The 57,671-nt window shown below is 49.1% G+C and carries 48 protein-coding genes and 6 tRNA genes (1 of these 54 running past the window's edge); 39 read left to right on the top strand and 15 right to left on the bottom strand.

Annotated elements, in window-relative coordinates:
• Positions 1 to 1,405: the 3' portion of an alpha/beta hydrolase family protein gene (locus LQV63_RS06075; RefSeq protein WP_233696029.1), read on the top strand. The gene continues 290 nt to the left of window position 1, outside the view; only the last 1,405 of its 1,695 coding nucleotides appear in the window; the start codon falls outside the window, past its left edge; the stop codon is at positions 1,403 to 1,405.
• 771 nt (positions 1,406 to 2,176) lie between these two features.
• On the opposite strand, the gene LQV63_RS06070 is transcribed toward LQV63_RS06075, so the two are convergent.
• Together LQV63_RS06070 and LQV63_RS06065 are read right to left on the bottom strand one after the other, a co-directional pair.
• Complete coding sequence (locus LQV63_RS06070; protein ID WP_233696028.1) at positions 2,177 to 3,082, bottom strand: transposase; 906 nt, start codon at positions 3,080 to 3,082, stop codon at positions 2,177 to 2,179.
• A gap of 599 nt (positions 3,083 to 3,681) precedes the next feature.
• Positions 3,682 to 5,433, bottom strand: a complete 1,752-nt coding sequence (locus LQV63_RS06065) for an ABC transporter substrate-binding protein (RefSeq protein ID WP_233696027.1) — start codon at positions 5,431 to 5,433, stop codon at positions 3,682 to 3,684.
• A gap of 115 nt (positions 5,434 to 5,548) precedes the next feature.
• Between LQV63_RS06065 and LQV63_RS06060 the strand changes: the two genes are divergently transcribed.
• From LQV63_RS06060 to LQV63_RS06025, 8 genes are all read left to right on the top strand, one after another.
• The gene (locus LQV63_RS06060) at positions 5,549 to 6,079 is read left to right on the top strand and encodes a GNAT family N-acetyltransferase (RefSeq protein ID WP_019422603.1); all 531 of its coding nucleotides are present in this window, start codon (positions 5,549 to 5,551) and stop codon (positions 6,077 to 6,079) included.
• Positions 6,080 to 6,166: 87 nt separating this feature from the next.
• On the top strand, positions 6,167 to 7,009 hold the full coding sequence (locus LQV63_RS06055; protein WP_019422602.1) for a YitT family protein: 843 nt from the start codon (positions 6,167 to 6,169) through the stop codon (positions 7,007 to 7,009).
• Between the two features lie 200 nt (positions 7,010 to 7,209).
• A complete protein-coding gene (locus tag LQV63_RS06050; protein WP_233696026.1) occupies positions 7,210 to 9,006 on the top strand; it encodes a flavocytochrome c in 1,797 nt (598 codons plus the stop codon).
• Positions 9,007 to 9,244: 238 nt separating this feature from the next.
• On the top strand, positions 9,245 to 11,089 hold the full coding sequence (locus LQV63_RS06045; RefSeq protein ID WP_233696025.1) for an S-layer homology domain-containing protein: 1,845 nt from the start codon (positions 9,245 to 9,247) through the stop codon (positions 11,087 to 11,089).
• An 85-nt stretch (positions 11,090 to 11,174) separates the two neighbouring features.
• The gene (locus LQV63_RS06040) at positions 11,175 to 13,007 is read left to right on the top strand and encodes an adenine deaminase (protein WP_233696024.1); all 1,833 of its coding nucleotides are present in this window, start codon (positions 11,175 to 11,177) and stop codon (positions 13,005 to 13,007) included.
• Positions 13,008 to 13,296: 289 nt separating this feature from the next.
• Positions 13,297 to 14,598, top strand: a complete 1,302-nt coding sequence (locus LQV63_RS06035) for a DUF5050 domain-containing protein (protein WP_233696023.1) — start codon at positions 13,297 to 13,299, stop codon at positions 14,596 to 14,598.
• A gap of 329 nt (positions 14,599 to 14,927) precedes the next feature.
• Complete coding sequence (locus LQV63_RS06030; protein WP_019422596.1) at positions 14,928 to 15,380, top strand: MarR family winged helix-turn-helix transcriptional regulator; 453 nt, start codon at positions 14,928 to 14,930, stop codon at positions 15,378 to 15,380.
• Positions 15,381 to 15,391: 11 nt separating this feature from the next.
• The gene (locus LQV63_RS06025; protein WP_233696022.1) at positions 15,392 to 16,594 is read left to right on the top strand and encodes an MFS transporter; all 1,203 of its coding nucleotides are present in this window, start codon (positions 15,392 to 15,394) and stop codon (positions 16,592 to 16,594) included.
• 387 nt (positions 16,595 to 16,981) lie between these two features.
• On the opposite strand, the gene LQV63_RS06020 is transcribed toward LQV63_RS06025, so the two are convergent.
• Both LQV63_RS06020 and LQV63_RS06015 read right to left on the bottom strand, forming a co-directional pair.
• The gene (locus LQV63_RS06020) at positions 16,982 to 17,443 is read right to left on the bottom strand and encodes a GNAT family N-acetyltransferase (protein ID WP_233696021.1); all 462 of its coding nucleotides are present in this window, start codon (positions 17,441 to 17,443) and stop codon (positions 16,982 to 16,984) included.
• A gap of 27 nt (positions 17,444 to 17,470) precedes the next feature.
• Positions 17,471 to 18,325, bottom strand: a complete 855-nt coding sequence (locus LQV63_RS06015; protein WP_233696020.1) for a S1C family serine protease — start codon at positions 18,323 to 18,325, stop codon at positions 17,471 to 17,473.
• A 226-nt stretch (positions 18,326 to 18,551) separates the two neighbouring features.
• On the opposite strand from LQV63_RS06015, the gene LQV63_RS06010 reads away from it, so the two are divergent.
• The gene (locus LQV63_RS06010) at positions 18,552 to 19,730 is read left to right on the top strand and encodes a DUF4272 domain-containing protein (RefSeq protein ID WP_233696019.1); all 1,179 of its coding nucleotides are present in this window, start codon (positions 18,552 to 18,554) and stop codon (positions 19,728 to 19,730) included.
• A 61-nt stretch (positions 19,731 to 19,791) separates the two neighbouring features.
• Here the strand turns inward: LQV63_RS06010 and LQV63_RS06005 are convergent, their stop codons facing one another.
• Positions 19,792 to 20,928, bottom strand: a complete 1,137-nt coding sequence (locus LQV63_RS06005; RefSeq protein WP_233696018.1) for a serine hydrolase domain-containing protein — start codon at positions 20,926 to 20,928, stop codon at positions 19,792 to 19,794.
• 184 nt (positions 20,929 to 21,112) lie between these two features.
• On the opposite strand from LQV63_RS06005, the gene LQV63_RS06000 reads away from it, so the two are divergent.
• From LQV63_RS06000 to LQV63_RS05955, 10 genes are all read left to right on the top strand, one after another.
• A complete protein-coding gene (locus LQV63_RS06000; RefSeq protein ID WP_233696017.1) occupies positions 21,113 to 22,585 on the top strand; it encodes a serine hydrolase in 1,473 nt (490 codons plus the stop codon).
• A 471-nt stretch (positions 22,586 to 23,056) separates the two neighbouring features.
• Positions 23,057 to 23,749 (top strand): ABC transporter permease, encoded by a 693-nt coding sequence (locus LQV63_RS05995; RefSeq protein WP_233696016.1) that lies wholly within the window; start codon positions 23,057 to 23,059, stop codon positions 23,747 to 23,749.
• Between the two features lie 49 nt (positions 23,750 to 23,798).
• On the top strand, positions 23,799 to 23,972 hold the full coding sequence (locus LQV63_RS05990; protein WP_019422587.1) for a hypothetical protein: 174 nt from the start codon (positions 23,799 to 23,801) through the stop codon (positions 23,970 to 23,972).
• A 235-nt stretch (positions 23,973 to 24,207) separates the two neighbouring features.
• Positions 24,208 to 24,804, top strand: coding sequence for a YkoP family protein (locus LQV63_RS05985; protein WP_233696208.1), 597 nt, complete (start codon positions 24,208 to 24,210; stop codon positions 24,802 to 24,804).
• Complete coding sequence (locus LQV63_RS05980) at positions 24,792 to 25,589, top strand: polysaccharide deacetylase family protein (RefSeq protein WP_233696015.1); 798 nt, start codon at positions 24,792 to 24,794, stop codon at positions 25,587 to 25,589. The genes LQV63_RS05985 and LQV63_RS05980 overlap by 13 nt, the downstream gene beginning before the upstream one ends.
• Positions 25,590 to 25,808: 219 nt before the next feature.
• Positions 25,809 to 26,933, top strand: coding sequence for an outer membrane lipoprotein-sorting protein (locus LQV63_RS05975; protein ID WP_019422584.1), 1,125 nt, complete (start codon positions 25,809 to 25,811; stop codon positions 26,931 to 26,933).
• Positions 26,934 to 27,175: 242 nt separating this feature from the next.
• On the top strand, positions 27,176 to 28,402 hold the full coding sequence (gene alr / locus LQV63_RS05970) for an alanine racemase (RefSeq protein WP_019422583.1): 1,227 nt from the start codon (positions 27,176 to 27,178) through the stop codon (positions 28,400 to 28,402).
• Between the two features lie 222 nt (positions 28,403 to 28,624).
• The gene (locus LQV63_RS05965) at positions 28,625 to 28,906 is read left to right on the top strand and encodes a CopG family ribbon-helix-helix protein (protein ID WP_019422582.1); all 282 of its coding nucleotides are present in this window, start codon (positions 28,625 to 28,627) and stop codon (positions 28,904 to 28,906) included.
• Between the two features lie 3 nt (positions 28,907 to 28,909).
• Positions 28,910 to 29,260, top strand: a complete 351-nt coding sequence (locus LQV63_RS05960; RefSeq protein ID WP_019422581.1) for a type II toxin-antitoxin system PemK/MazF family toxin — start codon at positions 28,910 to 28,912, stop codon at positions 29,258 to 29,260.
• A 901-nt stretch (positions 29,261 to 30,161) separates the two neighbouring features.
• Complete coding sequence (locus tag LQV63_RS05955) at positions 30,162 to 32,387, top strand: Tex family protein (protein ID WP_407672894.1); 2,226 nt, start codon at positions 30,162 to 30,164, stop codon at positions 32,385 to 32,387.
• 164 nt (positions 32,388 to 32,551) lie between these two features.
• Here the strand turns inward: LQV63_RS05955 and cmpA are convergent, their stop codons facing one another.
• Positions 32,552 to 32,671 (bottom strand): cortex morphogenetic protein CmpA, encoded by a 120-nt coding sequence (cmpA, locus tag LQV63_RS05950; protein ID WP_019422578.1) that lies wholly within the window; start codon positions 32,669 to 32,671, stop codon positions 32,552 to 32,554.
• 265 nt (positions 32,672 to 32,936) lie between these two features.
• Positions 32,937 to 33,290, bottom strand: coding sequence for a hypothetical protein (locus tag LQV63_RS05945; RefSeq protein WP_019422577.1), 354 nt, complete (start codon positions 33,288 to 33,290; stop codon positions 32,937 to 32,939).
• A gap of 89 nt (positions 33,291 to 33,379) precedes the next feature.
• Between LQV63_RS05945 and LQV63_RS05940 the strand changes: the two genes are divergently transcribed.
• The 14 genes from LQV63_RS05940 to LQV63_RS05875 all read left to right on the top strand — a co-directional run bounded on the left by LQV63_RS05940 (position 33,380) and on the right by LQV63_RS05875 (position 45,421).
• Complete coding sequence (locus LQV63_RS05940) at positions 33,380 to 33,898, top strand: SprT family protein (RefSeq protein ID WP_233696014.1); 519 nt, start codon at positions 33,380 to 33,382, stop codon at positions 33,896 to 33,898.
• A 56-nt stretch (positions 33,899 to 33,954) separates the two neighbouring features.
• Positions 33,955 to 34,776: a uroporphyrinogen-III synthase gene (locus tag LQV63_RS05935; protein ID WP_233696013.1), complete on the top strand. Its 822-nt coding sequence runs from the start codon at positions 33,955 to 33,957 to the stop codon at positions 34,774 to 34,776.
• Between the two features lie 95 nt (positions 34,777 to 34,871).
• A tRNA-Asn gene (locus LQV63_RS05930) sits at positions 34,872 to 34,947 on the top strand.
• A 6-nt stretch (positions 34,948 to 34,953) separates the two neighbouring features.
• Positions 34,954 to 35,042, top strand: a tRNA-Ser gene (locus LQV63_RS05925).
• Positions 35,043 to 35,172: 130 nt separating this feature from the next.
• Positions 35,173 to 37,398: a helix-turn-helix domain-containing protein gene (locus LQV63_RS05920; RefSeq protein WP_233696012.1), complete on the top strand. Its 2,226-nt coding sequence runs from the start codon at positions 35,173 to 35,175 to the stop codon at positions 37,396 to 37,398.
• A 355-nt stretch (positions 37,399 to 37,753) separates the two neighbouring features.
• Positions 37,754 to 38,719, top strand: coding sequence for an ABC transporter permease (locus LQV63_RS05915; protein ID WP_019418968.1), 966 nt, complete (start codon positions 37,754 to 37,756; stop codon positions 38,717 to 38,719).
• Positions 38,720 to 38,733: 14 nt separating this feature from the next.
• Positions 38,734 to 39,630 (top strand): carbohydrate ABC transporter permease, encoded by an 897-nt coding sequence (locus tag LQV63_RS05910; RefSeq protein ID WP_019418969.1) that lies wholly within the window; start codon positions 38,734 to 38,736, stop codon positions 39,628 to 39,630.
• A 53-nt stretch (positions 39,631 to 39,683) separates the two neighbouring features.
• A complete protein-coding gene (locus tag LQV63_RS05905; protein WP_233696011.1) occupies positions 39,684 to 41,372 on the top strand; it encodes an ABC transporter substrate-binding protein in 1,689 nt (562 codons plus the stop codon).
• Between the two features lie 225 nt (positions 41,373 to 41,597).
• Positions 41,598 to 42,824, top strand: coding sequence for an alpha-L-fucosidase (locus LQV63_RS05900; RefSeq protein ID WP_233696010.1), 1,227 nt, complete (start codon positions 41,598 to 41,600; stop codon positions 42,822 to 42,824).
• Between the two features lie 312 nt (positions 42,825 to 43,136).
• Positions 43,137 to 44,504 (top strand): magnesium transporter, encoded by a 1,368-nt coding sequence (gene mgtE / locus LQV63_RS05895; RefSeq protein ID WP_036702852.1) that lies wholly within the window; start codon positions 43,137 to 43,139, stop codon positions 44,502 to 44,504.
• A gap of 159 nt (positions 44,505 to 44,663) precedes the next feature.
• A tRNA-Glu gene (locus LQV63_RS05890) sits at positions 44,664 to 44,738 on the top strand.
• A gap of 52 nt (positions 44,739 to 44,790) precedes the next feature.
• Positions 44,791 to 44,866: transfer RNA gene (locus LQV63_RS05885), tRNA-Lys, on the top strand.
• 40 nt (positions 44,867 to 44,906) lie between these two features.
• Positions 44,907 to 44,992 (top strand) — tRNA-Leu (locus tag LQV63_RS05880).
• Between the two features lie 343 nt (positions 44,993 to 45,335).
• Positions 45,336 to 45,421 (top strand) — tRNA-Leu (locus tag LQV63_RS05875).
• Between the two features lie 140 nt (positions 45,422 to 45,561).
• On the opposite strand, the gene LQV63_RS05870 is transcribed toward LQV63_RS05875, so the two are convergent.
• Together LQV63_RS05870 and LQV63_RS05865 are read right to left on the bottom strand one after the other, a co-directional pair.
• Positions 45,562 to 45,972: a GNAT family N-acetyltransferase gene (locus LQV63_RS05870; protein ID WP_233696009.1), complete on the bottom strand. Its 411-nt coding sequence runs from the start codon at positions 45,970 to 45,972 to the stop codon at positions 45,562 to 45,564.
• A gap of 161 nt (positions 45,973 to 46,133) precedes the next feature.
• Positions 46,134 to 46,328: a DUF2642 domain-containing protein gene (locus LQV63_RS05865; protein ID WP_157259647.1), complete on the bottom strand. Its 195-nt coding sequence runs from the start codon at positions 46,326 to 46,328 to the stop codon at positions 46,134 to 46,136.
• Positions 46,329 to 46,540: 212 nt separating this feature from the next.
• Between LQV63_RS05865 and LQV63_RS05860 the strand changes: the two genes are divergently transcribed.
• Complete coding sequence (locus tag LQV63_RS05860) at positions 46,541 to 46,645, top strand: sporulation protein YjcZ (protein WP_233696008.1); 105 nt, start codon at positions 46,541 to 46,543, stop codon at positions 46,643 to 46,645.
• A gap of 610 nt (positions 46,646 to 47,255) precedes the next feature.
• Here the strand turns inward: LQV63_RS05860 and LQV63_RS05855 are convergent.
• On the bottom strand, positions 47,256 to 48,422 hold the full coding sequence (locus tag LQV63_RS05855) for an ROK family transcriptional regulator (protein ID WP_233696007.1): 1,167 nt from the start codon (positions 48,420 to 48,422) through the stop codon (positions 47,256 to 47,258).
• Positions 48,423 to 48,671: 249 nt separating this feature from the next.
• Between LQV63_RS05855 and xylA the strand changes: the two genes are divergently transcribed.
• From xylA to LQV63_RS05840, 3 genes are all read left to right on the top strand, one after another.
• Positions 48,672 to 49,985 (top strand): xylose isomerase, encoded by a 1,314-nt coding sequence (xylA, locus tag LQV63_RS05850; RefSeq protein ID WP_233696006.1) that lies wholly within the window; start codon positions 48,672 to 48,674, stop codon positions 49,983 to 49,985.
• Positions 49,986 to 50,059: 74 nt separating this feature from the next.
• Positions 50,060 to 51,556, top strand: coding sequence for a xylulokinase (gene xylB, locus LQV63_RS05845; protein ID WP_233696005.1), 1,497 nt, complete (start codon positions 50,060 to 50,062; stop codon positions 51,554 to 51,556).
• A 395-nt stretch (positions 51,557 to 51,951) separates the two neighbouring features.
• On the top strand, positions 51,952 to 52,674 hold the full coding sequence (locus tag LQV63_RS05840; RefSeq protein WP_019422974.1) for a L,D-transpeptidase family protein: 723 nt from the start codon (positions 51,952 to 51,954) through the stop codon (positions 52,672 to 52,674).
• A gap of 186 nt (positions 52,675 to 52,860) precedes the next feature.
• Here LQV63_RS05840 and LQV63_RS05835 read toward each other — a convergent pair whose 3' ends face one another.
• The 5 genes from LQV63_RS05835 to LQV63_RS05815 form a co-directional block, all read right to left on the bottom strand.
• On the bottom strand, positions 52,861 to 53,712 hold the full coding sequence (locus LQV63_RS05835; RefSeq protein WP_019422975.1) for a polysaccharide deacetylase family protein: 852 nt from the start codon (positions 53,710 to 53,712) through the stop codon (positions 52,861 to 52,863).
• A 111-nt stretch (positions 53,713 to 53,823) separates the two neighbouring features.
• Positions 53,824 to 54,039 carry a hypothetical protein gene (locus tag LQV63_RS05830; RefSeq protein ID WP_019422976.1) on the bottom strand — a complete coding sequence of 72 codons (216 nt, stop codon included), beginning with the start codon at positions 54,037 to 54,039 and terminating at the stop codon, positions 53,824 to 53,826.
• A 318-nt stretch (positions 54,040 to 54,357) separates the two neighbouring features.
• Positions 54,358 to 55,527 (bottom strand): hypothetical protein, encoded by a 1,170-nt coding sequence (locus tag LQV63_RS05825; RefSeq protein ID WP_233696004.1) that lies wholly within the window; start codon positions 55,525 to 55,527, stop codon positions 54,358 to 54,360.
• A 24-nt stretch (positions 55,528 to 55,551) separates the two neighbouring features.
• Complete coding sequence (locus tag LQV63_RS05820; RefSeq protein WP_233696003.1) at positions 55,552 to 56,382, bottom strand: carbohydrate ABC transporter permease; 831 nt, start codon at positions 56,380 to 56,382, stop codon at positions 55,552 to 55,554.
• Between the two features lie 9 nt (positions 56,383 to 56,391).
• Positions 56,392 to 57,339, bottom strand: coding sequence for a carbohydrate ABC transporter permease (locus tag LQV63_RS05815; protein ID WP_233696002.1), 948 nt, complete (start codon positions 57,337 to 57,339; stop codon positions 56,392 to 56,394).
• A 103-nt stretch (positions 57,340 to 57,442) separates the two neighbouring features.
• Here LQV63_RS05815 and LQV63_RS05810 point away from each other — a divergent pair.
• A partial coding sequence (locus LQV63_RS05810) for a hypothetical protein (protein ID WP_233696001.1) occupies positions 57,443 to 57,671 on the top strand: 229 nt, incomplete at its 3' end.

Here is a 57,671-nt window from a genome sequence, read left to right as displayed (position 1 = left end):
TGAATTCGGTACGGAAGCGCAGGGCGCTTTAGTAGTGCCATGGGATTCGGTTAAAAAGGGACTGCAGTTAAATGCGAAGTGGGTTAACGATTCAGTCGTTCCAGATGCTTCGGATTGGAAAACACGCGCCTCCCAGTTCGTCGTACAGTGGGGAAAATTGGCCGCACAGCCGCAGGCGGAAGCGCAATTGCAAAAATTAATTACGCCGGATCTGCGTGAAGCAACGAAGCAGATGTCGCTGTCTTCAAATACGAAGCTGCTTACCGGTATGTTCGGTTTACCGACCCAATTTGAGAATGCGGCCATGCAAGACAACGGGGTGCATCAAAACGTAAGTATCTTGTTCAAGACGGATAAAGGGCAGTTGTTGCCGCTGGAACTCCGTTATAATGATCAAGGACTCGTCGATGAGCTTTTCTTCAGTGCGGTCGGATCCGGCGGCTATCAAGCTCCAGCATATGATAATGCGAGTGCATATAAAGAAGAAAACATCGTCATCGGCGAAGGCCAGTTCAAGCTGCCAGGAACATTGACGGTGCCTGCAAATGGCGAAAGTGCATTTCCGGTAGTTGTATTGGTGCATGGCTCTGGGCAGAATGACCGTGATGAATCGATCGGCGCGGGCAAGATGTTCCGAGATATGGCTGTCGGTTTGGCTGAGCAGGGCATTGCGACGATCCGCTATGAAAAGCGTACGCGCGAATATCCGTTCCAAGCGACGGCTATGCCGAAGTTTACAGTCAAGGAAGAGACGCTTGACGATGCGCTCGAAGCAGTCAAATGGGCGGGACAAGATGAGCGTTTGAATAAAGAGCGTGTATATGTGTTGGGCCACAGTCAAGGCGGCATGCTCGTGCCTCGGATGCTTGCGCAAGACAGCGCAAAATCGATTCGCGGCGGCATTATCGCTGCAGGTCCGTCCGGTCCTCTCGAGGACTTGATACTGACCCAAATGGAAGGGCAGCTGAAACGCGCGAAGGAAGCGGGTCAGCCAGAGCAGGTCACCGCCCAGATTGAGGCGCAAGTGAACATGTGGAACCAACAACTGCAAGTCATTAAGAACGAGAAATACACAGCAGATAATTACCCGCAAGATTTGCAGCTGGCGATGGCATCCTGGTGGTTCGATTTCCGCAATAACTATGGCGGGGAAATCGCTAAGGATCAGAAGATTCCGCTCTTCATTATTCAAGGCGACAATGATGTTCAAGTCGGTAAAGAGCATCTTGATGGTTGGAAGGAAGCGCTGAAGAACCGTAAGGATGTGGAATTCAAGCTTTATCCGAAGCTGAACCACATTTTTGTCCCGTCGGATAAGCCTTCCACCGGAGAAGAATATGTTGTTCCGGGGAATGTGCCGCTTGATGTCGTCAATGACGTAGCGAAATGGGTTAAATCCCATTAATATGAGGCGATATGCACTGATATAAGCTGAATTAGAAGTAATTATGAAACGACAATAGAGTGAACTTGGAAGTGCACGGTCTTGGGCTGTGCACTTTTTTAGCAACCATAACAGGGTGAAGCGAGCGAGTAGCTTTAAGATTCAATTGCTTAGTTCCACTATCCCTTCGGTTCAGATGAAAATAAAAGCAAAAGCCGCTACCCTATTACAATATGAAGATATTGAATTAAGGTCGTGCATAGTACAAAAGCATAATTTTAATTACGAGTTAATATTGCGTTCATAGCAGGATTCTTGTTATAGACCTTAGCTTCAATATCCCCTTAGTTCAGAAACTACATAAGTTTGAAACAGGACGATACGAGTGCGTGATTTTGGGAGTACTTTTTCATCTTCAATGAGCAAGACCAGATGCGTTATGCGTCAGGAGATAATGAATATTCAGAAAAAGTTTTTCGACACGAAGTTAGATAAGCAGTTGCAGCAGGAACAAGCAAAAAGTACAGCCAGAACGCCCCCACAGCCACAGCTAAGAACGAAGAAAAAAAGTACAGCCAGAACGTCTCCAAGCTACCGATAAGCTCAAAGCAAAAAGCACAGTCAGAACGCTCAAACAGTCACTGCTGGAACAGAGCGTAAAACAACAGCCAGAACGATGAAAATTAATTCACAGCATGAAGGGCAAATATAGATGAAAATAGAATGAAAAAATGATGTGTGAGCATGTATCGGACTTACGTTTCGAGCAAGGTGCGGTGCAAACAACTTTGGTCATGCTGCTGTCGATGCGCCTGAAATAGAGGTCTTATCATATAGGGTGCAAGTCGAGGCAGGTGAAAACACCGCCACGCATAAGCACAATAGTTGCTCCCAAGCGGACGTATGATGGAGAGAGGTATTGAAGCGAAAGCAAAATTCATCCAGATATGTCTGAAGATATTTGGCCCCTATCCCGTGAAAGGTATCGTTCATCCAGCGCCATGCGCATTTGAAGGATTGATATAAGGGGCTGTTGCGGCGAATCCGAAAATTGTGTCGGATGATGGATGTCTCGGTAGCGGTTCTGGCAACATGCAGGTTGGCGAATTGTTCGCAATCGGAACGAAGAAGCAAGCCATCGGAGAGGCGAGTTGGCTCCACAAGCTTCATCTTGAGTTCGCCCACTTCTCCGTCTAGCGTGACAGATTCGGCAACGATCAGAGGGGATTCCCCCGGGTTAAGTTGTCTTGAAGGATGGCGGGCATAGAAGGTTACGAAGCCATGAACCTCCCCTGTCAGCGGCCGATTGGTGTCGGCGAGACTAATCGCGGCTCGGATCTTGTGAAGCATCAACCAAGCGGTCTTGTATGTAACCTCGATAATCAAGCTAAGCCGGACGGCGTTGATGCCGATATCGGAACGGGAGACAAGCCAGAATGCAGTGAGCCACTTCTGCAAAGATGTGCGGCTGCCTTCCATGATCGTGCCGGCGATAAGCGATGTCTGATGGCGGCAGGCCCGGCACTCATACAGAGGAAGCCTGCGTGTCCGGATAATGTAGGCATGGGCATGTTGACAGCGTGGGCAGACAAAACCATGTGGCCATTTCAACTTATATAGAAAAGAGACGCAAGAAGATTCGGTATGAAACTGACGCTGCAAATCTTCCAACGTAGCGATAGATTGCAAGGCTTCCACCTAAAATATCCTCCTCGTAGCTGTATTTCTAAATCTATCATAGAACGAATGTTCTTATATCCATTATAAGAAACATATGTTCGTAATTCAAGTTGGTTTTCTAATTATATGAAATTTATTTGTTTGCAGAGTAACGTTATGCTGTTCTGAAGGGAGGGGAGAGTGATGCAAAGGCTCGAATGAGCAGACCTTTCTTATGGAAGGGTTAGGTGATGCAAAGGCTCGAATGAGCAGACCTTCCTCCTGGAAGGTTAAGTGACGCTAAGGTTCGAATGAGCAGACCTTCCTCCTGGAAGGGTTAAGTGACGCTAAGGTTCAGGCGAATCATATTTTCTGATGGAAAGGGAGAGTGGCGCAAAGGATTGAGCTACATATAATCTTCTGGTGAAGCGGCGTAAAACGTAATGAGGCTAAAGATTACATTGGTCAAAATGTACTCTATAAGTCGGAGAAGACCGAAAGCAGCATCTTCGGTCTCTATTTCAGTCTTTTTACTATGGAAATGCATCTATATATGATGAAGCTGTTCATCAGTTGTTATGACAGTCCATGACAGCCGCATGTTATTTGTTTAATATTGTGCTTGATGCGGCATGGCATTATCCCGGCGTATCTGCATCATATGACGGGCGTATCCACAGCTTTTTTAAGTCAACGAATGTGAATGAATCGTATTGGATATGCTGAAGCATCGGATCGAACGTGCGTTGATGAAGCGGGTGATGCATAAATACGATGAGCATCTCCTTGTGCATGTACTGGACGACTTCATCAATGAGCTGCTCTCGTTCAGCGGCAGGAGCGAGCTTCATTTTTTTTAGCTTTTTATCTATGCTGGTCATATGATTGTCTGCGATAAATCTTCTGAAAGCGAGCGCATCATTGTAAAAAGCGCCCAAAAACGAAAGGTGCGGATCAAGCGAGGACACCTCTCCGGAAAATATTATATGAATGTCCTCATCCATGGAGCGGTCATACAGCTCATTGAAAGAGTAGGGATGGAGCATCATGTTCAAGCCGATTCGTGCGGCCTGCTGCTGAAACCAGACTGCCTCCGCCCATGCTTCTGGCAAATCCAATGTGTACACGTGCAGTGTCTCCCCGTTGTAGCAGCTATTCTGGAGCCATTGCTTTGCAGTCCCTAAGCTTCGTTTTATAGGCTTGCTCTTCCAAGGGAAGAAGTGAGATGCATGCACCAGTCCACTTCTGTCCAAATCCCGCCACATCTCATCCATCGCAAACAGCTCGTTGATAGCCAGCCGGAGCTCTCGATCTCTCATCAAGGGGACATGCTTCGTATTAAACATGACGAAACGAAAGCCATGCTCTATGCGATTTTCCTGCATCGCCGGTCCAGGCTGTCCGTCATCCATGGTGACGCGATACGCAATCAGTTGCGCTTTTTCCGGAGGTACCTTCCAAAATTGGACGGCATCGATAAAAGGCCGTTCTTTAAAGTAATCGTCGAACGCTTCCAAGACCACTTTGCTTTCTGTACATTCCGTTATTTTGTAGGCGCCCGTTCCTATGAAATGTTTGTCTTGTATCGGAGCATCCGCTGGTACAATCGTCATCGGCGCTGACGCCAAGTAACGCCCGAACAAAGGATTGGATTGACGAAGATTGATTCGGACCATGAGCGGGGACAAGCAGTGAATCCAAGCGATATCCTCCGCAAGCCATCGATTCGCGCACGATGCCTGCTGCAGCCGCTCTAAGCTGTATTTTACATCGGCACTCGTCAATGTACGGTGATGATGGAATAGGATTCGTTTTCTCAAATAGATCGTCCATGTTTCATAGCGATCATCCGCTTCCCATGCGATGGCCAGATGAGGAAGAAGTTCGTCCTTGTCCGCATCATATTGCAGCAGGGTGTCGCCAATCAAAGAAACGAGCATCTGATCGAACGTAATCGATGAACGCGCTGGATCGATGGCCGTCACGGGCTGTGTTATGATGGCGTGCAATACATCAGTGGCAGGGTCAGACGTCTGCAGCCCTAATTGCTCCTGTATGGGCTTGCGCAAATCGTCTATCCATTGCTGAGGAAAGGGGAGCTGTAATACATGCATTAGCCGCTTCAAATCTTTTTCATTTAGATATTGCCGGATTACGGCATGCAGTTCCTTGCGAAAATCGGTGAAAAACTGAACCTCCGAACGATTACCCCTGCCACGGCCAGGAGTGTAGGAACAGTTACGCTGTTCCGTCAGTTTTTTTAATTTACGTTTTGCGTTTTTGACGCTGCAGCGCCAGATGGTTGCCAGCTCGTGCAGCAGGAATGCTGCTTTGCGCTCGACTTCCCGATCATATAAATAGGCGCGGAACTCCAAGTATTCCAGTATCATTGGCTCACCTCCTAAAAGGGGACACTTAAGCATGGATTATACCCTTTTTTCCTCTTTTGACAAAGCGGATAATGAGAATGTCCACTTCAGGCAAATAACGATAGGAGGTAACATAATGTTTGCAACGAACCGAATCAAGCTAAGGAAAATGACTGAACAAGACATTGCTGTTTATCACAAGTGGAGAAATACGATCGGCGTGATGGAGTCGACAAGCCCTGCCCTAGACATCTATTCAATGGAGGAAACCGGGAGCTTCGTTCAACATGTCATTCTCGGCTCCACCCATTCAAAAACGTATTTCATAATGGACTCTGCTTCCGATCAGCCCATCGGAATTACTTCGCTCATTTCCATTGATTTTAAAAATAGGAACGCCGAACTGATTATTGACATTGGTGAACCGGATTATTGGGGGAAGGGATACGGACAAGAAGCGCTTGGTCTTTTGCTTCGTTATGCCTTCATGGAATTGAACTTGCACCGCATCTCGCTAAGGGTGTTTGATTTCAATACGAGGGCGCTTAAGCTGTATGAGAAGCTGGGCTTCCAGCAGGAAGGGATGTCCAGAGAAGCTTTGTTCCGCAATGGGGCATGGCACCATATTATTCATATGGGATTGCTGCAATCGGAATATAGCGAGTAAAGCGTCGAACCTCTCACGCCGAATAATACCGAATCTTCCCTATAGTGGTTCATATCGTGTACAATGGCATGTGGGAGGCTTATCAAGATGAAAAAACTTCTTAGGGACATTGCGTTAGTAGCGCTAGGTTCACTTATTTTTGCACTCGGCATTAATTATTTTGCCATTCCAAACCGGCTGTCGGAGGGCGGAATCATCGGCATAACTGTGGTGACGCACTATTTGTTCGAATGGTCGCCTGGAATCGTTAACTTTATTTTAAACAGTATTTTACTTGCAATCGGCTATCGTTTTTTTGACAAGCAAACGGTCATATATACCGTCATCAGCATCGTGTTAACCTCGTTGTTTTTGCATGTCACCGAACAAATCGGGGTGCAGATTAACGATGACACGCTATTGGCAGCCCTGTTTGCGGGATTGCTGGTAGGCATCGGTCTCGGCCTCATATTCCGTGCGGGTGGCACTTCGGGCGGTTCCGCAATATTGGCCCGATTGGCGAATGAGTATTTGGGCTGGAGTGTCGGCAAAGGGATGCTCATTATCGACATCGTCGTCATTGCAGGCTCGATATTCATCATCGGTCAAGAGAAAGCGATGTACACATTAATTGCCGTGTATGTCGGCGCGAAAGTTATCGACTTCATGATTGAAGGTCTGGATGAGCGGGTAGCGGTTCTCATCATCTCAGAAAAGCCGAATGAAATTTTACAAAAGGTGACGACAGCAATGTCGCGCGGATTGACGGTGTTAGAAGGACGAGGAGGATATACAGGTTCCAACAAAGAACTGCTGTATATCGTCATTAATAAGCAGGAGCTCGTTCAACTGAAAAAAATCATTTGCGAACTGGATGATCATGCTTATGTAACCGTCCATAACGTTCATGAGTTCATTGGCAAAGGGTATAAAGCGAGTCAGGTGTCATGAGCAAGTCTTTGCTATGATATCATAGCATCTAGAGGGAGGGTCAGGGTCGACCCTCTTTTTTTATGGATAACATTTTAAAGTTAGTGAAAGTGATAACTTTCACTTTTAAATAAAAAAAACTGTGCTACTATAATTATTGTATTGTGCACAGTATTGTTTCGCTGCGAGACTAGAGCATATTAGACAAGGGGTTAAACAACATGAAGAGTATTCAGAAAGCGGGTAGCATTCTGCTCATCCTATGTTTAGTCGTGATGTTGGCTGCATGTGGTGATGGAAACAAGGATGTTCAAGGCGCTGACAAAGGAACGGAACAGGGGACGACAGTCACTTCTATCGGAGAAGGCGATGGAAAACACGGTGCAATTAAGGTAGAAGTATCATTTGAGAACAATGAGATTAAGGATATTAAAGTGCTCGAACAGAAGGAAAACGAAGTATTGGCCGAGCCTGTTTATAAAGAACTGAAGGATACGATGATCGCATCGAATAGCGCGGATGCAGATGCGATCAGCGGTTCGACCATGACAAGCCAAGGTTTCATTGATGCGGTAAAGGATGCGGTGGCGAAGGCTGGGTTGACGCTCGTCGCGAAGAAGGCGGAAGGAAACAGCCAATCGGAGGAGCCTGCAGAACAGACGTATGATGTCGTCGTTATCGGCGCAGGCGGTGCCGGATTCAGCGCAGCATTGGAAGCGAAGCAAGCGGGGGCTTCGGTCGTTCTGCTTGAAAAAATGCCAAGCGTAGGCGGCAATACGCTCATCTCCGGTGGCGAGATGAACGCGGCCAATACGTGGGTACAGAAAAATCTCGGCATTGAAGACAGTGTAGACTTGTTCGCGAAAGACACGCTCAAAGGCGGAGACGATATAGGCGATCCGGAAATGGTCCGCGTGCTTGCTGAGAATGCAACTGCTGCTGCCGAATGGCTGAAGGATGAAATAAAGGTCAATTTCCTGGAGGATCACTTGTTCCAATTCGGTGGACATTCCGTAAAGCGTGCGCTTATTCCGGAAGGACATACGGGCGCTGAGCTCATTACGAAGCTGAAAAAGCATATGGATGAAGCCGGTGTCATTCTGAAGACGAACACGAAGGCGGACAAATTGATTACTGATGAAAGTGGAAAAGTCGTAGGAGTCGAGGCAACAGGAGCCAAGGGCAACACCATCACGTTCCATGCCAACAAAGGCGTCATCATCGCTGCGGGCGGCTTCGGATCCAACGTCGAAATGAGAAAGCAATACAATCCGGAATACGATGAAAAATATATGACGACCGACGCACCGGGAACGACTGGCGACGGTATTGTCATGGCGCAGACTGCAGGTGCTGCGGTTACAAATATGGACAGCATCCAGACTTATCCGGTATGCAATCCGAAGACGGGCGTTATCTCGCTTGTTGCGGACAGCCGCTTTGACGGGGCAATTCTGGTAAACCAGAGTGGTAAACGTTTTGTCGAAGAGCTGGAGCGTCGTGACGTAATCTCGAAAGGGATTCTCGCGCAAGAAGGCGGTTACGCTTATCAGTTATGGAACCAATCCATTGCAGATATTGGAAAGACGATCGAAGTTCATCAGGATGAGTACGATATGCTTGTCAAAGACGGTCTGTTGCATAAAGCAGACACGTTGGAAGAAGCGGCCAAATTTTTCAGCATCGACCCGAAAGCGCTGCAGGCGACAGTTGATCGCGTCAATCAGTTCGCCAAGGCAGGGAAAGACGATGACTTTAACCATCGCGCAGGCTTGAAGGATATGAGTCAAGGACCTTATTACATTCAAAAAGCAGTGCCTTCTGTTCACCATACAATGGGTGGACTCGTGATTAATAAGACGACAGAGGTATTGAATGAGAAAGGCCAGCCAATTCCGGGCTTATACGCCGCGGGTGAAGTGACTGGCGTCATTCACGGCAAGAACCGACTTGGCGGAAATGCGATTGCCGATGTTATTACATTCGGTCGCATTGCCGGTCAGCAAGTCGCAAAATAAATAGTATAGTAAGGGAAGCCGTGGCTAAAGCTACGGCTTTTTTCATTTAAGCTTGCACTTTTACAGTACGAATTGGAGAGCATGCGTGATGTTTTTGTCGAAGAATAGAGGAAAATGCAGGGTGGAGGCGAATTGATGTATCTGTAAAGAAATAATCATTTGGCTGGGCGGTATGGTCATGTGATGATTTCAGATTAGATTTCGTAATTGCTGGACATATATATTGGGGGTTACCCGTATGAAGTTGCATGTGAAGACACTGCTGGTCATTACCGTTTGTATGTCACTGTTATGGAGCGGCGGTAGCGAGGCCCATGCTGCCCCGCACCGTGTACAAGAGAAGACGGTCAATCGAACCAAGCAGGAAATTATAAATAAATGGCTGCAGTACAAGCCGATGGGCACGAGCTTTCAGTATATGAAGACAGCGGATATTTACGAGGTGGAGCCGCAGACAAGCACACCATTTGCACCGGGCAGGTTGAAGGCGGAATATGTATTGGACGGAGTGAACGCGACGAATTTCGTACGTTACTTGGCTGGGCTGCCAGATGATGTTGAGCCGGACTGGGGATTGCACACTCAACAGCAGGCAGCTGCGCTGGTCAATGCTGTCAACGACCGCCTGACTCATTATCCGACACACCCAGACGGCATGGAGGATGTATTATTCAAGCTCGGCAATGAAGGGACGCGGACGAGCAATTTATCGATGGGCAGACCGACCTTCTATAGCAGCATCATCCATGGTTATATGTCCGACAGCAGCCCGGGTAATATTGACCGGGTAGGACATCGACGCTGGATTTTGAACCCGGCTATGAAAAAGACGATGTTCGGAATCGCATATTCAATAGAAGGAGTCCCTTATTCATCGATGTATGCGATCAATAAGGGACGCGCGGAAGAAGTGAAATACGATTACATAAGCTGGCCTGCCCAAGGCTACTTTCCGGAAGAGATATTTGCGCCTGACGATCCTTGGTCTGTCTCCTTTAACGTCGATAGATATGATCGAACCCGAACGGAGCACATCCAGGTTGCTTTGACAAGAACGAGGGACGGGAAGCAATGGGTTTTCGATAGTAAGGATAAGAATAAGAACGGGAAATATTTTAATGTAGAAACAGGTCGCTACGGGGTACCGTTCAGCATTATCTTTAGACCGGATGGCATAGAACGGTTTCATAAAGATGATGCTTTTCATGTAAAAGTGAGCGGAGTATACGACAAAGCAGGCAAAGCCGTTGACATCGAATATGATACAGTCTTTTTCGATATGATTCCTGAAGTAACATTAAGGGCGTCATCGCTTCGTCTTGCGACGGGGGAAACAATAAAGCTCAATTATCGAACGACGTCCACTCATCTGCAGGCTGCGAATGTCCAATTCAAAATCGCTGATCCAGAGGTCGCCGCAGTGGATGCGGAAGGGTATATTACGGGGAAAAAGTCTGGCCAAACGCTGTTAGGTGTCGAAAATTATTTCCAAAACTACGACACGATATTGATTGATGTCGAGCAGCCGAGCAGCGATGACAACGTCAGTTCGTGGGCCGTGACCGACTATCAGAAAGCGAAGAGCAATGGCATCGTTCCGTATCAATATGACCAATCGTATCAGACGCCTATCACGAGGATTGGCTTTACTGAGTTGGCTGTGCGACTATGCGAAAATATTTTAGGAAAATCGCTTGCCGAGGGGCAATCGCCCTTTAAAGATATAAGCAGTATAGAAATATCAAAGGCATACGCCAATGAGCTCATCAGCGGAACAACCAAGGATACGTTCTCGCCATGGGACAACATTACACGCCAGCAGGCCGCGACACTGGTCCTTAATTTGCATACGGCATTAACGGAACGAACTGGAAGCGGCTCGCCCGACATCAACACGGCAAAGATAACATTTGCTGACGATGCAAATATTGCGCCATGGGCGAAGGACAACGTGTATAAGGCGGTTAGCTTATCGCTATTGACTGGAGTGGGTGAGCAGAAGTTTGATCCTGACGGATTGCTTACATACGAGCAGACATTTGTAATGTTGCAGAAGCTGTTCGACATGTTTGTGGAACAATAGCTATTGTATTGTTGTGCACAGACTCCCTACCCAAGCAATATATACATGATTCACTTTACTCAACAACGAGGAGGACTACACTACCATGGAATCACCACAACGTTTTGCCAGACCGCATCTTGCTGATTGTGTGCCTGACCTGGTCGCAACCGCGCGCGGAGATAAGAAGGCTACACTCGTTATTCAACATGCAAAATTGGTCAATGTTTGTTCCGGGGAAATTCAGGACGATATGTCCATCGGTGTGCAAGGAACACGCATTGCTTTCGTAGGTAAGGATGCGAGCCATATGATTGGAGACGACACGAAGGTAATCGATGCGGGCGGACGTTATGTCGCACCTGGATTGCTGGACGGTCATTGTCATATCGAGAGCAGTCAGATCACTCCGACGCAATTCGCGAGAGCGGTGCTTGTCAAGGGGACGACTGGCGGATTCTTTGACGCCCATGAAATTACGAATGTGCTCGGGCTGCCCGGCCTGCGGCTTATGCTCGACGAAGCGAGAGAAACACCGCTGGCGGCGTATATGCAAGTTGCTTCCTGCGTGCCGTCGACGGGACCGGAGCTGGAGACGAGCGGAGCGTCGATAGGTCCAGAGGAAGTGGCGGAAGCTTTCACATGGGGACCTGATATGATTGCACTGGGCGAAGTGATGAATTTCCCGGGCGTCGTGTTCAGCGATGAGAAAATGATCGGGGAAATCCAAGCGACCTTGCGTGCGGGGAGAGTCGCCGACGGACATTATACATGGCCGGTTGACGATTGGAGAATATCCGCCTATGCGGCTAGCGGCATTTCCGGCTGTCATGAGAGCGTCAAGGCGGAGGATGTCATCGAGCGCGTGCGCCGGGGCATCTATGCTAAGATGAGACGCGGCTCGGCATGGCATGATGTGGCCGAATCGATTAAGGCTCATACCGATCACGGTATCGATACACGCCGCATGATCCTGGTGACGGATGACCGCAGCCCTGAATCGCTGGTGGATGAAGGCCACATGGACTTTGTCGTGCGTCACGCGATCGCGCAAGGCGTCCGTCCAGTAACGGCGTTCCAAATGGCAACGATCAACACGGCAGAGCGCTTCGGTGTTGCCCGTGATGTCGGAACGATTACCCCTGCTTCGTGCGCCGACATCATTATGCTGGATGGTAATCTGGCGGATGTCAATGTCGTCATGACGATTGCTGCCGGACAAGTCGTGGCGGAGAAAGGCCGGATGGTCGTTGAGCTGCCGGAATTTGAGTATCCGGAAGAAGCGATCCGTTCGGTTCACCTTACTCGGGAAGTGTCTCCGGAAGACTTCGTCATCCAAGCGCCAGTGCAATCGGGAGAGCGGACGGCAAGAGCGATTCAAGTGCGGGAGAACCACGTCGATACGAAGGAGCAGCTCGTATCCGTACGCATTGAGGACGGCAGGGTTGCGCTGAGTGTGGAAGATGGCTTGTGCAAAATCGCAGTCATCGAGCGCCATAAAGGCACAGGCAATCAAGCGCTTGGCCTCGTGTCCGACGTTGGCTTCAACGTGCCGGCGGCGATTGCGACGACAGTCGCTCACGATTGCCACAATTTGATGGTAATCGGGAACTCGGATTCGTTTATGGCACAAGCGGCCAATGCCGTAGCCGATATGCAAGGCGGTATCGCCGTCGTGACAGCGGACAAGATCGTCAAGCTGCCGCTTCCGGTAGCGGGGCTGATGTCGAACGCGCCGTTCGAAGAGGTTGCCGAGCAGTCTCGCGCTATCAGCGAGGCTTTGTATGAAGCTGGCTGCACGATGAACTATGCGTTCATGACGCTGTCATTGCTTGCACTAATCGTCGTTCCCGAGCTGAGGCTGTCTGATATAGGGCTTATCAAGACGACGGAGCAAGGGTTCGTCGAAGTGCCGCTGTTTGTGGAAGATGAGCGATAATTATTCGGTTATGATCGAATTGAGTTGAATTAAACTGACACGGGCGACTTTCTGTATAGAGAGTCGCCTGTTTTGTTTTTGGGGTGCATGACGGGTCCCTTTTCTGTGCTATAAATAGTAGCTTGGAACGAGTGGAAAATGATTTTGGATTCAATTATTTGAATTCAATTATAGGTATAACAATATTACTAGTATTTGCCGATAAATCATATCGGGCTTGAAAAGCATTTAGAGATTACAAGCTAGGGGAATGAAACTGACTAATAAATCTTGAAAGGATGATTATCGAATGAAGAACATTTCACTATTTTTCAAAAGGGCGGTATGCGCGTTCATTCTATGCTCGCTCATCGTGACCGGGCTAGGTGTGGCTGCGCCAGGCGAGGCAGCTGCGGCGCCAACTGGCGACGCTTATGTTTACTATGTGTCAGATGGTGATTTGTACCGGGTCAAAAGCGATGGCGCCGGGGCGGAACGTCTGCTGAAAAGCTTCAACTTCCGGGGAACTGAACTGAAGCCAGCTGGAGATTACCTGTATTTCATGTATGACGCAACATCGACCACCCTGCTGCGTGTTGCAGTTGACGGATCGGAAAATATTCCAAAGCGTTTTTATGATAGTGCCGTTTACTTCGAAACGAACAAGGATTTCATTTACTATATGACTGATAAAGGCGCGATCTACCGTGCCCCGGCCAATGCTGCTGACGCTGCGGAAGCGAAGCTCGTCGCGGACATGGCAGATGTCAAACACCCGCGCTTTACTATCGTTGACGGACGCATCTATTATAATGCGCTCAAAAACGGACGTACAACCTGGGTAGCGTCCAAGGCAGCTGACGGAAACGGTCAGGTGCAGTGGATTGGAGCGGGAGCGTTCGAGGACCCATGGTTTGTGCGTACAGACAGCGCATCCGCTTATATTATGGTCAACACGAAGCCAGAGGAGACCAACTATTCCACCGATTGTATGGTGCTCTATTCGGTGCCTAGAAAAGGCGGGGCACCTAAGGCAATTAACCCAAAGTCGCCGCTTGATACGAACTCCGTCTATTCTGGCGGATGGGCGAACAAATACTATCTGTTCAATAAAGGAATCGTGCTTGGTACGGACGGCGATTATAACTATGCGAAAGCCAAAGGCCAAGTCATGACGATGGACGGCAAAACGATCCCATTGCATAAAACGGGAGTTTTGGAAATTGCCAATGTAGGTACGGACAAGCTGGCGTTTGTAGATGGAGCCGGCAAAGCATATGTAAGCACGTTCAAAAACAACAAAATCGTTAGCACGAAGGCGCTATCCGTAAACAACGTAGGTTATGTGCGCAATCTTCTGACGGATGGTAAAGTGAGAGCGACAATGCTGTTCGCCAGCAGCGGAGCTTATATGCTGAAGTCTGACTTGTCTCTTCAGAAAATGGTCGGCGTCGAGTGGGATTTGTGCTTGTACAAAGACGATGTATCCGGATTTTTCTATGTCAATGCGGGAGATAACGGGCGTCTGTATCATATGAACGACGATGGGAAGACAAGCACGAAGCTAAGCGATGAAATGATTGACAGAATCGTGCTGATATCAAAACAGTAGCTCATCTTTTGGTTTCATGCAAAACAAGCTTATGTCTGATGATTCCAGTTGGCTTGGGCTAATAATCGAATTGAAATGACGAAGAACGTCCCTCTCCATCATCAGATGGAGCCAGGGCGTTCTTTTTTTGTTGAAGGGGAGGTGCTGGCAGCCAAGACGTTGAATTTGTTGGAGGATACAAGGTCGTAGCTAACGGGGGAGCCATTATGGCTCCCTCGTTTAAATTTATATTGAATACAACGGCTATAATTAATGGTTTACAATTATGGTTGTTTGACATATAGTTGTTTAAACAACTATTAAAAATGAATGAGACAAGGAAGATGGGAATGACGACTAATGGCAACGGCTTAGAGCATTCAATCGGTTTCGCTATGGGCGTGACCTACCGCAAATTATCGAACCTGCTGCAGCAACGGCTGAAGGAATATGACATTACACCAGAGCAGTGGTCGGTTCTGTACCAGATAGGCAGGGAAAATGGCTTGATCCAGAAGGAAATTGCCGAACGTTCAGGCAAGGATAAGCCGACGACGACTCGAATTCTCGATCATTTGGAGAGGAAGGGGCTCATCTACAAGAAAACCGGAGAGAACGACCGGCGCTCGTTCTTGGTCAATATTACGGACAAAGGAAGGTTGCTAATCCAAGAGACGACCCCGATCGAGCAGCAGGTCGCTGAGGACATTAAGCAATGTGTTTCCCAAGAAGAATATGATGTGCTCATGGAGCTGCTTCTCCGGATTAGCAACCACGTGAATGAACTAACAGACAGAGAGTAGGAGAGAGTATCATGCAGTACGATGAACAATCAACGAAACTATGGACGAAATCGTTTATATCTTTAACGATTTGCGCGTTCCTGTTATTTTTGAATTTGCAAATGCTGCTATCATCTTTCCCGGCGTATGTGAAGAACGAATTCCATGCAGGGGATTTGACGGTCAGCCTTGTAACGAGCGTGTTCGCGGCTTCCGCGATTGCTACCCGTTTTTTGACCGCTGCGCTGATGCGGAAAGTGCAGCGCAATGTCATTTTGTTTGTTGGCTTAGCGGTAGCTGCCATTATTACCGGTATTTATGTTCTGGCCGAATCTATCGGCTCGCTGCTTGTCATGCGGATCGGTTATGGAGTTGGGTTCGGGATGGCGAGTACGATCATCCCTACATTGGTATCGCAAATTATTCCTGTTAAAAGGATGGGGGAGGGCATCGGCTATTTCGGACTGTCCACAAGCCTTGCCATGTCCATAGGGCCAATGATCGGCTTGAACGTGATGAAGCAGTCCGGCTTCAATACGTTGGCCATGCTGGGTACTGTGACTGTGCTCCTTAGTTTCCCGATTATTGTGCTGACGCGTTCGATTCCACCGGAGCCGAAAAAACGGGGTGGCGCACAGGCGAGCCCTCAAGCCAAACAACCTTTTAATACGAAACTGTTGTTACCCGCGCTGTTAAACGTCATCTTGTCGGTAACATACAGCGGCTTGCTCAGCTTTATTGCTCTGTATGGAGAAGCAGTGCGTCTGGAGCAGGTCGGCCTATTTTTCTTGTTTAATGCTGTCACAATCATTATTATCCGCCCGATCTCCGGTAGAGTGTTCGACAGCAGGGGACATGCGGCCGTTCTTATTCCTGCGGTCATTTGTGTCGTTGCGAGCTTGACGGTGCTTTCCTATGCAACATCGATGCCAATGCTCATTCTGTCCGCCCTGTTGTACGGACTTGGGTTCGGCGCTATTCAGCCGACCATTCAAGCTTGGATGATCCGATCGGTTCCGCAGGAACAGTACGGCATGGCTAACAGCATGTTCTACAATTCCACGGACTTCGGAGTCGCGACAGGCGCATTGATGCTGGGGGCTATTTCTTCCATGACAGGCTATGCAGTGATGTACCGGTATTCGGCGGCGTTTATGATTTTGTTCCTTGTTGTCTATGCCGCAGTTCAAATGATTACTGTTAAACAGAGTGGAAAAGCAGATGTTGCCACATAAGTGTTGCCAATGTACGGCGGCTCCGCAGGAATCATCCCTGCGGGGCCATTTTTAGAGAGATACCCCCGGCTTTTGCGGGAACCTCTCTAAGCTGCCTCTCACGTTCATTTATACTGAACCATCCCGCGGTTCCCACCTATGTATCGGTTTGTCCTTTTGTCCACTCTCCCACAGGCTCAGACTTGTAATTATGGACTCAGTTGTCTATGAAAATAAGGCTGTAGACGGTACAGGTTCACGACCAATCCTACCGCTTAAACCATTTGGAGAGGGACTAGTATAACGTCAATGATGATAAGGAATCGAGTTGCCGAATGGTTATTTGATACTGTGCTTATATTCTGAATAGTTGGGATAGTGGATAAAAGGGCTATTGGGCTGCCCAGCTTATAAAAATAACATGTAAACTCCCTTTCCTGTTAGTAACTCAAAACCGAGATTGGTGTATAAGGCACGAGCAGGAGCATTATCATCGTCTGTTTCAAGCTGTAAGCGAGTAGCTTTTCTCTCATTGGCTAAGTCAATGGCATGTTGCAACAATCTCCTACCTACACCCTTGTTCCTATATTTCGGCGACGAATATAAAGCTTCTATACGTAAAACAGCATAACCTTTGGATAGTGAAAAACTCCATGAAAGGACAATAAGCCCTACATAATCCTCGCCATGCTTAGCTAAATAACAATGAGCCAAATTAAAGCATAAGAACCGATTAAGAATTTGCTCACACTCTTCCATCTGTTCTGAAGAAAAGGCACCTCCATTGGATGAAGAATTTAAGTAACCACTAACCAAGCCTCTTACTTTAGGAATAAGAGATTCATTCAAGGGTACAATTTTAAGCTGCATTATCTCTCCCCAATACACGATAATTTATTAGTTTGACTCTAAATATCTCTGGAGATGATCGACAGGTATCGCGAGCCCTATGTCGATGGATTGGTCTCCCTGTTTCATACTTGAAGTGGCGAATACAACAGCGATAACTTTTCCATTCTGGTTGATAACAGGGCTGCCGCTGTTCCCTTTATGGATAGGAGCCTGTATCATGAGCGCGGGAAGCTCCCGATTGTCAAGAGAAGTCATTCCCAGGACAGTACCTTCATTGGCGATTTGGTTGAAAGATAGCGGGTTGCCTATGACATGGATTGGGCTGCCTGCTTGCCACGGTGTTTCTGTTTCCAATTCTAGTGTAGGCAAGTTATTCTCATTGTCTCTGATCTTGAGTATGGCGACGTCGAGTGCCGTGTCGCTAACGATGACATCTGCCGCATACGTCTTCCCATGAAGAAAGCGGACAGAGCCGAGCTTGTCATCTTTCATTACATGCTGATTCGTAATAATGAGGCCGCTCGTGGCGATGTTGAATCCGGTGCCCTTCCGATCGTTGGCATTTACAACGACGACCGCTTGTTTATATTGCTGAATCTGTTCATTCTGCGATAATTCTGAGTCCTTGTTCAAAAACCGGATCGCTGGCAGGTTGTAGATCTGTGGCAAAAAAGCGATCAGGTTGCCAAACAACAGGATAGCCAGTAAGATTGCTATTGCTTTTTTAAGCCATTTTCTTCGGGATGGAGTATGCTGCTCTTCTTCACTGTCGTCCTCCTGGTCCCATTCATCTTCTTCTCCTTCGTAGAAGGGCTGAGCCGTATCATCGGATGTCTCGGAGGGGACTTTTTGATCGTTCAGTTCATTTTTATGGATGGAATTCGCCTCCTCGCTAATCATTTCATTAGTGATGGGACTATGATGAAAAATTTAAATTGTGTGGATTACCGACTATTATATCAAACCTTTGCCAATCTTGAAGGGTGACCCGAAGGCTGCATACTTCGAAAAAGTGTCTATTTTTCGGCTTCATTTCATTAGTCGCCTTATATTTACGCTGCTTAAAACCGAATTAAGTTAAAGGAGCAGTCATAACGCATAATCCGAAATCGTGAGGAGAGAACATATGCAGCATTGTACGTTATACGTATCGATGAAAGATGATAGTAAAATTATAGAAGCCATCTTGGACACGTTTGGAGATAAACAAGTTCAAACTTCCGAAGACGGACATCAGGTGATGGTGATCGACAAGAAGCTGTTCAGCAAGCGGACGACGACTTTCTCGATTATGACCAAGGAAACCGGAGGCGAATCCTTCGCTAATATGATCCGTGGGATGTACGGCTATTATGATCAGATTGATACGCCTCACCAGACCGTAAAAGAGAAGCTGCTGCTGCAAATATCGGCCTTGACTGCCGCTATCGGGATTGTTGCGGACAAAGAGATAGATAATAAATCATTTGCTAAAATTTTGGAGGTAGCCGCCAAAATCCATGCGGTCATATTTTTGCCGACAGGAGATATGCTCGACAATCAGGGAAGGCTCGTACTGAATGTTGAAGGTGAATCGGAATTAGACGATTTTAGGCCAACCGTTACGGTAGACTTGATTGACGCTCATATCAAAGCAACACCAGAAGGAGAGGCAAGAAAGCGAAGAACAATGGAACTGCTCACAGAGCAGGGAATCCCGGTTATCGATCATCTCCCAGTCATAGTCGGGGATGACGATGCGCTCATTCGTCCCAAGGAAGAAATCGTGCAGAGGGCTATCGCGTTATGCATGATCGCCATGTATGCCGGCGGATTGGCGGAAGAAAGCGATCTGGCGAGGGAAAGAGAGTTCATTCACATGATTATGGAGCAATACGGGGCGGAGTCCTTTTTTACGGAAAATGAAAGGGACTTCCTTACCGACGATAATCCAGATCGCACGGACATGATTCAGTTTGCATGGATGTACGAATGCTGCTGGGTGCTGTTGTGGGCGTTAGGGTATGTGGAACAACTCGATTTTCCTGGCGATATATGCGATGTGCAGAGTGCAATCGATGTGCTGCGGAACGCAGGGGATTACGACACCTTTTATAACAATGCGGTTGTAAGAACGAAGGCAGAGATTCTAGAGCAGACCGATCGCATCTATCGGTACGATTGGGCCTGCGTGAATGAGAGAATTAACAATCGCCCCATTCCCGGCGGGTTAAACGACGAGGTTGTCGTAGAAAGACATCGGGCCTTCAACTGGCTTATCTGTTATATGGATGCAGACTGGGATCACGTAAGAACGGATACTTAACTGTTAGATAAAAAGAAGGAAAAGCTGCGGCCCTATGAGGCGGCAGCTTTTTTTGGTTGACTCATTTCAAATGTTCGATGATGGTGCGGTAAGCAGTAACGGCTTCGTAATCATGTATATTAAAAATGGTCGGATCAACCCCCGATTTTACGATAACTACATGTTCTTGTTGATTCACATAAATGTGTTGTCCGTAAATGCCGCGTGCGATAAATTCAGAACCGTTGCTGTCTTGCGGAATCCACCATTGATATTGATAACCGAAGAAATCGTCGGCTGCCCCTGGTTGTAAATCCGCCCGATCGGGAGTTATAGATTGCTTAATCCATTTTTCAGATATCACTTGGCGGCCATTCCAATTTCCATTATGTAAATATAGTCTGCCGAACTTCGCGTAATCCCTCAACGTAGCGTTAACGAATGTGAAGGCAATCTCATTGCCATGCAGATCGGTATTCCAATAAGCATCATGCTCCATGCCCAGCGGCTGCCATATTTTTTCCTCTAAATAGGCCGAGGCTTTCTTCCCGGTTGTTTTTTCAATTAACATGCATAGGACTTGGGTATCAACGCTTTTATATTGGAATTGGCCTGGCGCCTGCAATCGGGTTAGCTTCTGCACAAATTTCGGAATAGGCATTGCCGTCTCGCCAAACACATCATTCAAGAAGGTGTAAATCTCCGCATTCTCATCAGCGTAATCTTCATTAAATCGAACGCCGGAAGACATTTGCAAAATATCCTTTATACTCGCTCCATCAAAGCCGCTTCCGATGAGCTCCGGCAAGTACAATGTAACGGGATCATGAACATCTTTCATAGCCCCTTCATCAAACGCAATGCCCATTAAGGCGGATACCAACGATTTAGCCACGGACATGGACATCGCGGTCGATTGCTCGCTATAACCGTTATAATATTGCTCCGTCATAATGGTATCGTCTTTAATGACTAGAAACCCGGTGGCAAATACCTTTTGCAAATAATCGGCGACTTTGTTGTGCTGTCCATTTATTTCATAGCCAATCTCGGTTAAATTTTGTTCGTTTTTTTGAAATAAAAATTTGTGTGCCGGGGCTTGAATGTCGTTCTTAGGCAAAATTTTGTTCATATTTCTGAAATTCCACGCGATATGGTCTTCGTGCAGCAGTGTTCCTAATTTGGTGATATCGTATTGTTGATTCTGCTCGTTGTTCAAATTGATCGGAACCTCCATTTGTGATAATGATTCTCATTTTAGCTATTCTTCCATTGTACCCTACTGCTCTAAGAAGGAGAAGCAGAGATATTGAGTTTGTGCATCAAGCAGGAGGTTTCCGCTAAATGAAGAAATGTGTTAGCAGATGAAATTGCTTCACAACAACAAGGGAGGCATGTTAGAAATGGCGCAAGCACTTCAAGCGTTGGAAGGCTTCAGTACGTATATTGAGCAGCAAATGGATAAATGGAAGGTGCCTGGATTGGCGGTTGCGGTCATTAAAGATCAAGAAATTGTCATGGCGGAAGGCTTTGGCTTCCGAAATGTGGAAGCAGGGCTCAAGGTCACGCCGGAAACGATGTTCGCGATTGGATCGTGTACAAAAGCTTTTACGGCTTTGGCGGCGGGGCAGTTAGCGGATGAAGGCAAGCTAGATTTGGATGCGTCGGTGAAAACATACCTGCCTCATTTCAAAATGCACGATGCTGTTGCGACGGAGCGGATTACGGTGCGGGATATGCTCTGTCATCGTTCAGGGCTGCCGAGGCATGAGCTCATGTGGTACAACTCGACGTTCACGCGGGAGGATATCATTGAGCGGCTTGCGTTTTTGGAGCCTAATCAAGATTTCCGCGCGAAGTGGCAATATCAAAATATTATGTATATGGTCGCCGGATACCTCGTAGGGCAACTAGCAGGATCTTCATGGGAACAGGTGGTTCAAGAACGAATTTTCACGCCTTTGCACATGACCTCCAGTTGTTTGTCCGTAGAGGACATGCAGCTTCGACCGGATTACGCATTACCGTATATAGAAAAGGACGGCAAGGTGCTGCTGACACCCTTTCGTAATATTGATGCCATCGGTCCGGCAGGCTCGATTAACAGCAACATTATCGATATGGCGAACTGGGTCGGGCTCCACCTGAATAAAGGGAAGTTTGACGGCCGGCAGATCGTGACGGAAGGAAGCTTGGCTGCCATGCATACTCCGCATATGCCATGTGACCCGAGCGTATGGGGAAAGAAGGAGTTGCCAATAAGTTGCTATGGTCTCGGCTGGGGCATTGAACCCTATCGCGGGCATCATATGATTCATCATGGCGGTGGGATTGACGGCTTCACTTCGTTGGTATCCTTTTTGCCGCACGATAATATCGGTGTAGTCATTCTGACCAATATGTTCGGGACTAGTTTACCGAGAATAGCAACCTACAATATAGTTGATCGTTTGTTAGGTCTTGAGGAAATTGATTGGAGCAGACGATTTCAAGATGATACAGAAAAATGGAAGGAGCAGCTTAAGGAACAGCAGAAAAAGGAGTATCATGATAATACGCCATCTAATAGTCAAGCAGAATCGGTCCCTTTTCATCCGCTTATAGAATATACAGGAACTTATGAACATCCGGGCTATGGGAAAGTGATCGTTGAGCTTGAAGATGGCTGTCTGCGATTTATGTATAATTCGTTGACCTTGCCTATGACACATTTCAACGAGGATGTGTTCGAAATCTCTTATGAACTGTTTGCGGCGAAGGTGAAAGGCACATTTCATGCCGATCTGAACGGCAATATCTGTCGCCTCTCGTTGCCGCTGAACATGGAGCCGGGGACGAAGGAGATTGAATTTACGAAAACGTCGCCTGACAAGTAAACGTTTTCAATTACAATTAGGATAAGGGAGGAGATCTAATGCAGTGGGAATATGTTTGTCTACCATACGTCAAAATCTCAAATTATTATGAATATGGTACAGAAACCTTCTTATCGGGGAAACAGAATGCCATGAAAATGGAGTATATTAACGGACTCCTCCATTCTACATTCTGGATTTTGGAGAACTAGACGAACGTTTCGGAATTAATGGAATAGTTGGTTTGGATATATTGTTAAAAGGCAGCTTTGTTATTGATTTAGCTGAAATGAGTATTTCGCCAAAAACGTTAGACAATCGTTAAAGTAGTGTGAGTAGTTACTCACACTACTTTTCTTTGTATGGGACAAGGGAATGTTCCCCGTATCCAGCCATTATGGAACGTAAGATTTTCGTAAGAAATAAGAAATACAAAAGAAATGAATCAACTTTACAATAGGAAATAGTTAAAGATAGGAAGGTGACATACAGGTGCTGAAGTTAGTGAAATTGGAACTTAAGAAATCGAAATTGGGTTGGTATGTGAATGGAGCTATCATCGCAAATGTAATCATGGCGGCTTTGCTCTGTCTGATTGGGTATGTGGAAAGTAACGAAGGCCATGCTGCATTTAATGGTTTTCCGGAAGCTTTTGTCGTAATCGGCGCAATCGTCAGGGCCACATTTATAGTGTTTGCGGCTGTGCTCATTGCAAAGCTGGTCATAGAGGAGTATAAGAATAAAACGATTACGATCATGTTTTCATACCCAATCAGCCGCAAGAAAATAATTGCTTCTAAATTATGGATAGTAGGCGGGCTAACCTTTATTACGATCGTTATTTCCAACGTGTTTGTGGCGATTGTCTTTTTTAGCGTGAATGCGTATTTGCAGTTTATTCCCGGATCATTGACATTGGAAATGGTCGTTCAACAGGTCGTGAGCATGTTCGCATTTGCATTTGCCGCTGCGGGAACAAGCTTGATTCCTTTATATTTCGGGATGCGTAAACTATCGGTTCCAGAAACGATCCTATCGTCCATCCTGATTACAGCGACAGTCAGCGCGCACAATCCAGTATTTTCATTAGCTTCCATTATATATATTCCGTTGTCTTTGGCGGTAGTTGGCCTTGTGCTGGCAGCGGTAACGATTCGCAGGGTTGAACAGGTTGACGTTAGTTAATTTAGAGAAAAGAAATAAGATGTATAAGTATTTATTAGAGGAGATTAGGATGACAACACATCAAATTATGAAATGGATTTTAATTTTAAGTATTGCATCAATCATCATGAATGGCTTTCTCTATGCAAATATAGGAGATACAGAGATTCTAATCGGTATTTACTGTGCAATCGGGCTTGGCGTCCTAGGAGGTCTGGGTACGTTCATGACGAGAAATAAGTGAGTTGACTTCTTCGAGCACCCGAGCCTTAATTTCGACGAGGGGCATAGAATAATTTTTGCTGCAGAAAATAACTTTCGAGCCTATAGAATATCTCTATAGGTTTTTTTGTCGTGATGCGGCTTAAGAAATTTGTAAGAACGGAGTAAGAGAAAAGAGAATTTCGTTCTCTATTATTAATAATAGGAGTGAAGGAGCTGAAATTATTTTAATAGGGAAATAGGTGATTGTATTGAATGTGTTTGCATCGACTTCGAAAGTGTGTTTGCAATCTTTATGGATGATGTGGGAAAGCGTGTTTGATTTGTTCACCAGATTACGTAGTGTATCCGTATCCCAATATGGAATATGCAAGCTGGTTGTAAGGCGGCATCGTGGGAAAAGCGTGGAATGTAATGGCGGCCATTGGGTACATTCCGGAGATTGGGTGGGAGAGCTCCATCTTGATAATAGACAAGTGCTGCAGTTGTCTCGTTCCGTCGGGCCGGATCGGGCAGCCTTGATGACGGCTCGTATGTTGCGTAATTCACTTAAGCAGATAAGCTTGGCAATGGACAGCACGCCCGAACTAGCGAAAGTCAAAGCATTAACGGGCATCACCTTGCTCCATCGCGGAATAATATATGGACTGGGCTTTGAGCTGCACCCGATGAGATCCAAATGGTTCCAATGGTTTTCGACATACTATCTTCGTTTATTGCTAATGGTTTTGCACCCGGGTGGCAAGCGAAGAGTCAAGCAAAGCACAGAGAAGCTTAACCCGATGATGCTGATGATGACGAAGCAGGCTTTAATGGAACGTTATCGTAAAGAAGTGATTCCATGCAGAAATTAACGATTACTTTAACCATCCTATTCCTTTTATTTATTTTCATTTATATGGTGATTCCTTTTATTATTACGAGAATATGTGGCATGGGCGTGTTCAGAAAAGGAAAACATGGGGCACAGATTGCTTTTACATTTGATGACGGTCCTGACCCCCTGTATACTCCTAAGCTGCTTGATTTATTACAAGAGCATGGAGTTAAGGCAACCTTTTTCGTACTTGGCAGCAAAGCCGAGAAATATCCGGAGCTGACGAGGCGAATATATCGCGAAGGCCATCAAATCGGTATTCATAACTATACGCACCTGCCCAATTGGTTGATGACACCGTGGCATGTCAGACAGCAGCACGTCGAACGTTCGGCTGATATTGTGGAGCGCATTATCGGGGAACGACCTGCCTTTTATCGGCCTCCGTGGGGCATATTGAACGCAGGGGACCTTCTCTATTTGCGAAAGTCATATCGGATCGTGCTCTGGTCCGTTATGGGATGGGACTGGAAGCGAGCTGTGGATGCGGATCAATTGGCACGAAGATTAATGAAAAACATCAAACCCGGATCCATTGTGCTGTTGCACGATAGCGGCGATACGATCGGCGCAGACGAAGCTGCTCCGCAGCAAATGCTGGAAGGACTGCAGGACATTCTCAAGGAGCTGCGCTTGAAGGGATATCAATGCGTGCGCGCGGATGAGCTTCAGGAACGGAAATGTGCCGGTTATGGCAATGGCAAAGCTGTAGACATAGGACACGTTCATGTTAAAGTGGCGCTGCATCGCAATTATAAATAACACATGACATGGGGGAGCCTTCAGGATCCCTCTTTTTGCGTCTGGCTGCATGCAAATAAGCCGCGTTAGACATGGCCTTGCAACATGCGATGTACGGCGTGAACTTGTCACGCTTGTCATGCTAGTCTGCATATTTGGCCAAGAACCCACATAGACATGTTATCAGTGATGAGGAGTACACCGAATCGAAGAATATTCAATGTCAGAGGGGATGATCTCATGCGTCGGATCACGTGGATATTGGCCATCGTGATAAGTGTTGCGATTCTGGTAGTCGGATGCGGGAAAAAGGATGCAACCGCCGTGGTTCAGGAATTGGATCATGTGATGAGCAAGCTGGAAAGTTATGAAGGGATCGGCACGATGACGCTGCATTCCGGGCAGCAGCCGCTCGAGTACTTGGTGGAAGTCCGGTATCAAGATCCTTCCTACTATCGGATCGTGCTGACCAATGAAAAGAAGGACATCAAGCAGGTTGTGCTGCGCAACGAAGAAGGTGTCTTCGTGTTGACGCCAAGCTTGAACAAAATCTTCCGCTTCCAAAGCGATTGGCCGGAGAACCAAGGTCAAGTGTATCTGTATCAGACGCTGGTGCGCAGCATTTTGTCAGACAATGGCCGCCAATTCGCTACTGATGGAGACAGCTATGTGTTTGAAGTTGCCGCCAATTACCAGACTGACTCGCTCGTACGGCAGAAGATATGGTTGAACAAAAATGACTATGCGCCGAAGCAAGTGCAGGTTACCGACTCTGACGCGCAGGTTGTCGTGGAAATGAAGTTCAATCAATTTGAATTCGGCAAAAAATTCGACAAAGATTCATTTGATATGCAGCGCAACATGACCAGCATGAATCATGCGTCGATCCCGACCGGAGCCATCGATTCGAAGGACGGTGCTGGAGAGGCAGCCAAGGAAACGACAGCGCCAGTAGGCGAGTCGGGAACGAAGGAGACCGGAACGGATCCGGCAGTTGATCCGCAGAAAGAGTCGTCCGAGGAGCTTGGGCCATTCGGCTTCATCGAGCCATCTTATCTTCCGGAAGGCGTGGCGAAGAAGGACGATATGGAGATTACGGACAGCAAAGACCACTCGGTTATGCTGCGCTACACCGGCACATACAACTTTACGATTTTGGAATCGCGTCCGAAGGATATGGAAACGGGCCTGATATATGGAAAAACGCTTGATTTAGGATTTACCGTTGGTCATTTGACCGGGGATGAGCAGAAGACGTTCACTTGGATGAGCGACGGGGTGAAGTACCGGATGACGAGTGCGGATCTGCCGGAAGCAGAGATGGTGAAAGTGGCGCAATCAATGGTGGATCAGCCAGGGAAATAATGAATAGGAAATAGCCAGCCCGTATTCTGTAGACCATTTCAGAGTATGGGCTTTTGTATTTTTTTGTGACAGAGCTGGATTCAATTGGTAAGAAATCGGAACATATTCTCTATATATGCGGTTATTCCCTTAGTAAGGAGTGGAAAAGCCGTTTTTGCTTAGTTGACAGTCTCCTATCCGGCCTTTAACATAGGTTATTGACGATTGAACGGGAGAGATAGGGAACGGAGAAGGTGACTGACTTGGAAACGTACTTTCGCCCAACGCGTGCTGAGATTTCACTCGACGCTTTACATCGCAACATGCAGGCTTTTCGCGACGCGCTGCCTGCTGCGACCCGATTGAGCGTCTGTGTCAAGGCGAATGCGTACGGTCACGGCGCGGTCGAAGTGGCGCGTGCCGCAGAACGATTCGGTGTGGATTATTTAAACGTAGCTTTCCTGGAAGAAGCGATACAACTGCGACGTGCAGGTGTGCGCACTCCGATATTGATATTAGGCTATACGCCGCCTGAAGGGGTTTCAGCGGCTTACCAATATAATATTACACTCAATATTTTTTCCGAGGAATGTATCCGGGCGCTTGAGGCAGAGGCTTCATCGCTCAGTGCGCAGCACGGCGGACGAATATTGAAAATTCATGTGAAGATTGATTCCGGTATGGGACGCCTCGGCATTCGCACCCCGGGGGAAGCGATAAGCTGCATAGAGCGGTTGAACGCCATACCTGGCGTGGAGGTTGAGGGGGTATTTACTCACTTCGCCTGTGCCGATGAAGCGGACAAACGCTATTCCGAGCTGCAGACGACGAGATTTCAAGCTGTACTCGAGGCGCTTGCGGCACGACATATTTCGATTCCGATTATTCATGCAAGCAACAGTGCCGCAGCGATCGACATGCCGGGTTGGTCTTACGACATGGTTCGCGTAGGAGTCAGCATATACGGATTATATCCTTCCATAGAAGTGAACCGTTCCTGGATCGAGTTGGAGCCGGTGCTTACATTGAAGACGAAGGTCGTTCATACGAAGACGGTACCGCCAGGTGAAGGCATCAGCTATGGCGTTCACTACTACACGTCGAACGACGAGCGGATTGCAACGATGCCGATCGGTTACGCGGACGGGTATTCCCGCTTATTAAGCGGCAAGGCGAGCATGCTCATCCGCGGCCAGCGCGTGCCTGTCATCGGCCGGATCTGCATGGATCAATGCATGGTCTCTTTACAGCCGCTGGGCGAAGCCGCCATCAAGGTCGAGGCTGGAGAAGAAGCCGTGCTGATCGGCTCCCAAGGGCAGGAGCGGATTACGGTAGAGGAGATTGCCGAACATTTAGGCACAATTAACTATGAAGTTGTGTGCATGCTGGCGCACCGTGTGCCGCGCCTGTACATGGCGCAGGGGAAGCCGGTGCAGGTGTTGAATCCGTTGTGTGCAGAGCCGCTTGCAAAAGATTTTTCAGTAAAATAATGGGATTTAAGGGAATGGAACCATTTACCGTATGTCATTTTTTAAAAGATGAAGGATTTTTATGTCTAAAGCGCGAATAAGTAACTGGTATGCAGCTGTTTTTTTGCTTGCGTGTGCAACATACTCCATCTGCATCAGGCATATATATGCTTTTGTATAAATTTTCTACGGAATCGACATAATGGTAAATAGGCAGGAAAGGTTTTGGGGGTGCGAGGACAGGTGGCGAATATTCAGAACACCAAACGAATCATGATCAGCTTGCCCGACCAATTACTACAAGAAGTGGACGGCATTGTCGCTATGGAGAAATCCAATCGAAGCGAATTCATTCGACAAGCAATGAAATTATATTTAAACGAGCGAAAAAAACGACACATCCGTGAATCCATGCAGCGCGGCTATATGGAGATGGCCAAAATCAATTTGACGATGGCGTCTGAGGCTTTTTATGCGGAAGAAGATGCGGATGGCACTCTCGGCCGTTTGGTTAGCGGGGTGTAGACATTGATTGTAAAGCGCGGCGACGTATTTTTTGCGGATTTATCGCCCGTCGTAGGATCGGAGCAAGGCGGGGTTCGTCCCGTCCTCGTGATACAGAACGATATCGGCAATCGATTTAGTCCGACGGTCATCGTTGCTGCGATTACGGCTCAGATTCAAAAGGCGAAATTGCCAACCCATGTGGAGATTGATGCGGAAACGCACGGCTTTGACCGCGATTCGGTCATCTTGCTGGAGCAGATTCGCACGATCGATAAGCAACGGCTGACTGACAAGATTACGCATTTGGATGAAGAGACGATGCGCAAGGTCGATGAAGGGCTACAAATTAGTGTCGGTTTAATCGACTTTTAGAGGATGTCCAACACGTGTCTTTTGATCACGAAGCGTGCCTTGAAGCAGATTTAACATCGTATTTTGCACTCACCCTCGAAGTCCGGTGCTCATGTAGGTTCAACCTGCAATCCGCTCCTCCTTCTTTGGGTTTTTGCAATCTTCAAGGTACTTAAAAAGTTCACTTTTGGACACAGATCATTAACAGTTTTACGAGTTTTTTTAGGAGAACGAGGGCAGCCTCGTTTTTTTATTTTTGCGCGCAGCCTCCTCGAATCGGGCGAAGGCCGTGAAGCACTTGAAGAAGCAGCGCGGAAAGCCCTTTACTCTACACCCTTTCATCAGAATGGCGGCCTTCCCTCTCCTTCGAATCGAGAATAGGTTGGCTTCTGTACAATGGCCCTTAGCTCCACTCTCCCATACAGTCAGGAAGGGGATTGACGGGGATAAGGCATATGCCGTTTTGTATAGATACCATGCCATGAAGCGGCCGCTCAGGATGGCAGTGAAGCAGAATCGTCAATGGGCGGCCGCCTCCTGAAGGATGGGGAGAATGAAGCAACGGGGCAGGTGAGCGATTCACCGTCGGTCTGAACGCGCCACTGCACGATTATAGCGCATCGTTCATGATGAAAAGTTAATGCCTTGCTGTTTGACATGCTCTTTGACAGATATCGCTTATTTTACAAAGGCCTCGATAAAGGTTTTCTAATTTGTAAACGGACAAGCAGGTTCAGTATCACTGGCGTGTGACCTTTGCTCTGGAAAAACGGGCTCTCTTTTGCGACAATAGAATATAGGGTCTTAGGCAGAGGAAGTATGGTATCGGATAGCTGCATCACATAGCTATGGACATCGATAGAACCTGTACATTCGGTAGACGAATACGACACTGATTCGGATTACGGAAAGGAAGGAAACGATGGCAGTACAAGACACCGTAATGGAATTGACGGCGCTGGAGCCGTTATTGGAACAAATGAAGCAGGACGAGCCAAAGCGCTTATTGAAGCAGCTCGCTCAAGAATTATCACTCAGCTTGAAGCAGGTGGAGACGACGGTCGGCCTCTTGGACGAGGGGAATACGATTCCATTCATTGCGCGTTACCGCAAAGAAATGACCGGAGAGATGGACGAGAATCAGCTTCGTTCGTTGGAAGAGCGTCTCGGGTATGTACGAGGGCTGGAGGAGCGCAAGCGTGAAGTGTTGCGTCTTATCGCCGAGCAGAGCAAGCTTACAGAAGAACTGCAGCGCTCCGTTGTCGCAGCCGTAAAGCTGCAAGAGGTGGAGGATCTGTACCGCCCGTACCGCCAGAAGCGGAAGACACGAGCTAGCGTAGCGAAAGAACGCGGGTTGGAACCGCTTGCAAGCTGGATGATGAGCTTCCCGAAGCAAGGTGATGCGCTATTGGAAGCGGCGGCCTATGTGAATGAAGAGAAGGGCGTGTCTACGCCGGAGAATGCCGTCCAGGGCGCCCTGGATATTATCGCTGAGAGTATTGGCGACGAGCCGAACATTCGCGCTTGGGTGCGGCGCTTCACGATGGAGCACGGCGTGCTCCGCACCGAGGCGAAGGATAAGGAGCAAGAATCGGTATATGAGATGTATTATGAATATGTCGAGCCGGTCCGCAAGCTGCCCTCACACCGTATTTTGGCCATTAATCGCGGGGAGCGCGAAGAGATTTTGAAGGTAGCGCTTGACGTGCCTATAGAGCAAATTATTGCTCATATGGAGAAGAAGGTCATCAAGAGCGCATCTGTAGTCACGGACTTGTTGAAGGCGACGATTGAAGATGCTTATAAGCGGCTCATCGCTCCGTCCATCGAACGGGACGTCCGCAACGAGTTGACGGATAAGGCCGAAGAGCAGGCGATTCAAGTATTCGCCCAAAATTTGCGCAGCCTGCTGCTGCAGCCGCCGGTTAAGGGCAAGACGGTACTTGGAGTGGACCCGGCGTTCCGGACAGGCTGCAAGCTCGCTGTCGTCGATGAAACGGGCAAGATGCTCGAAGTGGCTGTCACGTATCCGACCGCCCCTCACCACAAGACAGCGGAAGCAGAGAAGATGTTCAGCCGCCTCGCCGATACATATGGTGCCCAGCTCGTCGTCATCGGGAACGGGACAGCGTCGCGCGAGACCGAGCAGTTCGTGGCGAACTGGATGAGCTCCCGCAAGGATCGGACACTGCAGTATGCCATTGTGAACGAGGCGGGCGCCAGCGTTTATTCGGCTTCCAAGTTGGCGCAGGAGGAATTCCCGGCGCTTGACGTTGCGGAGCGAAGTGCTGTCTCGATTGCCCGCCGCATGCAGGACCCGCTGGCAGAACTCGTGAAGATTGACCCGAAAGCAATTGGCGTCGGTCAATATCAGCATGACGTTGCGCCGAAGCGGCTGGAAGAGAGTCTGGGCGCCGTCGTGGAATCAGCAGTCAACCATGTCGGTGTTGACGTGAATACCGCCTCGCCATCATTATTATCGTATGTATCCGGCGTTAACGCGACGTTGGCGAAAAATATCGTCAAATACCGGGAGGAGAACGGGAAGTTTACCGAGCGCCGTCAACTGCAGAAGGTGCCGCGCTTAGGGCCAAAGGCGTTTGAGCAGTGTGTTGGCTTTATGCGTATTATCGAAGGCGATCACCCGCTCGACAAAACGCCGATTCACCCCGAATCGTACCGTGTCGTCGATCGGCTGTTCACCGAGCTCGGACTGCGGCTCAACTCCATTGGAACACCAGAGCTGGCGGAATCGCTGCAGCGCGCGGACGTCTCTGCCTTGGCGCAGAAGCTGGATGTAGGCGTTCCGACGTTGAAGGACATTATCGACAGCTTGCTGCGCCCAGGACGCGATCCGCGCGAGGAGCTGCCGCCGCCAATTTTCCGTACAGACGTGCTGCAGATTGAAGATTTGCGGCCGGGCATGGAGCTTAAGGGAACGGTGCGGAACGTAATCGATTTCGGCGCGTTCGTCGATATCGGAATTAAGAATGACGGTTTAGTGCATATTTCACAGTTGAGCGACCGTTATGTGAAGCACCCGCTTGATGTCGTCTCCGTCGGCGATAATGTCACGGTATGGGTACTTCAAGTGGACGTGAAGAAAGGACGCGTCGGTCTGACGATGAAGCGTCCGAACATAGAATAGCGAACCAATCATAGCCCCCGTCCGGAAGTGCGGCTCTTATGCGAGTCGTAGCGCTCACGGTCGGGGGTTTGACTTTTCATTTGTGACGGTCAGGCAGCTTTACTTCCGATTTCCGGGCTCTTCGTGCGTAACGAATGCATTTACGAATGCATTTACGAATGCATTTACGAATGAACACGAGGCTTCGAACGATAAAAAAACCAACACTCATTCAACAGTTTGATTTGACGGCGGTCTTTTTTATGAAAGGCGCGCATCAATTGATTGCACAACCATTGCGGCATGAGCATCCCTCCTTCAACCGGGGACGAGAGATTCGTCGTTGTAACGCTATCTTATGGGCAAATGCCGATTTTGGTGCAGGTCCGCTTGCAAAAAGCCGGGCGACCCGCCCAAATGGCAGTGTTCCGGCTAAATGCACTCGTATAGCGATGCAGCCTATGTATTCCGAGCATAGAAAAAAAGCCGCCGCTTCATGCGGCAGCTCTGTTCGTCTGCTGAGAAAAAGTATTGTTACATTGTTATAATGGCAGCTTGTCCGTACGTGGCCTAACCTTCGTATTCTTCTTCGTACCATTGCTCCATCTGCGCTTGCAGCGCCCGGATCTCCGTCAAGAGAGCGATAAGCGGATACTGATCCTCTTGAATGGAGGCGAAGGCGCGCTCCAATCGATTCACATAATCCAATCCGCTAATTATTGTATCTTCTTCCCGCAGCAATTCCAGATGATCGCATTCCGCGATCGCAGCAGGCAGCTTCGGAACACCTGAGGCGGTGAGCTTGCCAATCTCCTTATACAATCGCAGATTGAGTGCGCTCAATTGGTAGGCATAATCGGAAGGCATTTCGACAAATTCCAATGTCCCTTCACGTTGAAATAGAACATAGCGCATCTTCGGCATCCGTATTCCCTCTCTTCTTCCGCAATTCTACTCTTGACAGTGTACTGAACTTCCAGTACAAATTCAAGTAGGAAGTAGGGTGATTCACAATGCAGGAGTCGAACGAGCGATTGCAGGTCTGGATCGAACAGGTGTCGATCCGGGACTTCGGTAAACCGTTTCGTCACCGGGCCCGGTACAACGCCAGACTCAAGTCAACGGGAGGACGCTACTTGCTCAAGTCCCACGATATTGAAATCAATCCGAAGCAGCTCGCAGAGAACGGAGCGGAGGAAGTGGAGCGGATCATCAAGCATGAACTGTGCCACTATCATCTGCATATTGAGGGAAGAGGGTATCGTCATCGGGATAAAGAGTTCAAGGAGCTGCTGCAAACGGTAGGCGGATCGCGCTATTGCAAGGCTTTGCCGGGTACTGCGCCGAAGCGGACCGAGCCGTACCGCTATCGCTTGGAATGCGTACATTGCCAGCAGACCTATTTGCGTAAACGAAAGGTAGATGTGAAGCGATACGTATGCGGGCGCTGCCGCGGACCGCTGCGGCTGCTTGCCCTAGAGGGGCAAACAGCGAGGGGAAAGGGAGCAAGGGACACTGGGGCTAGAACGTAAGGCTTTGCGGCCTGCGTGCGGGGCATTATGGAACGGAGAAGAGGAGGAATACGTACATGTCGAAATGTGAAGGCAAGGTCATTGCGTTAACGGGGCCGCGTAAAGCGGAAGAAATGGCGACGATCGTCTCCAAGCAAGGTGGGACGTCACTTATTCGGCCGACACAGGGCACGATGTTCGAGCAGTTCGAGCATTTGGAGGCCGAGGTGGACAAGCTGATTTATGAGCCGATCGATTGGGCGATCTGGACGACCGGAATGGGAGTGGACAAGCTCGTCGAAGCCGCACGAGCAGCAGGGAAGGGGGATGCGCTGCTTGCCAAGCTTGCTCAGCTCCGCCATGCAGCACGGGGCTATAAGACGGTTAATGCGCTGCGTCGCTTAGGGCTCGCGGTGGACGTGCGCGATGATGACGGCTCGACGCTTGGATTAATACGCGCATTGCGATCGGGCGGCGCTGAACGCTTTGCAGGGACCCGCGCTGCCTTGCAGCTGCACGGAGACCCCGCCCCGGCGCTGGTGCAATTCCTTCAGGAGGCTGGTGCTGAATCGGTGGAATTGATGCCATACCGGCATACCCCGCCAGAGGATAGCGTGCTCCGGCAGCTCACCGAGGAACTGCTCGAAGGGAAGATCGACGCCGTGGCGATGACCAGCGCTCCACAGGCGCGGTTCTTGTTCGCGTATGCCAGAGAACAGGGGCTGACCGGGCAACTGCTTGAAGTCTTTAAGGAGCGGACCTTAATGGCTGCCGTCGGCAAAGTAACGGCTGCCGCCATCGCAGACGAAGGTGTGGAGCGAATTCTTGTTCCAGAGGAAGAACGGATGGGAGCGCTTATCGTTACGCTATCCCAATGGTTTGAGCAGCAGCATAGCTGAACCAGAATACAGTACGGGAAAGAATGAGGGAATAGGGAATTTCATTCCCGACACTTGACACCATTAAGTATTCATGATATATTAATAATTGTCTTTCCCTGATAGCTCAGTTGGTAGAGCACTCGGCTGTTAACCGAGTTGTCACAGGTTCGAGTCCTGTTCGGGGAGCCACTTTTTGGAGAGGTACCCAAGAGGCCGAAGGGGGCGCTTTGCTAAAGCGTTAGGGTGTAACAGCCGCGAGGGTTCGAATCCCTCTCTCTCCGCCATTTATGGAACACATAAAGTCCCGTGAGGGATTTTTTTGTTTATCACATATGTAAGCGTTTACTTCATAAGGGGGCGAACATCCCTCTCTTTCAATCCTTGCTGTGGAATTCGAAGGAGGAACGTTACGTTATGGCCAAGCGATGGTTTTACCGCTTATTGCTGTCGTATATGCCTGTATTTATTATTGTAGTCAGCTTCCTATTCTTTGTGTTCTTTCAGACGTTAAGCGAACAAAGCCGCAAAGATGCAATTCAGTCGAATTCATCGCTCCTCCTTCAAGCTCTTCGGGCCACGGACGCTTCTTTGAAAGATATTGACCAAATGGTCGTCTCCGAAGTGTTGAATGCGCCAGAGCTGGAACAATATTTTCACGGTAAGAAAAACAATGATGTCGCTTTACATATGCGCATCAAGAAGCTCATGAAACGGATCAGCGCCAGAAATCTGCTTATCGATACCGTGTATCTCGTCCGGTTTCAAGATGAAACGGTGCTTAGCAGCAGCAGCGCCTTCCCCATCCGCGAATATATGGACAAAGACTTCATCGATGCACACCGCCATATCCGCAGCAATGAATATGCTTGGGTCGGTGCGCGCCCCTTTAAAGAATATGACTTTCAAGATGGAAAGTCTGTCGTGTCGCTCGTGCGCCACGTGCCTTTAACCGGCGGAGGAGACGGAATGATCGTCGTGAACGTCGCCACAGCCTCCATTCAATCCTTAGTTCAAGAGTGGTATGCCTCCGATTTGAATGCCGTCAGCATCCGCGATCGATTAGGTGTGAATTTACTGGATGATGATACCGATAACCCTAGCGTTTCACCTTCTTACACGGTTGTATCGGACTATATGTCGCCTTATACGGGGTGGATTTTTGAGAGCGGGTTTCAGAAGGGGAAAGCTTTATTCCGTATTGAGGAATGGTTCAATGTATGGATGATTGGCGGCATGATGCTGCTCCTCGCCGCGATGGGTTGGATTGTGTACATCACCCACCGCCATTACAAGCCAGTCGCGAATCTGGTACAGCGGGTCAATACCATTGCCGAGACAACGTCCTCCCTGCAATCGGACCAATCGCGCTGGGATGAATTTGCCGTCATCGAATCCGCTCTCGATCGAATGTTTGCCGAGCGTGATGAGAGTGCGGAACGAGGCAAGAAGGATGCCATATTTCTGCGCAATTACGCATTTCGGCAATGGTTGGACGGCAGCTATGAAGAGCATCCGCTTAATAAGGAAAATAAATTGGATGTTCCGTTGGATTCAGAGCGTTGGTGCGTCATCGTCGTGGTCGAAATCGATCGGTATCTTTCGTTCACGAAAGCGTATTCCCGGCGGGATCGCTTCTTGCTTCAATATGCTATGAAATCGGCCTTTCATGAAATAGCCGCAGAGTATGAGTGGAAGGTGTGGGCCGATTGGTTGACGGGGGAACGGCTCGTCATGCTTTGGCAGCCTGCGTCCGATCAGACGGAGCCTCAGCATGCTGCCCGCAAAGTTGCGGATGTGATGGAACAGATGCTGCCTTGGATTGAAAATTATTTGAAATGGACATCTACGGCAAGCGTCAGTGATGTTGCCGCTTCTATCCATAACATTCCGCAAGCGTTCGCTCAGGCGCTGCGATCGTTAAGCCGCAAGATGACCTGCGGGATCAATCGGGTGCTCATAGAGAAGGAGCATCAGACAGTGGGTGTTGATGTGACGCCGCTTACCCGAGCGCTCGTGCATAGCGTTGCGCAAGGAAAGGGAGAGTGGCACGAACGTCTGCTGGAATGGATTCAAATGCTGCAAGCGGCAAGGTATACCCGTCAAGAGGTCGTACAGGCTTGCACACAGCTAGACTCGGAAATGAACAAGCGGATGAAGCTGATGGCGCGAGCGAGTGATTCTCTTCCAGATGCAACGAGTTGGATGGAGCAGATTGACGAATGCGAAACGCTGAAGGAGCTTGAACAGATGCTGTCCGAGCTGCTGAAGCAGGCGGGGCAACGGCTTGCTGCTGCAGATGCGGAGCATTCCGTCGCGTTGATACGTCAGATCCAGGCGTACATCGAAGCGAACTATGCGCATCCTCAGTTGTCGCTGGACCATTTAAGTGAACGGTTCCAAGTGCCGCCAAAAACGTTAAGCAAATCGTTCAAGGATGTGACTGGCGAGAAATTCATTGATTTCCTCATCCACATCCGCTTAGAGCATGCGAAGCGGATGCTTCGGGACAGTGATGCCTCCATTCAAACGATAGCTGAGCGGGTAGGCTATGGCGGAGCAGTATCCTTCAGCCGCGTATTTAAGAAAGTGGAAGGGGTTGCTCCGGGAGAATACCGCACGTCATCTCGGCGCAGGCTATAGCCTTGACACGCGACAAATAATTGAAAGCGCCGAATATCGGCATCGGGTTTCTGATCGAGCCCGGTGTTGGTAGCAACGGCGCTTTTTTTGTGATGATCAGGCGGGATTGCGAAACATATCAAGCAGGCGAAAATCATCTATTGTTACCAATAAACCCCTTGCCGGGAGCGGGTTAGACGGTGTGGCGAAATCCGTTAAGCCTTAAGAAAACGGTTGATTGTAATGGCATCATTTCGTCTTTTATAATCAAGGCAACCCGGGAGGCTCGATACTATCGACGCCGCAAATATGAACTGGCTCAATAATGAATCCTCTTTTGTAATCGGTTGCAAAAGGGATGAAGGAGGAATGAACTATGGCAAACGTCACGCCCGGAACTGCCTCCCGCCGCCTGACGACATCGCGCTTCGCGTTTGCCGACGGTGCCGGTAAGAAAATGAAGAAGCATTGGCAACTATATTTGCTCGTTTTTCTGCCAATCGCTTACATTATCATTTTCAAGTACGTTCCGATGGGCGGAGTGCTTATCGCCTTTAAAGAGTATAACGTCGTAAAAGGGATCTGGGAGAGTCCGTGGGTAGGGTTTAAATATTTCGAGCAGTTTTTGAACTCGCCCTACTTCTGGAATTACATCCGTAATACCATCGTGGTCAGTCTGTACGGATTGTTAGTCGGATTTCCTGCCCCCATCCTATTGGCACTGTTTTTGAATGAGATTAAGAACGGTTTCTTTAAGAAGACCGTGCAAATGGTTACCTATGCCCCTTATTTCATTTCTACCGTTATTATGGTATCCATCATCATCGTTGCCCTGTCTCCGAACGTCGGCATGCTTAATAACATTTTGCGCCTGTTCGGGTTCGAAGGCATCGATTTCATGGGAAGGCCGGAGTTGTTCAAATCGATTTATGTCTGGTCTGACGTATGGCAATTTACCGGTTACGGCGCAATCATATACATCGCGGCTTTATCTGGAGTCAATCCGGATTTGTACGAAGCTGCCAAGGTAGACGGCGCGACGCGCTTCCAGAAGATTTGGAATATCGATTTGCCGAGCATATTCCCCGTCATGGTCATTTTGCTCATCTTGAACGTGGGCAGCATGATGAGTCTCGGCTTCGAAAAAATGTACCTCATGCAAAACCCGCTCAATTTAGAGTCTTCCGAGATTATTTCAACTTACGTATACAAGGTCGGCTTGTTAAATGCGAATTTTAGCTTCTCAACAGCAATCGGACTATTTAATTCCATCATTAATCTCGTACTCATCGTGACGGTCAATGCGATTGCGCGCAAGCTGTCAGAGTCGAGTCTGTGGTAAAGGGGGCAGCATCCATGAATAAACCCGCTATTCGCGAGTCGCTTCCTGACCGCCTGTTTCTCATCTTTGTGTACGTCGTATTAAGCGGCGCGCTGGTCATCGTTTTATTCCCGCTGCTGCATATTTTGAGCGCTTCGTTCAGTTCGCCGCAGGCTGTCAACTCGGGTCGCGTATGGTTGTTCCCGGTTGATTTTACACTGGCCGGATATAAAGCAGTTTTTGCGAATCCGAATATTTTGACCGGTTACGGCAACTCGCTCTTCTACGCCGTGGCTGGCACGTTCGTGAACGTCGTCATGACCGTACTCATCGCGTATCCGTTATCTCGTCGCACGTTCTACGGACGTCACATCATCATGATGCTGCTCGTCTTCACGATGCTGTTCGATGGCGGTCTTATTCCGAACTATATGGTTGTGAAGTCGTTAGGAATGATCGATACCCGCTGGGCCATGATTATTCCAGGCGCATTGGCTGTCTTCCAGGTCATTATCGCCCGTACGTTCTTTCAGACGAGTATTCCGGAAGAATTGGCTGAGGCATCGGAGATTGACGGCTGCAGCGACGTCCGCTTTATTACAAGTGTCGTGCTGCCGCTATCGAAACCAATTATCGCTGTCATGACGCTAATGTACGCCGTTGGCCACTGGAACTCTTATTTTGGCGCTCTCATTTATTTGAAATCGCCGGATATGTTCCCGCTGCAAATCGTGCTGCGGAATATTCTTATCCTGAACACGGTCGATCCGACGATGATGGCGAACGTGGATGATATGCTGCAGCTGCAAGGCATGTCAGAGCTGCTGAAATATTCGCTTATCGTGGTGGCGAGCGCTCCGGTGCTGATGATTTATCCTTTCGTGCAAAAGCACTTTGTAAAAGGAGTCCTTATCGGTTCATTAAAAGGTTAATCTCTGCCAGATTACAACTCAATTCGAGAATATAAAAGGGAGGGTCTTGTAAGATGAAATTGAAATGGACGACGATGCTTGCGGTATTGCTGTGCGCCTCACTGCTTTTGGCGGCTTGCTCCAGCGGTTCGGGCGGCTCTGGCAAAGAAGAAGGAAAGGGAAATGCCGCCGCGAACGAAGTGGCGAATGCCGGTGAACTATTCAATCCGGTAGGAGAATATCCGATTGCAAAAGAGCAGATGGCACTTAAGATGTTCGCGCCGCAATCGGCAGCGATAGAAAATTTAGAGACGAACGAATTCACAAAATTTGTTGAAGAGAAAACAAACATTAAAATTAAATGGGACGTTGTGCCAGAGGGTGCCATTGAAGAGAAGAAGCAATTGATGATGGCAAGCGGAGACTATCCGGAAGTCATTCTCGCCGGCAACTTCTCCAAGGCAGACCAGATGAAGTACGGACAGCAGGGCGTATTTGTTCCGTTGAATGATTTAATTGATAAATATGCTCCGAACATCAAGCAGGCCATGACTGAAATTCCGTACTTGAAGGATGCGATGACGACGCCAGACGGCAACATTTACACGATCCCGAAAGTGAACGAATGCTATCACTGCACCTATGCCTCGAAAATGTGGGTGAACCAGAGCTGGCTTGATAAGCTTGGATTGAAAATGCCGGAGACGACGGAAGAGTTCTATCAAATGCTGAAAGCGTTTAAAGAGAAGGACCCGAACGGAAATGGCAAAGCAGATGAGGTTCCGCTAACTACGGCAGGGAAAAAGGACATGTGGGGCGGCGGTTTGGATGCCTATTTGATGAACGCTTTCATTTATAATGATGCCAATACGTATATGTATATGGATAACGGTGACATTAAGTTTTCGCCGAATCAAGAAGCATGGCGCGAAGGACTGCGCTTTATCAATAAACTGTATGCTGAAGGGCTTATCGATAAAGCTTCCTTCACCCAGAACGCAGATGCCGTCAAGCAAATCGGCAACAAGCCTGACAATGTGATGGGAGCCGTGTCCACGGCGCTTATCAGCTATATATACAATCCGAACGAATTGACGCCTCGCCATAAAGAATATGTAACGGTTCCGCCGTTGAAAGGACCGAATGGCGTGCAGCTGACCGGATACTTCGTCGGCGCTGGCAACGGACAGTTCGCGATTACGAACAAAGCGACACCAGAGCAGCAGATTGCGGCGATTCGCTTTGCAGATTATCTGTACACCGAAGAAGCAACGGTGTATACGAGCATGGGTAAGGAAGGCGATGGCTGGCACAAAGCGAAGGAAGGCGAGAAGACGGCTGACGGTCAACCTGCACGCTTCAAGCAAACGCCGAAGCCAGGCGTATCGCAAGTCCAGAACGGAACTTGGCAGGAGCTTGGCATTATGAAAATGACGAATGAATTACGCGATTCCTTTGCGGTGCCGGATGATATGTTCGCGGAAGACGGCTATGGCCTTCGCCTGCGCAACGAGTCGAAGAAATATGAACCGTTCGCGAAGCCGGAAATGGCTTTCCCAGCAGACGTATTTATCGCAGCCGAGGACGCTTCTTTAGTAGCTCAACTGCAGACGTCCATTAGTGACTATGTCGAGTCCAACATGGCTCAGTTCATTACCGGCAGCAAAAGTTTGGATAAGGATTGGGATGCGTATGTGAAAGGCTTCGACGGCTTGCAGCTGCCGAAATATTTAGAGATTTACAGCAACGCTATTAAAAAATAAAGGTTGCTTTCTATACTATCCGCCGGTGTCATGCTGCCGGCGGATAGCTGCTTGACAGCGCGCACATTTTCATGCTTCCATTTGCTTATTGATGAAGGATTTAACTCCACTATCTCGAAGTCATAATAGGTTCTTGCATGGTGCAGAACGACTTATAATGTTATCGAAAACGCTTGTCGCAACTGTCTGACCACATTACTAATTTGAAGTAAGGGAGAGGGCGTTATGACGAAGACGAAGCTGGCTTTGCCTACCCCGCAGCAAATGGCGTGGCAGGACTTGGAATTGGGGATGTTTTTTCATTTTGGGATCAATACGTACTGTGATCAGGAATGGGGAGAAGGAACTGATTCCCCGGAATTGTTCAACCCGGCGCAGCTGGATGCGGGGCAATGGATCCGCACGGCCAAGGTGGCCGGATTCAAATATGTCATCCTGACGGCCAAGCATCACGATGGGTTCTGTCTGTGGCCGACGAAGACGACAGACTATTCGGTGAAATCAAGCCCATGGAAGAACGGTCAAGGCGACGTGGTGCGTGAAGTGGCCGATGCGTGCCGGGAAGAGGGCATGCTTCTAGGGTTGTACGTATCTCCTTGGGACCGCAATGCTGCGTGCTATAGCGATCCTGCTGCTTATGATGACTTTTATGCGGAACAGCTCACAGAGCTTTTGACGGGCTATGGGTCGTTAGTGGAAGTCTGGTTCGACGGAGCGGGCTCGGAAGGTCGCCAATACGATTGGCCGCGCATCATTGGTCTTGTGAAGCAGCATCAACCGGATGCGATGATTTTCAATATGGGCGCGCCGACGATTCGTTGGGTGGGGAATGAAGATGGAGTCGCTCCGTATCCGTGCTGGAACACTGCTGAAAGCGCTCGCGTGAGCATGTTCACGAGCGACATGAACACGTGGATGGAAGCCACGCCGGAATGGGTTCCTGCGGAATGTGATGTGCCGATTCGGGCGAGACATTGGTTCTGGCACCCGAATGATGAGAGCAGTCTGCATTCATTAGACCATCTGATGGACTTGTATTACCGCTCCGTTGGCCATGGGACAACCTTGCTCCTGAATGTCTCGCCAGATGACCGCGGCCTGCTGCCCGATTGTGATGTAGAGCGCGTACAGGAATTCGGAACGGAAATCCGCCGCCGATTCGGACAATGTATTGCCGAGACGACGGGCGCAGGAATGGAAGTTGTACTCGACTTGGGAGAAAAACAGGCGATCGAGCATGTCATTGCGATGGAAGGTATTGCGTATGGGGAGCGAGTCCGTGCTTATGTGGTGGAGGCCCGGGTTGACGGGGAATGGAAGACGGTAGCGCAGGGCAGCGCGATTGGGCACAAGAAGATCGATCGGATCGAACCGCTCGAGACCACTAGTATCCGCCTGCGTATAATCGAATGCATGGAAGAGCCAATGATTCGCCGCTTGGCCGTATATTGATCGGTAAAATAATGAGTCGGAGAAAAAAGAAGCAAATCGATTACAGAGGCAGGAATGCTGCCTTACGATATCGAATATAAGACAGGGCAAGGATTTACTGCGAATTCATTCGTGGTTATTCCTTGCTTTTTTTCATACACTATGAGAGCTTGAACTGGATTTATCGTATGTCCTAGTTCGTGAATATTGCGTAGTGTATTATTGAACAGGGGTTCTATGTCATTGGATATAGGGTAAGAAAGAGTATTGCAGGAGGTGAGCGGCGTGAGCGATAAATTATCATCAGATATCAATCGTGACGACGGCGACAACATGAAAGAAAAGAGAAAAGCCCCCTCTGAACCGGAAGATATCCTCGAGGAAGCGGACCGCATATTAGAAGGTACGACAGAAGAGGTGAAGCGGGAGCTGCGTTATTGGCAGCCGTACGACTTGGCCGTCGTCTATCGCGATGCGAAGATGACGAAGCGATCTCACTTGCTGAGTGCTCTGGAAATCGATCAGTTGACGGAAATGATCCGCGAGCTGGACCCGGATTTACAGCTTGAAGCGTTTCAGATGCTCGGGCGCGAACGCGCCGCCGAAGTGCTGAACCGGATGGATAATGACGACGTCGCCGATATGATGGCTGCCGTTAGTCTGGAAGCGAAGGAATTCCTCCTCTCGTTGATGGAACGGGAAGAGAGCGACACGGTGCGTCACTTGCTCACCTACGAGCCGGAGACGGCGGGCGGTCTGATGACCAACCGTTACGTGTGGTTCTATAACCGCTACACGGTGCGGGAAGCGGTGGAGAAAATTAAGGCCTTCGCAGAGCTGACGAAGCACGTGCATTATTTCTATGTAGTAAACGAACAGAAGCGTATCGTCGGCACCTTGTCCTATCGGGAGCTGGTGCTTGCTCAGGAGAATGAAACGATACAGGAGCTCATGAACGAGAAGGTTATTTCCGTAACGGCAGACACAGACCAAGAAGAAGTGGCAAAGCTGTTCGAGCAATACGACTTCCTGTCCATGCCGGTCGTGGATGCGGATGACAAGCTCATCGGTATCGTGACCGTCGATGACGTCATCGACGTCCTGCGGGAAGAGGCGCATGAGGATATTAACAAGCTATCAGCAACCGATAAGACTATCGATTTTCGCACGAATGCAGTAACCGCAGCACGGCGCAGGCTGCCATGGCTCATTATGCTGCTCTTTCTCGGGCTCGTCTCCGGCAGCATTATAAGCCGGTTCGAAGAAACATTGCAGCAGGTGGTGGCGTTAACCTTCTTCATGCCCATGATTGCCGGAATGACAGGGAATACAGGCACTCAATCACTAGCTGTCGTCATTCGTGGATTATCTTCCGAAAATATAGACAAAGCTATCGTTCGACGTCTGTTATGGCGCGAACTGTTCGTAGGACTTATTATCGGTATGGTATGCGGCGGATCCGTGGCCTTGGTGGCGGGAATATGGCAATCAAGTGTAGCGCTCGGCCTTGTCGTCGGATGTTCCTTGTTTCTCACTGTCATCATCGGGACGATGGCCGGGACTGTCATTCCGCTCATTTTGTACAAATGCAATGCCGATCCAGCCGTAGCGTCCGGGCCACTGATTACGACGTTGAATGACATCTTTTCATTAACTGTTTATTTCGGTACGGCGACGGTATTTTTATCGTATTTAGTGTGACCGTTTGAGGAAGCGCAGGTAACGCGGGTGGTGTCTTATCAGCACAAAAACATTTTGCCAATTGGTAAAAAAAGTTTTGAAAAAAAAGCTTGTCAACGTTCATGCCGTTTGTTATACTCTTAATTGTCGCCGCAGAGGTGATGATGAAAGTGTGACCATGGCCCGTTGGTCAAGTGGTTAAGACACCGCCCTTTCACGGCGGGAACACGGGTTCGAATCCCGTACGGGTCACCATTTCTTTTACTAGAAATGAATCATGGCGAACAGCAATGTTCAGTCAGCATGAGAGCCATTAGCTCAGTTGGTAGAGCACCTGACTTTTAATCAGGGTGTCGAAGGTTCGAGTCCTTCATGGCTCACCAGTTATTCTGGAGATGCTGGTAGCATATTTCCCTAAAATGTGCGGTAGTGGTGGAATGGCAGACACGCTATCTTGAGGGGGTAGTGGGCGTACGCCCGTGGAGGTTCGAGTCCTCTCTACCGCACCATAACCAAGCAATCGTAAAGCCTTGATGTTAAGGCTTTTTTTGTTTTTGGGAAGAAGTGCGGGATGGGGTCCCAACTCGAGACAATTTGATAAGACGGAAATCAAATAAATGTCGATCGCGAGCAGCGGGGGCATTGCCCCTAGGTTTTATCCCGTTCCGATCGGGACCATTAGGACGCCTTACATGTCTATTCGTAAATGCTGTCAGCGTTTTCGTAACGCAGCTTCTCGGATTGATGGTCTTAGTTGTTTTGGAAACCTCCGTTGCGGAGGAACGATCCACTTTACAAGAGCTTCAAATGATGATATATTAATTGTTGTCCCCTTCATGAGGGATTAGATGTGCGGTAGTGGTGGAATGGCAGACACGCTATCTTGAGGGGGTAGTGGGCGTACGCCCGTGGAGGTTCGAGTCCTCTCTACCGCACCATACATACTGAATGTTAATCCCTTGCGTCTGCAAGGGATTTTTTGCATGCACATATCCTTCTGTATACCGTGGAAAAAGTAAAATAGACCTCTTCCTTGGAAGGATGGTCTATTTCTTGTTTGCATGAAGTTGTCAGCTGCCTAGTATCTTCTATACATGCCTAGAGACTTGGGGTGCGTATAATCGAAGCCAAACTTCTTGTATAAATGATCGGCGGGGACATCCGCTAGCAGGCTGACATAAGATTTATCAGGCGCATTGTTCTCTAAGTAATTGGTGATTTCCGTCATGATCAGTTTCCCCAACCCTTTGCCTTGATAAGAAGGGGCAACCGCGATGTCTACAACTTGATAAAAGCAACCGCCGTCTCCGATGATTCGGCCCATGCCTACGAGCTCGTCTTCATGTCTCAATGTGACTGCGAAGATGGAGTTTTTCAAAGCGATTTCGGCTCCTGTTAAGCTTTTGGCACTAAGACCGGCAGCGACTCGCAAAGCGATATATTCCTCTGGCGTAGGCGCTTCGTGAAAAATATGTATGTTTGGACTCAATTGAATGAACCTCCTAAATAGATATGAATTCTGTTTCATTATACAGGATTTTTTTGTCAATACGCTACTATAAACACTAGCTTTAGATCATGATGATGCAAGGAAAATATACAAAGCCGCCAACGGATGCTGGCGGTTTTCGTTCCGCTTCGTATCCGGGGTTATCGCAGCAAGGACAGCAAGGCGATAATTTCTACCAGCCGGATTATGCGGTTTCTTCTGCGGCGTCCGGTAATAGAACTCAACACCAGAAAATCGGTGCCGACCGAGGTCAGTCTTCCAGTAAAAGTGCCTTTTCTGGTGGTGACCCGCACATTGTGTCCACGAAGACGAAGAGCTTTGTCGCGAAATGTCATGCTTCACATCCCCTTTTCCCATAAGATAATATAATTGAATACACGTTATCATATGTGAGTTATTGCTCATGCGAGTGGGTGGACAAACTACAGGCTGGCAGGGCAGAAGCGCAAATTTGATGGATATGGGCATTTAAAAGAATCTTTTTGTCACAGCAGGCCATACAATAACAACGCAAGTACACATTAATAACGGTGAAGGAGGACATTAAATGAGCGACATTGCTGGAAGATGTGGTGGTTTCTTTACTTCTACAGGCGTAATTTTGGTTCTCTTCATTTTGTTGGTAATCGTATTGCGTTCCTGCTGGTTCTAACCATACACTGGGGAAAAGCCGGGATGTTGATTCCGGCTTTTTTGACATGAAGGAATGTTTAAGTTCTATGCAGTGATTTTTTCAGCAGGTTTGCGAGCGATGATGCGAGTGTCCAGTCTTTTGAGCCATTCTCCCTTTGATTCAGAACTAACGTAGGTCAGACACAAAGGATGAACTTGCCCAACACTGGAAAACATACTGTTCTAGAAGAGTAGCCAGGTTATTAAGGCTAAACGAATCAGTTTCTGATGGGATGGGACAAGGGGGGGAATGCTTGTGCGCCACATCTTCTGACGGGATGGGAGAGTGAGGCAAAGGGCGAAGCGGAAGATAGAAACATCTAGTAACATCTAGTGCCTCATTAGACGAGTCCTCCACGTGTCTCTAGGAAATTGTAAGCGCTATCTATATGTTGCGCTATACCGCTGCTCTAACCATGGTGCAGGGGGGCGGCGCGTGCTATCATCCGATCTGGCACATGCATATGCCCATTTATGGTGGCATCCGGAACATACTATAGGATACGAGCATGCGCTCATTCATGAGATTGAGCGCAATCGAAGGCCGCCTCCTTTTCAGTCAAACGGACAGTAGACGGCCCTTTGTGCGTTTATACGGACACTTTAGTTCGTCCGACGAACAATTGAATGACCTGATTGGCCGCGCCAAGCACGGTCGAACGCTGCTGCAGCGAGGAAAAATGAATTTGCAATCCATGCTGATGCGATTGGAGTGTACGCTGTTGCACCGTCCGCAGAAGCGGCTTGCGGATCCAACGTTCGGCTTGGGTGAGCTTGTTGCCGATAATGACTAGCTCTGGGTTAAACGTGTTAATAATATTGGCGATGCCGACGCCCAAGTACTCACCAATCTGATGCAGCGTGTGAAGCGCGTTCGGCTCATCCTGCTCAGCAGCTTGCATGATTTCTTCCAAGCTATGATAGCTCACGTTCTTGCCAGCTTCTGCAATCGCCTTCTCCGAAGCATACAGCTCCCAGCAACCCCGGTTGCCGCAGCTGCATTTGCGGCCGTTCGCTTCAATCGTCATATGCCCCATTTCGCCAGAATAGCCATATGCGCCCTTGAACAATTCCCCTCCGATAATCGTTCCGGTACCGATGCCGGCCCCTGCGCTGATATAGACGAGATGCTGCGCTTTCTCGCCTGCGCCGTACTCCCATTCGCCGATGGCGCCTGCGCGGGCTTCATTGTCGACAGTGACGATCGCCCCGGGAAACCGCTCCTCTATAGCCCGTTTCAGCGCAACATTCCTCCAGCCCAAGTTCGGCGCGAACAGGACGTTGCCTTCTTCATCGACCATTCCCGGCGCCCCGATGCCGATCCCTATCGTGCCGTAAGGCGCGGAGGGAGCTTGGCTGCGAAGCGCAGTGATCGTATCGCATAGGCTGTCGATCACATGCTCCGATTCATTGCTGCGGATAGGAATGTTGGCTTCCTCCAGCACAATCTGTCCTGATAAGTCGCATAGGATTGCCGTGAAGCTTCCTATGCCTAATTCGATGCCAATGGTATAGCCCGCATGGCGGTTGAACAACAGCATGAGCGGTTTTCGCCCCCCACTGGATTGTCCCGGACCGATTTCGAGCACAAGCTGCTGCTCTAACAATTCATTCACCAGATTCGAGACGGTCGCCTTGTTGAGACCGGTCATCGATGCAACCTGCGCACGCGAGATAGGGGCATGAAGCTGGATAGCTTCGAGTGCGATCGAGGTGTTTATTTTTTTTACGAGAGCTTGATCACCGGTGACCTTCATCTTGATACCTCATCCTTTATCGATACAACTTTATTTATGCTCTAAATTTACAATGTCAATGATTATTAGTTTAGGAGGGATTGCTCATTTAAGCAAGTTTTTCATAATTAGGCTGTGACGGGCGCAGCGAGATGATGGGGGATAAGTCAAAATTATAATATTTTTCCTACTTAGTTTAATGGATATACAAAGTTATTAAATTATGCTAGGATGAGGGTAAAGTTTTAATTCAAGAGGAGGCACCTGCAGATGAGCTACTTTGCAACCGTTAACAAGATTGAGTATGAAGGCCGCCAATCGTCCAATCCTTTCGCGTTCAAGCATTATCGTCCAGATGAGATCGTGATGGGCAAGCCGATGTCAGAGCACCTGCGCTTCGCGATGGCCTATTGGCATACGCTGACCTATGGGGGAACGGATCCGTTCGGAGACGCCTTGATGGAACGCTCCTGGAATCGCCTGTCGGGAATGGATTTAGCGAAAGCGAGAGTGGAAGCCGCATTTGAATTTATGGAAAAAGCAAATATAGACTATTTCTGCTTCCATGATCGTGACATCGCTCCGGAAGGCGATTCGCTGCGGGAGACGAACCGGAACATTGACGTGATTGTCAGCATGATGAAGGAGTACATGGCATCGACCGGGAAGAAGCTGCTGTGGAACACGCAGAACATGTTCACGAATCCGCGCTTCGTGCACGGTGCGGCAACGACGTGCAATGCGGACGTCTACGCGTATGCTGCTGCGCAGGTGAAGAAAGGGCTGGAAGTCGGGAAGGAGCTCGGCGCCTTGAATTATGTATTTTGGGGCGGGCGTGAAGGATATGAGCTGCTTCAAAACACGGACATGAAGCTCGAGTTGGATAATATGGCGCGTCTGTTCCATATGGCTATCGATTACGCAAAAGAGATTGGCTTTGATGCCCAGTTCCTAATCGAACCGAAGCCGAAGGAGCCGACGAAGCATCAATACGACTTTGATGCGGCCACCACACTCGCTTTCTTGCACCAATACGGCCTGAAAGAACACTTTAAGCTGAATCTCGAAGCGAACCATGCGACATTGGCCGGCCACACCTTCGACCATGAGCTCCGCGTAGCTCGTATCAACGGCGCGCTGGGCTCACTGGACGCGAACCAGGGCGATCTGCTGCTCGGCTGGGATACGGATGAATTCCCGACCGATTTGTATACGACGACGTTGGCGATGTATGAAGTGCTGATGAACGGCGGATTGGGACGCGGAGGCATCAACTTTGACGCGAAGGTCCGGCGCGGCTCGTTCGAAGCGGAAGATCTGTTCCTTGCCCACATTGCTGGAATGGATGCGTACGCGAAAGGCTTGAAGACAGCGGCCAAATTGCTGGAAGACCGCGTGTTCGAGGACATGATTGCCAATCGTTACTCTAGCTTCCGCGAAGGGATCGGTCAGGATATCGCTTCAGGCACGGCCACGCTCAAGTCGTTGGAAGAATATGCGCTGAATCATGATATCCGCAGAAATGTGTCCGGACGTCAGGAGCATGTAAAAAGTATCTTGAACATGTACCTGTTGGCCGAGTAGCCAAGGCATGGCGCGATGAAGCGGGAATCACGGATGTGGAATTCGCGATCGATAGCTGGAAAGGAGAGACCGAGATGAAATACGTCATTGGGATCGACCTAGGGACAAGCGCTGTCAAGGCAATTCTCGTGAATATGAAGGGAACCGTCATAGCGGAAGCTGCGGAAGCGTATCCTCTCATTCACGAGAAAGCGGGCTACAGCGAGCAGAAGCCGGAGGATTGGACTGACGGAACGGTAGCCGCTATTGCGCGATTGGTCAATGAAGCGGGCGTCGCGGCCGCAGATATAGACGGGATCAGCTTCTCCGGGCAGATGCACGGCCTCGTTCTGCTCGGCGAAGACGGCGCTCCGCTGCGTCATGCCATCTTATGGAATGACACCCGCACGACCGAGCAATGCCGCCGCATTACGGAAGAGCTTGGACCGCAACTGCTTCGGATTGCGAAGAATCAAGCGCTAGAAGGATTCACGCTGCCGAAGCTGCTCTGGGTACAGCAGAATGAGCCGGATCTGTTCGCCCGCGCGGCGGCATTCATGCTGCCGAAGGATTATGTCCGCTACCGATTGACGGGACATATGGCGACGGATTATTCCGATGCGGCCGGCACGCTGCTCCTAGATGTGACTGAGAAGCAATGGAGCACCGCAATTGCGGATGCCTTCGGCCTGCCGCTATCGCTGTTCCCGCCGCTCTTGGAGTCGTCCGACTGTGTCGGGACGCTGCTGCCGGAGATGGCGGGAAAGACCGGCTTGTCCCCGCAGACGAAGGTATACGCAGGAGGCGCGGACAACGCTTGCGGCGCAATTGGAGCGGGGATATTGCATCCCGGCACAGCCATGTGCAGCATCGGAACGTCCGGTGTTGTGCTCGCCTATGAAGAGAATCGCTGTGCAGATTATGAAGGCAAGGTTCACTTCTTCAATCACGGCCTCACGAATGCTTATTATGTGATGGGCGTGACGCTTGCAGCCGGATACAGCTTGCAATGGTTCAAGGAGACGTTCGGGCACGGCCTGTCCTTCGACGAGCTGCTGAATGGAATCGAAGACATTCCCGCCGGTTCGGGAGGTCTACTGTTCACTCCGTATTTGGTAGGCGAACGGACACCACATGCGGATGCAGTTATTCGCGGAAGCTTCATCGGCATGGACGGATCGCACACGTTGCAGCATTTTGCCCGCGCCGTGCTGGAAGGCATTACGTTCTCCTTGAAGGAATCGCTTGAAATCTTGCGCGCATCCGGCAAAGAAATATCCGCCGTCATTTCTATCGGTGGTGGAGCGCGAAATGAGACATGGCTGCAAATGCAGGCCGACATCTTCGGCACGGAGATGGTGAAGCTGAAGAGCGAGCAAGGTCCAGCGATGGGAGCGGCCATGCTGGCGGCTTATGGAGCGGGTTGGTTCCCAACGCTGGAGGTCTGTGCGGATGCATTCCTGATGGCGTCCGAACGCTGGAAGCCGGATCCGAACCGAAATGAAATGTATGAGCAGTTGTTTGATGTATACCGCCAGGTGTATGCGAACACTCAATCGTTGAATGAGGGACTGCTCCCGTTCCGAAGATAGATGCTTGCCGTAATTATGAGAATGCGTACCAATTAGATAATTCGGCTGCAACCGCCGTCCGATGCCATGCCCCGGCTAGGCGGATTGGCTGCAGCTGCTGTATTCACATTTCGTTACAGAATAGAACGTCAAGAAGCCAATCGGATGCCGATTGGCTTCTTGGTGATCGTGAAGGAAGTGCAAGTGCTATATGGTCGAATTCATGGAGTATGCGTGTAACGAGTTATGCATCGATACGATGAATACATATTGACCGCATTGAGATGATTCAACGATGACAGATAGTTTAGTTTCGGGTCAGCCTGCGGAGAGTGTTGGGATGGATAAACTAGAGGGATTTAACCCATATTATTACTGGATAGTACAGATTATGAACACTATAGGAAGAATTGAAGATGTTAAACAACGATACAGTAAAATGTATATCTGCTTATAGCAGAATGTGCCCGATTATTCATACCGCCGTTTTGTTCCTGCTTTTGATTATGCTACTGCTGCCGTCCAAGGCTCAAGCCGAACCGCTGCCGATTATGTCGGAGCAAGAGGCGGTTCATCTCGTCGTCGATCCTTCTAAGCACGTGCTGACTCTCTTCGTTCACGGCAGACCAGTCAAGAAATATCGGGTAGCGCTCGGAAATCCTGCTACTCCATCGCCGGTTGGACAATATGAGGTCGTATTTAAAGGGAAACATTGGGGACCGGGCTTCGGCACGAGATGGATTGGGCTGAATGTGCCGTGGGGGATTTATGGCATTCATGGGACGAACCGTCCCGATTCTATCGGCTATAACCGAAGTCACGGCTGTGTGCGCATGCGGAACAAGGATGTGGAAGAGCTATTTGAACGAGTCCCCATCGGAACGAAAGTAACAATGCTGGGGCATGTGCTGGGCGGACTGTACCGGGAGCCGCGGAGACTGGCCGAAGGCGACGCGGGCGGGGATGTGCTGCTCATACAGAATCGGCTGCAAGCGGCCGGGTTCTATGAAGGAGAATGTCACGGGAGATTTCGCGGGGCAACGACGACCGCATTGAAGCGATATCAACGGATGCAGGGGTTTCCAGTCGACGGTGTAGTCTCTAAGGAGATTTATCAATCCTTGGGGCTGTGGGAATGATGATTGCCATTACATGATGATTGAACAAAGCAATCCCTTGCTCGCTAGCAAGGGATTCGTTATTTCCCACTAAGGAATGTTTAAGAACGGTGGAGCGTTAAAGCGAAACCGAAATATCGTTTATGGCGATAAAACCAACCTTTAATCGCGGCCGCTCATCTTCAAAAGGCCTCGCTAGAGGTTGTCTCACTGACGGTAAGCGGGCTTGCTCAGCAATTCGGGGAGCGTCACCATTTTAATACCCTGCTGGTTCAATTGCTCAATGATGAGCGGCAGCGCCTTGACGGTGCCGGATAGATCTCCGCCTTCTCCGCCAGCAGCATGCTGCAGCACAATAGCACCGGATGTAAGATGGCTCATAACGTTTGCTTCTATTTGTTCTGGAGTCAACCCTTTCCAATCGAGCGAGTCGACATTCCAATTCACGATGAGCATGTCTTGGCTGGCAAGCCATTTGATCTGTTCCTCGCTTATATTGCCATAGGGGGGGCGGATGTAGCGCATCTGCTGCCCGGTAATCCCGCGGACGATATCTTCGGTTCGAGTCACCTGGTGACGAAAGCTTTCGTCAGACAATTTGGGCAAGTTGGCGTGATCGTAAGAGTGATTTCCTATTACATGTCCTTCGTTTACCATACGCTGAACGATTTCTGGATATTTTTCTGCCCGGTTGCCTACGACGAAAAAGGTAGCTTTTACGCCGTATTGGTTCAGCACATCCAGCACCTGGGGAGTGAAATGATTGTCAGGCACGTCATCGAACGTCAAACTGATGCACTTCCGATCGGAAGGTCCTTGCAGCAGAAAATGCGAACGGTATTTCTTGCGCAGCTCCGCTAAGGACAGGGGCTTGGGCTCGCGTACTTGGCTTTCCTGCCCGCCGGCGAGCTGCGGGGTTTCCTTAGCTGCCATTTTGATTTGCCTTTGTTGAATCGTGTAGCCTTCTTGCGAATGTTTGGCTGCAGGTGATTTACCGGATGGAGTGCATCCAGCGGCCAATACCGCAAACAGAACCAATAACATGATTCTCGTGTTCATTGTGTCCCTCCGCACATTCTGTTTTCATCGAGTAGACAGATATGGCTTTATGTTTTGAAGGGGACACGGTATTTATCCAATCGTATGAACAAAAGTTGGATGAAGGGCAAACTATTCGTATAGTGCGTCCTTCAGCTTGGTGGACATGCCAGCGCGTGACTTGCCCTTACCGGCAGCGTGCAGCGATTTGCGCAATCGCTCGTTGTCTTTCATTAACTGCTCCATCTCCGCCAACAATTCCGCAACAAGCGCGGAGGCCGCTTCATCTGCTGTGGGGAGAATCTCTGCTTTTCGGCGTATGTATTCGTTCAGTTTTGCTTCGTTCATAGGACAAGACTCCTGTTCGTATATACAATCAATAATTTGTCTCACCTCTTTATTATAAGGGAAAATAAAGAAGCCGTCATATACGACGGCTTCTAGCTGTTTAGAAACCTTGTTAAGGTTGAAAACGAAGCAATTACGGGTGGAGAGTATCCGCTGGGGAGACCTGGAGATCGCCTTTGAATCCGAGTCATTCCCACACAATCTCTTCCCAACAACTTGGATTTAACAGCGACGGAAGCCAATACTCCCATCATGATTGTTTCCTTTTCACTTTATTTTGGACGATGAGGTTTAACGATGGTGCTGTTAGTTGAGGTTCTACTGCATCCACTTTGCTTGCACAATGTTCATATCAAGCACATGCATTGTATCCATGGCATAGCTTCCAGAGGTGACGAATTTCTCTGAACCAGATTCATATAAAATGTATAGCGAATCATCGATAACAGCTAGTTCCTCTGCCATCGGCGGTCCATCCAGCTTGCCCGCCAATGCTTTACCGTCGAGAAACCAGACCGGCACGGAAGCTTCTCCGAGCTTCACCTCTGTGTGCGGGGCTTCCTTACGCGGATCGGAGTAGAACAGGACGGTGCTCTCGGCATTGCGCCCGAATGAATCACTTAATATCCAATGACCTTTCCACAGACTCATGCCTTGGATGCGATTCGGAATGGATAGGATTGCCTCAGGAACTGGAGATTCCGCTCCAGCAGCTAGCTTCGGCGGCAGGCCGGTCTGGGCATCGATCGCATATCCTTCCATCCAAGCGCGGTATTCCTCGCCGTCGCGGTTCTGCAAGTAATGGGACTTATCCGTCGGATATTCGGTACCGTGGGCGAATTCTCCGACCCATAGCAATCCGTCTTCATATGCAACGTTCGAAGCGCGGACGCCCGTTTTCAGACTGCCCTCGAACACGACCTTTCCGCCGTCCTCCGCCTTGTTGAGCGCTTCGATCGACACATAGCGCGCTTTGCCGCCTGAGGCGATCCACACATAACCCGGTGTGACGGCCGCGCCGCCTGCATGCCCGGTATAAGGCTTATTATTCCCTTCATACAGTTCGAACGATTTCACCAATGCGCCGCTCTTGGCATCCAGAAGCGCGAGTACGCTGACTCCGCCCTTCTCCCGATAGCCCGACATTACGAGCCAGCCTTCGTCAGGCGCATAGGCGAGCCCTTGCGGAATGACCTGCTCATGCAGACCGGGAATAATCGGACCAAGTGTTGCCAGCTCCAGTATCGGCTGGAACTCTTTTTTATCAATGCGCATCTTCTTCTCGACTTCTTGCTGCGTCAGCTTTCCATTCCGCTCGGCTGCCTGTGCCGTCTTGATCAGCGGAGCGGCTGCTGTCCCAGTGGAAGATGACGCAGGCTCCTTGGCTCCGCCGGAGCCGTTGCCGCATGCGGTTGTCCAGAGCAGAAGGCCAAGCAGGAGCAGCCCGCACGCGCTTTGTTTCCATCGTGCTTTATTTGATGTACACATGCCATCGCCTCCTGTATTTTTCAATTATTTAAATGTCGAATTGGCTAATGCGGCCACAATATGCTTCTGGGCGAATGAAAACACGATGACAATCGGCAAGATGACCATGACGCTCGCGGCACTCAGCATATGGAAGGTCAATGCCTCATCGCCTGCGACGGAGTCGCGCATCATTGCCACGGCGACGGTCAGCACGCGCATATTGTCGGAGTTCGTCATAATGAGCGGCCAGAAGTAAGAGTTCCAGCTGCTGATGAATGTCAGTACGATCAGCGTCGCAATTGTCGGCATCGCCATCGGAACGAGGATGCGGTACAATTGGTGAAATCGTCCTGCGCCGTCCACGCGCGCAGCCTCCAGCACATCGTTATTCAATGATTTGAACGACTGCCGCAGCAAAAAGATACCGTAGGCAGACGCCCCGTGAGGGACAATGAGCGCCAAATATGTATTCAACCAACCGAGCTTTGACATCATCACATAGACCGGTACGAACGTGACTTGCTCCGGCACGATAAGTGCGGCGAGCACAAGAAGGAACCATTTGTCGCGGCCCCGGAAGTTCCCCTTGGCGAATGCGAAAGCTGCCCAGATGGCGACGTTGATTTGCAAGAACATAATACCGAACGTCTGTATCGTCGTATTCAGAAAATAGCGCCCGAACGGCGAAGCTTGAAACGCCTCAACATAGTTCTGCCAGCGGAACGACTCCGGCCAGAAGGAGGGAATCGCCAGACGCAGCTCGTACGGAGTCTTAAGTGAGGTGACGACAAGCCAATAGGTTGGAAAAAACATCAGTATCGTAATCAAGATGGCTGCTGCCAACCGGATGGAAGATGAGATGGATTTGGACATCCGCTAAGCCTACCCTTCGTAATGAACTCGTTTTTTGGAAATCCACAGTTGAATGACGGTCAACGTAATAATAATGATGAAGAAGATGACGACAAGCGCCGATGCACGACCGGTGCGGAAGTCGGAGAATGCCATCTGATAAATCCAGAACACCATCGCCTTCGTCGCGTTGAGCGGTCCGCCGTTCGTCATAATATCGATCGATTGGAACACCTGCATCGAGCCGATAAAGTTCGTAATGATGAGGAACAACGTCATAGGAGACAGCAGCGGCAGCGTAATGAGCCGGAATTGGCTCCAGCGCGTGGCGCCGTCAATGCTGGAAGCCTCGTAATATTCCATCGGAATGCTGCGGAGCCCAGCGATAAAGAGCAGCATCGCGAAGCCGACGCCCTTCCATAGTGAAACGGTGATGAGCGCAGAGAGCGCGGTATTCGGATTCGTCATCCAGGCAACGGGATCGAACCCGGCCAGATGCAGAATGTAATTCGCCAAGCCGTATTCCGCGTTGAAGATCCATAAGAAAATCATGGCGGCGACAACCATCGAGATGTAATACGGCATGAAGACGACGGCGCGCAGGAAGTTGAATATTTTCGACGTGGAATTGAACAGCAGCGCCAGTCCAAGACCGATGACAATCGTGAAGAACACATCGAATACGGTATATTTGAACGTGACGGTCAATACTTTCCAGAACTCTTCGCTTGATAACAGCTTCGTGTAATTCTCCATGCCGACAAACTTCTTAATCGGACGTGTCATGTTCCAGTTCGTCATGCTAATGTATATCGAATAGATAAGCGGGTAATAAGTAAACACAAGCAAGAACAGCAGCGCCGGCAGCGCGAAGCTGAAGTCTTTCCACTTCTCGAAGAAGCGGTACCAGGACCAAGGCCGTTTGGTAGATAGCTGGGCAATCTGTACAGCATGAGGTTGTTCGGAATGTGCATTCATTTCGATATTCGCCCTCTCCTTAGATCGGAATCAACTAAATAATAGAAAGGCCAAGCCAAAGCCGCACGCCCTGTGTCCATATTTGGGAGGGATACAGCCTTGCTTGACCGCAGATAATGGTGAACTTTTGAACACGAAGCATATCTGGAAGCTGAATCGACATCGAATCTTGCATTCACCTTCGAGGTCCGGTGCTCATGTAGGTTCTGCCTACACTGCGCTCCTCCCTCTTCAGGTTCATGCAACCTTCTCGGTGTTGAAAAGTTCATTATTTGAACACGAAGCATATCTGGAAGCTGAATCGACATCGAATCTTGCATTCACCTTCGAAG

It is taken from the genome of Paenibacillus profundus (assembly GCF_021369635.1).
Lineage (GTDB): Bacteria > Bacillota > Bacilli > Paenibacillales > Paenibacillaceae > Paenibacillus_B > Paenibacillus_B profundus.
The sequence above is the reverse complement of the archived record's forward strand: the minus strand, read 5'-3'. Positions and strand labels throughout refer to the sequence as shown.

Excerpts from the sequence above, each read along its gene's own strand:
- LQV63_RS05830 (WP_019422976.1), bottom strand. The coding sequence starts at position 54,039 with ATGAACGAAGCAAAACTGAACGAATACATACGCCGAAAAGCAGAGATT.
- LQV63_RS06055 (WP_019422602.1), top strand. The coding sequence starts at position 6,167 with ATGAAAAAACTTCTTAGGGACATTGCGTTAGTAGCGCTAGGTTCACTT.
- LQV63_RS05900 (WP_233696010.1), top strand. The coding sequence starts at position 41,598 with ATGACGAAGACGAAGCTGGCTTTGCCTACCCCGCAGCAAATGGCGTGG.
- LQV63_RS05945 (WP_019422577.1), bottom strand. The coding sequence starts at position 33,290 with ATGCCGAAGATGCGCTATGTTCTATTTCAACGTGAAGGGACATTGGAA.
- LQV63_RS05815 (WP_233696002.1), bottom strand. The coding sequence starts at position 57,339 with ATGAATGCACATTCCGAACAACCTCATGCTGTACAGATTGCCCAGCTA.
- LQV63_RS05835 (WP_019422975.1), bottom strand. The coding sequence starts at position 53,712 with ATGAACACGAGAATCATGTTATTGGTTCTGTTTGCGGTATTGGCCGCT.
- LQV63_RS06015 (WP_233696020.1), bottom strand. The coding sequence starts at position 18,325 with ATGATTAGCGAGGAGGCGAATTCCATCCATAAAAATGAACTGAACGAT.
- LQV63_RS06035 (WP_233696023.1), top strand. The coding sequence starts at position 13,297 with ATGAAGAACATTTCACTATTTTTCAAAAGGGCGGTATGCGCGTTCATT.
- LQV63_RS05990 (WP_019422587.1), top strand. The coding sequence starts at position 23,799 with ATGACAACACATCAAATTATGAAATGGATTTTAATTTTAAGTATTGCA.
- mgtE (WP_036702852.1), top strand. The coding sequence starts at position 43,137 with ATGAAAGAAAAGAGAAAAGCCCCCTCTGAACCGGAAGATATCCTCGAG.
- LQV63_RS06025 (WP_233696022.1), top strand. The coding sequence starts at position 15,392 with ATGCAGTACGATGAACAATCAACGAAACTATGGACGAAATCGTTTATA.
- LQV63_RS06040 (WP_233696024.1), top strand. The coding sequence starts at position 11,175 with ATGGAATCACCACAACGTTTTGCCAGACCGCATCTTGCTGATTGTGTG.
- LQV63_RS05840 (WP_019422974.1), top strand. The coding sequence starts at position 51,952 with ATGTTAAACAACGATACAGTAAAATGTATATCTGCTTATAGCAGAATG.
- LQV63_RS05980 (WP_233696015.1), top strand. The coding sequence starts at position 24,792 with ATGCAGAAATTAACGATTACTTTAACCATCCTATTCCTTTTATTTATT.
- LQV63_RS06000 (WP_233696017.1), top strand. The coding sequence starts at position 21,113 with ATGGCGCAAGCACTTCAAGCGTTGGAAGGCTTCAGTACGTATATTGAG.
- cmpA (WP_019422578.1), bottom strand. The coding sequence starts at position 32,671 with ATGCCGCAATGGTTGTGCAATCAATTGATGCGCGCCTTTCATAAAAAA.
- LQV63_RS05975 (WP_019422584.1), top strand. The coding sequence starts at position 25,809 with ATGCGTCGGATCACGTGGATATTGGCCATCGTGATAAGTGTTGCGATT.
- xylA (WP_233696006.1), top strand. The coding sequence starts at position 48,672 with ATGAGCTACTTTGCAACCGTTAACAAGATTGAGTATGAAGGCCGCCAA.
- LQV63_RS05935 (WP_233696013.1), top strand. The coding sequence starts at position 33,955 with ATGTCGAAATGTGAAGGCAAGGTCATTGCGTTAACGGGGCCGCGTAAA.
- LQV63_RS05915 (WP_019418968.1), top strand. The coding sequence starts at position 37,754 with ATGGCAAACGTCACGCCCGGAACTGCCTCCCGCCGCCTGACGACATCG.
- LQV63_RS05820 (WP_233696003.1), bottom strand. The coding sequence starts at position 56,382 with ATGTCCAAATCCATCTCATCTTCCATCCGGTTGGCAGCAGCCATCTTG.
- LQV63_RS05920 (WP_233696012.1), top strand. The coding sequence starts at position 35,173 with ATGGCCAAGCGATGGTTTTACCGCTTATTGCTGTCGTATATGCCTGTA.
- LQV63_RS06030 (WP_019422596.1), top strand. The coding sequence starts at position 14,928 with ATGACGACTAATGGCAACGGCTTAGAGCATTCAATCGGTTTCGCTATG.
- LQV63_RS06010 (WP_233696019.1), top strand. The coding sequence starts at position 18,552 with ATGCAGCATTGTACGTTATACGTATCGATGAAAGATGATAGTAAAATT.
- xylB (WP_233696005.1), top strand. The coding sequence starts at position 50,060 with ATGAAATACGTCATTGGGATCGACCTAGGGACAAGCGCTGTCAAGGCA.
- LQV63_RS05940 (WP_233696014.1), top strand. The coding sequence starts at position 33,380 with ATGCAGGAGTCGAACGAGCGATTGCAGGTCTGGATCGAACAGGTGTCG.
- LQV63_RS06020 (WP_233696021.1), bottom strand. The coding sequence starts at position 17,443 with ATGCAGCTTAAAATTGTACCCTTGAATGAATCTCTTATTCCTAAAGTA.
- LQV63_RS05955 (WP_407672894.1), top strand. The coding sequence starts at position 30,162 with ATGGCAGTACAAGACACCGTAATGGAATTGACGGCGCTGGAGCCGTTA.
- LQV63_RS05855 (WP_233696007.1), bottom strand. The coding sequence starts at position 48,422 with ATGAAGGTCACCGGTGATCAAGCTCTCGTAAAAAAAATAAACACCTCG.
- LQV63_RS06060 (WP_019422603.1), top strand. The coding sequence starts at position 5,549 with ATGTTTGCAACGAACCGAATCAAGCTAAGGAAAATGACTGAACAAGAC.
- LQV63_RS06045 (WP_233696025.1), top strand. The coding sequence starts at position 9,245 with ATGAAGTTGCATGTGAAGACACTGCTGGTCATTACCGTTTGTATGTCA.
- LQV63_RS06065 (WP_233696027.1), bottom strand. The coding sequence starts at position 5,433 with ATGATACTGGAATACTTGGAGTTCCGCGCCTATTTATATGATCGGGAA.
- LQV63_RS05905 (WP_233696011.1), top strand. The coding sequence starts at position 39,684 with ATGAAATTGAAATGGACGACGATGCTTGCGGTATTGCTGTGCGCCTCA.
- LQV63_RS05860 (WP_233696008.1), top strand. The coding sequence starts at position 46,541 with ATGAGCGACATTGCTGGAAGATGTGGTGGTTTCTTTACTTCTACAGGC.
- LQV63_RS06050 (WP_233696026.1), top strand. The coding sequence starts at position 7,210 with ATGAAGAGTATTCAGAAAGCGGGTAGCATTCTGCTCATCCTATGTTTA.
- LQV63_RS05865 (WP_157259647.1), bottom strand. The coding sequence starts at position 46,328 with ATGACATTTCGCGACAAAGCTCTTCGTCTTCGTGGACACAATGTGCGG.
- LQV63_RS05910 (WP_019418969.1), top strand. The coding sequence starts at position 38,734 with ATGAATAAACCCGCTATTCGCGAGTCGCTTCCTGACCGCCTGTTTCTC.
- LQV63_RS05825 (WP_233696004.1), bottom strand. The coding sequence starts at position 55,527 with ATGTGTACATCAAATAAAGCACGATGGAAACAAAGCGCGTGCGGGCTG.